The sequence below is a fragment of the Kocuria sp. CNJ-770 genome, assembly GCF_001942375.1.
In the GTDB taxonomy this organism is placed as follows: Bacteria; Actinomycetota; Actinomycetes; order Actinomycetales; family Micrococcaceae; genus Kocuria; species Kocuria oceani.
The window spans coordinates 1-57,671 of sequence record NZ_MKJW01000066.1; the positions used below are offsets into that span (position 1 = coordinate 1).

At 72.3% G+C, this 57,671-nt stretch carries 43 protein-coding genes, 2 tRNA genes and 4 pseudogenes (1 of these 49 running past the window's edge); 23 read left to right on the forward strand and 26 right to left on the reverse strand.

Annotated elements, in window-relative coordinates; genetic code table 11:
* Positions 1–82: 82 nt before the first annotated feature.
* Positions 83–2,311 (forward strand): annotated as a pseudogene (locus BJF77_RS02900) (MMPL family transporter); the annotation flags it as partial.
* 27 nt (positions 2,312–2,338) lie between these two features.
* Here the strand turns inward: BJF77_RS02900 and BJF77_RS02905 are convergent.
* Complete coding sequence (locus BJF77_RS02905; protein ID WP_369821350.1) at positions 2,339–3,277, reverse strand: phosphatase PAP2 family protein; 939 nt, start codon at positions 3,275–3,277, stop codon at positions 2,339–2,341.
* Positions 3,278–3,590: 313 nt separating this feature from the next.
* Between BJF77_RS02905 and BJF77_RS02910 the strand changes: the two genes are divergently transcribed.
* The 4 genes from BJF77_RS02910 (at position 3,591) to BJF77_RS02925 (ending at position 8,817) form a co-directional block, all read left to right on the forward strand.
* Positions 3,591–3,920: a glutaredoxin domain-containing protein gene (locus BJF77_RS02910; RefSeq protein ID WP_047805073.1), complete on the forward strand. Its 330-nt coding sequence runs from the start codon at positions 3,591–3,593 to the stop codon at positions 3,918–3,920.
* Positions 3,921–4,069: 149 nt separating this feature from the next.
* A complete protein-coding gene (locus BJF77_RS02915; RefSeq protein WP_075871228.1) occupies positions 4,070–5,263 on the forward strand; it encodes an ROK family transcriptional regulator in 1,194 nt (397 codons plus the stop codon).
* A 171-nt stretch (positions 5,264–5,434) separates the two neighbouring features.
* Positions 5,435–6,850 (forward strand): sugar porter family MFS transporter, encoded by a 1,416-nt coding sequence (locus BJF77_RS02920; RefSeq protein WP_075871229.1) that lies wholly within the window; start codon positions 5,435–5,437, stop codon positions 6,848–6,850.
* A 278-nt stretch (positions 6,851–7,128) separates the two neighbouring features.
* Positions 7,129–8,817, forward strand: a complete 1,689-nt coding sequence (locus BJF77_RS02925; RefSeq protein WP_075871230.1) for a thiamine pyrophosphate-dependent enzyme — start codon at positions 7,129–7,131, stop codon at positions 8,815–8,817.
* A 129-nt stretch (positions 8,818–8,946) separates the two neighbouring features.
* Here the strand turns inward: BJF77_RS02925 and BJF77_RS02930 are convergent, their stop codons facing one another.
* On the reverse strand, positions 8,947–10,344 hold the full coding sequence (locus tag BJF77_RS02930; protein ID WP_075871231.1) for an MFS transporter: 1,398 nt from the start codon (positions 10,342–10,344) through the stop codon (positions 8,947–8,949).
* An 84-nt stretch (positions 10,345–10,428) separates the two neighbouring features.
* On the opposite strand from BJF77_RS02930, the gene BJF77_RS02935 reads away from it, so the two are divergent.
* From BJF77_RS02935 to BJF77_RS02950, 4 genes are all read left to right on the forward strand, one after another.
* A complete protein-coding gene (locus BJF77_RS02935; protein WP_047805078.1) occupies positions 10,429–11,259 on the forward strand; it encodes an MSMEG_6728 family protein in 831 nt (276 codons plus the stop codon).
* The gene (locus tag BJF77_RS02940) at positions 11,256–11,879 is read left to right on the forward strand and encodes a LysE/ArgO family amino acid transporter (RefSeq protein ID WP_075871232.1); all 624 of its coding nucleotides are present in this window, start codon (positions 11,256–11,258) and stop codon (positions 11,877–11,879) included. Before BJF77_RS02935 ends, BJF77_RS02940 begins: the two co-directional genes overlap by 4 nt.
* A gap of 128 nt (positions 11,880–12,007) precedes the next feature.
* A complete protein-coding gene (locus tag BJF77_RS02945) occupies positions 12,008–13,009 on the forward strand; it encodes a zinc-binding dehydrogenase (RefSeq protein WP_047805080.1) in 1,002 nt (333 codons plus the stop codon).
* A 74-nt stretch (positions 13,010–13,083) separates the two neighbouring features.
* A complete protein-coding gene (locus BJF77_RS02950) occupies positions 13,084–13,806 on the forward strand; it encodes a GntR family transcriptional regulator (protein ID WP_139318412.1) in 723 nt (240 codons plus the stop codon).
* 7 nt (positions 13,807–13,813) lie between these two features.
* On the opposite strand, the gene BJF77_RS02955 is transcribed toward BJF77_RS02950, so the two are convergent.
* The 4 genes from BJF77_RS02955 to BJF77_RS02970 form a co-directional block, all read right to left on the reverse strand.
* A complete protein-coding gene (locus tag BJF77_RS02955; RefSeq protein WP_075871233.1) occupies positions 13,814–15,262 on the reverse strand; it encodes a HAMP domain-containing sensor histidine kinase in 1,449 nt (482 codons plus the stop codon).
* Complete coding sequence (locus BJF77_RS02960; protein ID WP_075871234.1) at positions 15,259–15,951, reverse strand: response regulator transcription factor; 693 nt, start codon at positions 15,949–15,951, stop codon at positions 15,259–15,261. The genes BJF77_RS02955 and BJF77_RS02960 overlap by 4 nt, the downstream gene beginning before the upstream one ends.
* Before the next feature lie 322 nt (positions 15,952–16,273).
* Complete coding sequence (locus BJF77_RS02965) at positions 16,274–17,068, reverse strand: rhomboid family intramembrane serine protease (protein ID WP_075871235.1); 795 nt, start codon at positions 17,066–17,068, stop codon at positions 16,274–16,276.
* Between the two features lie 127 nt (positions 17,069–17,195).
* Positions 17,196–17,741, reverse strand: coding sequence for a peptidylprolyl isomerase (locus BJF77_RS02970; protein WP_047805084.1), 546 nt, complete (start codon positions 17,739–17,741; stop codon positions 17,196–17,198).
* A gap of 158 nt (positions 17,742–17,899) precedes the next feature.
* Here BJF77_RS02970 and BJF77_RS02975 point away from each other — a divergent pair, with 158 nt between their 5' ends.
* Positions 17,900–18,772, forward strand: coding sequence for a hypothetical protein (locus BJF77_RS02975; protein ID WP_047805085.1), 873 nt, complete (start codon positions 17,900–17,902; stop codon positions 18,770–18,772).
* 167 nt (positions 18,773–18,939) lie between these two features.
* On the opposite strand, the gene BJF77_RS02980 is transcribed toward BJF77_RS02975, so the two are convergent.
* The 10 genes and pseudogenes from BJF77_RS02980 to dnaA all read right to left on the reverse strand — a co-directional run bounded on the left by BJF77_RS02980 (position 18,940) and on the right by dnaA (position 30,395).
* A tRNA-Ala gene (locus tag BJF77_RS02980) sits at positions 18,940–19,015 on the reverse strand.
* An 11-nt stretch (positions 19,016–19,026) separates the two neighbouring features.
* Positions 19,027–19,149 (reverse strand): hypothetical protein, encoded by a 123-nt coding sequence (locus tag BJF77_RS21335; RefSeq protein WP_255396112.1) that lies wholly within the window; start codon positions 19,147–19,149, stop codon positions 19,027–19,029.
* A 32-nt stretch (positions 19,150–19,181) separates the two neighbouring features.
* Positions 19,182–19,255: transfer RNA gene (locus tag BJF77_RS02985), tRNA-Ile, on the reverse strand.
* 96 nt (positions 19,256–19,351) lie between these two features.
* Positions 19,352–19,939, reverse strand: coding sequence for a DUF3566 domain-containing protein (locus tag BJF77_RS21340; protein ID WP_082157593.1), 588 nt, complete (start codon positions 19,937–19,939; stop codon positions 19,352–19,354).
* The gene (gyrA, locus tag BJF77_RS02995; RefSeq protein WP_075871236.1) at positions 19,936–22,629 is read right to left on the reverse strand and encodes a DNA gyrase subunit A; all 2,694 of its coding nucleotides are present in this window, start codon (positions 22,627–22,629) and stop codon (positions 19,936–19,938) included. The genes BJF77_RS21340 and gyrA overlap by 4 nt, the downstream gene beginning before the upstream one ends.
* 89 nt (positions 22,630–22,718) lie before the next feature.
* Positions 22,719–24,818, reverse strand: a complete 2,100-nt coding sequence (gene gyrB / locus BJF77_RS03000) for a DNA topoisomerase (ATP-hydrolyzing) subunit B (protein WP_075871237.1) — start codon at positions 24,816–24,818, stop codon at positions 22,719–22,721.
* Between the two features lie 348 nt (positions 24,819–25,166).
* Complete coding sequence (locus tag BJF77_RS03005; protein WP_238986136.1) at positions 25,167–25,838, reverse strand: DUF721 domain-containing protein; 672 nt, start codon at positions 25,836–25,838, stop codon at positions 25,167–25,169.
* Entirely contained in the window at positions 25,835–27,067 is a 1,233-nt protein-coding gene (recF, locus tag BJF77_RS03010; RefSeq protein WP_075871238.1) for a DNA replication/repair protein RecF, read from the reverse strand. Before recF ends, BJF77_RS03005 begins: the two co-directional genes overlap by 4 nt.
* A gap of 36 nt (positions 27,068–27,103) precedes the next feature.
* Complete coding sequence (gene dnaN, locus BJF77_RS03015) at positions 27,104–28,228, reverse strand: DNA polymerase III subunit beta (RefSeq protein ID WP_047805089.1); 1,125 nt, start codon at positions 28,226–28,228, stop codon at positions 27,104–27,106.
* 620 nt (positions 28,229–28,848) lie between these two features.
* Positions 28,849–30,395 (reverse strand): annotated as a pseudogene (dnaA, locus tag BJF77_RS03020) (chromosomal replication initiator protein DnaA).
* 662 nt (positions 30,396–31,057) lie between these two features.
* Between dnaA and rpmH the strand changes: the two are divergent.
* From rpmH to BJF77_RS03060, 8 genes and pseudogenes are all read left to right on the forward strand, one after another.
* Positions 31,058–31,195 (forward strand): 50S ribosomal protein L34, encoded by a 138-nt coding sequence (gene rpmH, locus BJF77_RS03025; RefSeq protein WP_019181680.1) that lies wholly within the window; start codon positions 31,058–31,060, stop codon positions 31,193–31,195.
* A 102-nt stretch (positions 31,196–31,297) separates the two neighbouring features.
* Positions 31,298–31,711: a ribonuclease P protein component gene (gene rnpA, locus BJF77_RS03030; protein WP_047805090.1), complete on the forward strand. Its 414-nt coding sequence runs from the start codon at positions 31,298–31,300 to the stop codon at positions 31,709–31,711.
* Positions 31,708–32,148: a membrane protein insertion efficiency factor YidD gene (gene yidD, locus BJF77_RS03035; protein WP_075871239.1), complete on the forward strand. Its 441-nt coding sequence runs from the start codon at positions 31,708–31,710 to the stop codon at positions 32,146–32,148. The genes rnpA and yidD overlap by 4 nt, the downstream gene beginning before the upstream one ends.
* Positions 32,145–33,129, forward strand: a pseudogene (gene yidC, locus BJF77_RS22465) (membrane protein insertase YidC). The gene yidD and the pseudogene yidC overlap by 4 nt, the downstream one beginning before the upstream one ends.
* A gap of 83 nt (positions 33,130–33,212) precedes the next feature.
* Positions 33,213–33,812, forward strand: a pseudogene (locus BJF77_RS03045) (protein jag); the annotation flags it as partial.
* A gap of 7 nt (positions 33,813–33,819) precedes the next feature.
* Positions 33,820–34,491 (forward strand): 16S rRNA (guanine(527)-N(7))-methyltransferase RsmG, encoded by a 672-nt coding sequence (rsmG, locus tag BJF77_RS03050; RefSeq protein ID WP_047805094.1) that lies wholly within the window; start codon positions 33,820–33,822, stop codon positions 34,489–34,491.
* A 334-nt stretch (positions 34,492–34,825) separates the two neighbouring features.
* Positions 34,826–35,710, forward strand: coding sequence for a ParA family protein (locus tag BJF77_RS03055; protein WP_075871240.1), 885 nt, complete (start codon positions 34,826–34,828; stop codon positions 35,708–35,710).
* Positions 35,711–36,630: 920 nt separating this feature from the next.
* The gene (locus BJF77_RS03060; protein ID WP_255396115.1) at positions 36,631–37,839 is read left to right on the forward strand and encodes a ParB/RepB/Spo0J family partition protein; all 1,209 of its coding nucleotides are present in this window, start codon (positions 36,631–36,633) and stop codon (positions 37,837–37,839) included.
* Between the two features lie 69 nt (positions 37,840–37,908).
* Here the strand turns inward: BJF77_RS03060 and BJF77_RS03065 are convergent, their stop codons facing one another.
* The 6 genes from BJF77_RS03065 to BJF77_RS03090 form a co-directional block, all read right to left on the reverse strand.
* Entirely contained in the window at positions 37,909–39,075 is a 1,167-nt protein-coding gene (locus BJF77_RS03065; protein ID WP_075871254.1) for an N-acetylmuramoyl-L-alanine amidase, read from the reverse strand.
* Between the two features lie 156 nt (positions 39,076–39,231).
* Positions 39,232–39,567, reverse strand: coding sequence for a thioredoxin (gene trxA, locus BJF77_RS03070; protein ID WP_047805098.1), 336 nt, complete (start codon positions 39,565–39,567; stop codon positions 39,232–39,234).
* Positions 39,568–39,713: 146 nt separating this feature from the next.
* Positions 39,714–40,745: a thioredoxin-disulfide reductase gene (gene trxB, locus BJF77_RS03075; protein ID WP_075871241.1), complete on the reverse strand. Its 1,032-nt coding sequence runs from the start codon at positions 40,743–40,745 to the stop codon at positions 39,714–39,716.
* Between the two features lie 132 nt (positions 40,746–40,877).
* Positions 40,878–42,317 carry a hypothetical protein gene (locus BJF77_RS03080; protein ID WP_139318415.1) on the reverse strand — a complete coding sequence of 480 codons (1,440 nt, stop codon included), beginning with the start codon at positions 42,315–42,317 and terminating at the stop codon, positions 40,878–40,880.
* A gap of 153 nt (positions 42,318–42,470) precedes the next feature.
* Entirely contained in the window at positions 42,471–44,093 is a 1,623-nt protein-coding gene (gene murJ, locus BJF77_RS03085) for a murein biosynthesis integral membrane protein MurJ (RefSeq protein ID WP_075871243.1), read from the reverse strand.
* A gap of 79 nt (positions 44,094–44,172) precedes the next feature.
* Positions 44,173–44,673 (reverse strand): NUDIX domain-containing protein, encoded by a 501-nt coding sequence (locus tag BJF77_RS03090; RefSeq protein ID WP_047805101.1) that lies wholly within the window; start codon positions 44,671–44,673, stop codon positions 44,173–44,175.
* A gap of 190 nt (positions 44,674–44,863) precedes the next feature.
* Between BJF77_RS03090 and BJF77_RS03095 the strand changes: the two genes are divergently transcribed.
* The 5 genes from BJF77_RS03095 to BJF77_RS03115 all read left to right on the forward strand — a co-directional run bounded on the left by BJF77_RS03095 (position 44,864) and on the right by BJF77_RS03115 (position 51,164).
* The gene (locus BJF77_RS03095) at positions 44,864–46,288 is read left to right on the forward strand and encodes a CCA tRNA nucleotidyltransferase (RefSeq protein ID WP_075871244.1); all 1,425 of its coding nucleotides are present in this window, start codon (positions 44,864–44,866) and stop codon (positions 46,286–46,288) included.
* Between the two features lie 283 nt (positions 46,289–46,571).
* Positions 46,572–47,795, forward strand: coding sequence for a glycosyltransferase 87 family protein (locus tag BJF77_RS03100; RefSeq protein WP_075871255.1), 1,224 nt, complete (start codon positions 46,572–46,574; stop codon positions 47,793–47,795).
* A gap of 142 nt (positions 47,796–47,937) precedes the next feature.
* Positions 47,938–48,903, forward strand: a complete 966-nt coding sequence (locus BJF77_RS03105) for an ABC transporter ATP-binding protein (protein WP_047805103.1) — start codon at positions 47,938–47,940, stop codon at positions 48,901–48,903.
* Positions 48,900–49,916 (forward strand): ABC transporter permease subunit, encoded by a 1,017-nt coding sequence (locus BJF77_RS03110; RefSeq protein ID WP_047805104.1) that lies wholly within the window; start codon positions 48,900–48,902, stop codon positions 49,914–49,916. The genes BJF77_RS03105 and BJF77_RS03110 overlap by 4 nt, the downstream gene beginning before the upstream one ends.
* Positions 49,917–50,030: 114 nt before the next feature.
* The gene (locus BJF77_RS03115; RefSeq protein ID WP_075871245.1) at positions 50,031–51,164 is read left to right on the forward strand and encodes a hypothetical protein; all 1,134 of its coding nucleotides are present in this window, start codon (positions 50,031–50,033) and stop codon (positions 51,162–51,164) included.
* Here BJF77_RS03115 and BJF77_RS03120 read toward each other — a convergent pair.
* The 4 genes in view from BJF77_RS03120 to BJF77_RS03135 are tightly spaced (at most 22 nt apart) and all read right to left on the reverse strand, a layout consistent with a single transcriptional unit that may run on beyond the window.
* On the reverse strand, positions 51,145–53,799 hold the full coding sequence (locus BJF77_RS03120; protein ID WP_083664936.1) for an AMP-binding protein: 2,655 nt from the start codon (positions 53,797–53,799) through the stop codon (positions 51,145–51,147). The genes BJF77_RS03115 and BJF77_RS03120 overlap by 20 nt on opposite strands.
* A gap of 22 nt (positions 53,800–53,821) precedes the next feature.
* Positions 53,822–54,997 carry an ABC transporter ATP-binding protein gene (locus BJF77_RS03125; protein ID WP_047805106.1) on the reverse strand — a complete coding sequence of 392 codons (1,176 nt, stop codon included), beginning with the start codon at positions 54,995–54,997 and terminating at the stop codon, positions 53,822–53,824.
* Positions 54,994–56,685, reverse strand: coding sequence for an iron ABC transporter permease (locus BJF77_RS03130; protein WP_075871246.1), 1,692 nt, complete (start codon positions 56,683–56,685; stop codon positions 54,994–54,996). Before BJF77_RS03130 ends, BJF77_RS03125 begins: the two co-directional genes overlap by 4 nt.
* Positions 56,682–57,671, reverse strand: the 3' portion of a protein-coding gene (locus BJF77_RS03135) for an extracellular solute-binding protein (protein WP_083664937.1). The gene runs 39 nt beyond the window's last position; only the last 990 of its 1,029 coding nucleotides appear in the window; the start codon falls outside the window, past its right edge — the gene reads right to left on this strand; it ends in the stop codon at positions 56,682–56,684. Before BJF77_RS03135 ends, BJF77_RS03130 begins: the two co-directional genes overlap by 4 nt.

The window sequence follows — 57,671 nt, forward strand, 5'->3', positions numbered from 1 at the left end:
GGTTCGGACCGGTCCGGTGCCGCCGGCCGCCGGACCGGCCCGTCCCGCGTCGGACCGCTCCGCCGCTTTCGAAAGGCCCGCCATGCCCTCCTCCGCCCCCACCAGGCCCCGCCCCGCCCCCTGGTCCGGCGACACCCGGCCGCCGCGTCGTTCCCGCTGGGCCACCCTGCTGCGCGTGCTCCTGCCGGCGCTGCTCATCGTGGGGTGGCTGGCCGTGGCCGGCGTCGGCGGGCCGTACTTCGGCAAGATCTCCGAGGTCTCCACGAACGACCAGTCCAGCTTCCTGCCCGAGTCCACCGAGTCCACCCGCGTCACGGACCTGCAGGGCGAGTTCCGGGACTCGGACGCGATCCCCGCGATCGTTCTCCTCGTGCGGGAGGGCGGCCTGGAGCCGGCGGACCGCGCGTGGGCGGAGGAGACCGTCGCCTCCGTGCAGGACGGCGGACCGGTCGAAGGACGCCTCTCCCCGCCCATTCCGTCCGAGGACGGCGAGGCCCTCCAGGTCGTGGTGCCGCTGCCGGACGGTGAGGTGGTTGAGGACGTGGAGGCGCTCTCGGACCGGTTCGCGCAGGACCGCCCGGAGGGGCTGCAGGCCTACGTCACCGGTCCCGCCGGGTTCACCGCGGACCTCGTGGCCGGCTTCGAGGGCATCGACGGGCTGCTGCTGGGCGTGGCGCTGGCCGTGGTCTTCGTGATCCTGCTGGTGGTCTACCGCTCCCCGGTCCTGCCCGTCCTCGTCCTCCTGACGTCGGTCTTCGCCCTGAGCGCCGCGATCCTGGTCGTCTACTGGCTGGCCGCCAACGACCTCGTGACCATCAGCGGCCAGGTCCAGGGCATCCTGTTCATCCTCGTGGTGGGTGCGGCCACCGACTACTCCCTGCTGTACACGGCCCGCTACCGCGACGCCCTGCTGCACCACCGCGGCCGGGCCGAGGCGACGCGGGCGGCGCTCAAGGGGTCCGTGGAGCCGATCGTCGCCTCCGGCGCCACGGTCATCGCCGGTCTGCTGTGCCTGCTGCTGTCCGACCTCGCCTCCAACCAGGCACTCGGCCCGGTGGCCTCGGTCGGCATCGTGATGTCGATCCTGGCGGCCCTGAGCTTCCTGCCCGCGGTGCTCTACGCCACCGGCCGCGGCGCCTTCTGGCCGTTCCGGCCCCGCTTCGACGCCTCCGGGACCGAGCGCGTGCGCGTGGTCGGCCACGGGACCGGCCACCGCCCCACCGTGGAGGGCCGGGGCGCCTGGGCGTCCGTGGCCCGTTTCGTGGCCCGCGCCCCGCGGGCGATCTGGGTCGTGACCACGGCGGTGCTGCTGGTGCTGGCCGGGTTCAGCACCCAGTTCCAGGCCACGGGCGTGGAGCAGAGCGAGCTCGTGCTCGGGGAGTCCCAGGCCCGGGACGGCCAGGAGGCCCTCGCGGAGCACTTCCCCGGCGGCTCCGGCAGCCCGGCGGTCGTGCTGGTGCCCACCGGGTCCCTGGACGCCGCGGTCGCGGCGGTCGAGGACACCGAGGGCGTCGCCGACGTGGCCGCCGTCGCCAACGACTCGCCCTCCGGGATCCTCCCCCTGGGGGAGGACGCGCCCCCGCCGGCCGGCCCGTTCGCCGGCGTGCAGCCGACCGAGGCGGAGGGCCTGTACCAGCTGCAGGCGACCCTGTCCGACGCCGCAGACTCCCCTGCCGCCGAGCAGACCGTCCGCGAGCTGCGGGAGAACCTCTCCGCGGTGGACGAGGAGATCCTGGTGGGCGGGACCACCGCGACGAACCTCGACACCAACGAGACCTCGATCGCCGACCGCACGCTGATCATCCCGGTGATCCTCGTGGTGATCACCCTGATCCTCATGCTCCTGCTGCGCTCGGTCCTTGCGCCCGTACTGCTGATCCTCACGACCGTGATCTCGTTCTTCTCCGCCCTGGGCGTCTCCGCGCTGGTGTTCGAGCACGTCCTGGGGTTGCCCGGCGCCGACCCCTCGGTGCCGCTGTTCGGCTTCGTGTTCCTCGTGGCCCTGGGCATCGACTACAACATCTTCCTGATGTCCCGGGTGCGGGAGGAGTCCCTGGCCCACGGCACGCGGGCCGGCATCCTGCGGGGACTGACCCTCACGGGCGGGGTGATCACCTCCGCCGGGATCGTGCTGGCGGCGACGTTCGCGGCCCTGGCCGTCATCCCGATCATGTTCCTGGTGCAGCTGGCGTTCATCGTGGCGTTCGGGGTGCTGCTGGACGCGCTGGTCGTCCGCTCGCTGCTGGTGCCCGCCCTGACCTACGACATCGGGCGGGCCATCTGGTGGCCCGCCCACCGGCGGATCGAGCCTGAACCGGCGGCGCCCCGCGTCGTCCGCTCAGGCGGCGTGGTGGCCGGAGCGGCGGGCGACGACGGGGATCCGGTTCGTCACCGGACGCGCCTCCTCCTCGGGCGCCGGCTCCTCCTCCGGCGCCTGCTCGACGGCGTCCCACTCGGCGCCCTCCTGCTGCCAGCCGAACCCGAAGGCCAGCGCGGGGACGAGCAGGTTGGCCAGCCCGCAGCCCACGGCGAGCCCGGCCCACGCCACGGGGAACGAGGCGAGGACGTCGAGCGGGTAGTGCACGCCCAGGTAGAGCCGGGAGACGCCGACCAGGGCGGCGACCCCCACGCCCGTGGCCAGGACCGCCGGTGCCCGCCCGGACCGGCGCACCGCGAGGCAGAAGGCCGCCGCGATCGCCAGGGCGGCGCCGGTGTGCCCCGAGGGGAAGGACGTGATGCCGTCCACCAGGACGAGCGGCTCGGTGAGCGTCGCCGCGTCCGGGCGGGACCGCCCGACCGCCACCTTGGCCACGGCGACCGCGCCCCAGCCGCAGAGCGCGGTGACGGCGAACCCGGCGGCGTCCCAGGGGCGCCGCCGGCTGCGGGCGAGCCAGGCGGTGAGGGCGACGATGACGGCGAACGCCCCGGGGGTGGAGAAGGCGTGGTGCAGGGCGAGTGCCCCCAGGTCGAGCACGCCGGAGCGTGCGACGTCGAGCCGCTGGAGGACCTCGGTCTCCCGAGCCGCGATCCCCGGCGAGTACACCAGGAGCCGTCCCACCGTCGCCGTGGCGAGCACGACGATGAAGGGGACGACCACCCACTGGTGCAGCTGGGGCAGGGACCAGGTGGAGCGGGCCGGCCGGGGGGAAGAGTGCTGTGCCGGGAATGCCATGGTGCCCACCATGACATACACCACGTGGGCTCGATGGCCGAGCGGGCCTGTGACCAGGGGCTTCGCAAAGATTTCGCCGTCCGGACCCAGAGAATGACAAATCATGAAGCTGTTCGGGGGACAAGCGGTGCCGGCACGCCGGCACGACGCCAGGTGTCAGGACGTCGCTCGTCCAGGGGCGGCGCAACCTTCTCGAGGTGATGGAGCGGCGGCTCACTCGTTTCACGTGGAACGGACGGTAGATCCCCACGCCGAACAATGCCCGTGGGTTGTGTCGTCGACTGCCCCCCGGTGCAGGGCGGGCCATCAGTGCCGGCCCGGGCGTCCCCCACTCAGGGGACAATGACGTGCTCCGGGAGCCGCACTAGACTGATCGGTCAACCAGGCCCCGCACCACCCGACCGACGATGGAGCACCCGTGTTCAAGAAGGACCCGTCCCGCCGCGCCCGACAGGCCGTCTCCCACGCCGAGGCCGTGCAGCACGTGGCGGAGGGAGGGGTCGCGATCTACTGGCGGCCCGGCTGCCCGTTCTGCAGCATGCTGGAGCGCGGTCTCGCGGAGGACGCCGACCGCGCCACGTGGACGAACATCTGGGAGGACCGCGACGCCCAGGCGTTCGTCGAGTCCCTCAACGACGGCAACGCCACCGTGCCCACGGTGGTCACCCGCGACGAGCACTTCGTGGCGGCGTCCCGCGAGCAGGTCGCCCTCACGAGGGCCCTGATCGCGAATTCCGCCGACCGCTGAGCAGCGGATCCCGGCGCGCCGCCGCCGGCGACCGGCCCGCGGAGTGCCACCGGTGCGGTCCGCGGGCGAAGGCCGACCCCTGTCTTCAACCTATGAATGGTGAGTAGAATCACTCATCGTCACATGTTCACCGGCGAAAGAGGACGACGATGTCCGAGTCCGCTGAGCCCCGCGCCAAGCCCGGCTCGCAGACGTCCCTGCGCAACGCCAACCAGCGCCGCGTGCTCGACACCGTGCGCCGCAACGGCCACCTGACGCAGGCTCAGATCTCCCGGCGCACCGCCCTGGCGCCGTCGACGGTCTCCAACATCGTGCACGAGCTGATCGGCGCCGGACTGCTGGTCATGGAGGCCGACAACGCGGGCCGCCGCGGTCAGCTGATCAGCTTCAGCGGCTCGGCCGGCCACGTGGTGGGCATCGACGTGGGGAACCGGCACCTCACCGTCGCGGTCGCCGACCTCAACCAGCGGATCCTCGCCCAGCGGCGCCACGACCTGCCCGCAGGGCACCGCTTCGCCGACGACCTGGAGCTCGCGGGGCGGGCCCTCGACGACCTGCTGGACGGCCTCGGCACCGCCCGCCCGGAGCTGCTCGCCGCGGGCCTCACCCTGCCGGCCCCCGTCGACCTGGACGGCCGACTGATCAGCGCGAGCGCGATCCTGCCCGCCTGGAGCGGGATCGACGTGCGCGAGGAGGCCGGCCGGCGGCTGGGCCTGCCCGTGGTGGTCGAGAACGACGCGAACGCGGGTGCGCTGGGCGAGCACGCGTGGGGCGCGGGGCGCGGGGCGCGCAACATGGCCTACATCAAGATCGGCCACGGGGTGGGTTCCGGCCTCATCCTCAACGGCACCCTCTTCCGCGGCGCCACGGGGTCGGCGGGCGAGATCGGCCACTCGACCGTCGACGAGCGGGGCCGGGTGTGCCGGTGCGGCAACCGTGGCTGTCTCGAGACCTACGTCTCCTCGGAGGAGACCACGCGGCTGCTGACCGACACGCACGGCCCGGACCTCACGATCCCCGACCTCGTGGCCGCCGCGGCCGCCGGGGACGTCGGCTGCGCCCGGGTCATCGGCGACACGGGACGGATGCTGGGCACCAGCGTGGCCAACCTGTGCAACATCATCAACCCGGAGCTGGTGGTCATCGGCGGGGAGATCTCCCGCGCCGGGGACCTGCTGCTCGACCCGCTGCGCGAGATCGTCTCCCGCTACGGGGTCCGCGGCAGCGTGCAGGACCTGCGGATCGAGGCCGCCCGGCTCGGCATCCAGGCCCATGTGGCGGGCGCCGTCATCCTGGCCCTGCAGCACGCGGAGCTGCCGGCCGGGGCCGGGCCGACCCGCTGAGGAGGGCGGCGCGTCCATCGTGTTCAACTAATGGACATCCAGTGCGCCGAGTTCTACTGTGGACCGGACCACAAGATCCCCTCGACGTCGGCCGGTGCGTCCGTCCCGGGGCGCGGAGGCCGGCCGGCACGCCGGACCCCGCCGATCTCACACCAGCAAGGGAGCTGTTCGATGAGTCAAGACGCAACGACCCCGACGGTGGCGGAGCATCCCAACACCTCGGCCGTCCTCAGGATCAGCATCATCGCCGCCTTCGGCGGCTTCCTCTTCGGCTACGACTCCGCCGTCATCAACGGCGCGGTCTCCGCCATCCAGGAGGAGTTCGGGGTCAGCCCCGGCCCGCTCGGGTTCGCCGTGGCCTCGGCGCTGCTCGGCGCGGCCGCCGGCGCCTTCTTCGGCGGACGGATCGCCGACCAGCTGGGCCGTGTTCCGGTCATGAAGATCGCCGCGGTGCTCTTCCTCGTCAGCGCGATCGGCTGTGGCGTGGTCGACAGCTTCGGCTGGCTGATCTTCTGGCGCATCGTCGGTGGTGTCGGCGTAGGCGTGGCCTCCATCATCGCCCCGGCCTACATCGCCGAGATCGCCCCGGCCGCCGTGCGCGGACGCCTGGGCTCGCTGCAGCAGATGGGCATCGTGCTCGGCATCTTCGTCTCCCTCGCCGTGGACGCCTGGCTCGCCGCCCTGGCCGGCGGCTCCACCCAGGAACTGTGGTGGGGGCTCGAGGCCTGGCGCTGGATGTTCATGGCCGAGGCCGTCCCGGCGCTCGCCTACCTGATCGGCGCGTTCACGATCCCCGAGTCCCCCCGCTACCTGGTGGAGGACGGCCGTTCCGACGAGGCCCAGGCCGTGCTGGCCAATCTGCAGGGATCCGCGTCGGCGACCGAGCGCGTCCGCCTGATCAAGGAGTCCCTCCGCAGCGAGCACAAGCCGCGGCTGTCCGACCTCAAGGGCCGCATGGCCGGTCTGAAGCCCATCGTGTGGGTCGGCATCGGCCTGGCCGCGCTGCAGCAGTTCGTGGGCATCAACGTGATCTTCTACTACTCCAACGTGCTGTGGCAGTCCGTGGGCTTCACCGAGGCGGACTCCTTCACCATCACGGTGATCACGTCGGTCACCAACGTGGCCGTCACCATCGTGGCGATCGCCCTCGTGGAGCGGGTGGGCCGCCGCCGGCTGCTGCTCATCGGCTCGACCGGAATGGCCCTGTCCCTCGGCACCCTCTCCGTGCTCTTCGCCACCGCCGACGTCGTGGACGGCTCGCCCGTGCTCGGCCCCACCGCGGGCCCGGTGGCGCTCGTGGCCGCCAACCTGTTTGTGATCTTCTTCGGCGTCTCCTGGGGTCCCATGATGTGGGTGCTGCTCGGCGAGATGTTCCCGAACCGCATCCGCGGCGCCGCGCTGGCGGTGGCCGGCTTCGTGCAGTGGATCGCCAACTGGCTGGTCACCGTGACCTTCCCGGCGCTGGCCGCCTTCTCGCTGGGCGTCGCCTACGGGCTCTACACGTTCTTCGCGCTGGTCTCCCTGCTCTTCACGCTCAAGATGGTCCGGGAGACCACCGGCATCGAGCTGGAGGACATGCAGGACTGAGCCGGCCCCGCAGCTCCGCGGACGACGGCGGTCCGCCTCCCCTTCCGGGGAGGCGGACCGCCGTCGTTCCCGGCGACCGTGGCCCCTCTCGAGGCGTTCCGCCGCACGGCGCCGGACCAGGGCCGTGCGCTCTTCGTTACCCCTCGGTGACCGTCAGGACACGAATCGCCGCCGACTTCGGGTATTTTCGGGACAGCTGTGTGCGGCCCGGGCCCCCGGAATGGGCCCCGCTCCGCCCAGTCGCACCGCTCCATTTTCAACGGCGAAAAGGAACCACGTTGACCCAGACCACTGCGGATCCCGCATCCCCTGCTGAGACCACTGCCCGGAAGTCGGCGGGCCACGTGATCGTGGACACGCTCGTGGCGCACGGGGTGGAACGCACCTACGTGGTCCCGGGGGAGTCCTATCTCGACGTGCTCGACGGGCTGCACGACTCCCCGATCGCCACGGTGGTGTGCCGCCACGAGGGCGGGGCGGCGTACATGGCCGAGGCCGACGGGAAGATGAACCCGGTGCCGGGGGTGGCGATGGTGACCCGCGGGCCCGGGGCGGCCAACGCCCACGTGGGACTGCACACCTCCTGGCAGGACTCCACCCCGATGGTGCTGTTCGTGGGGCTGATCCCCTTCGAGCACCGGGACAAGGAGGCCTTCCAGGAGTTCGACCCGCACGCCTGGTTCGACTCCGGGGCCAAGCGGGTGATGGTCCTGGACCACGCCGAGCGGGCCTCCGAGATCGTGGCCGAGGCGATGTTCGCCGCCGCCTCGGGCCGTCCCGGGCCGGTGGTGGTGGGCCTGCCCGAGGACATCATCCGCACGCAGATCGACCCCACCCTGCACCCGCCGATCCCGGTGGCCCACGGCGGGATGACGGTCAACGACTGGAAGGCGCTGCGTGATGCGCTCTCGGCGGCCGAGAAGCCGCTGTTCGTCACCGGCGGCAACGACTGGACCCACACCGGCGCGGCGGGCCTGACCACCTGGCTGGAGGAGCACCACCTGCCGGCCGCGGCCGAGTGGCGCACCGAGGGCACCGTGGGCTTCGACTCCCCCTCCTACGTGGGCCCGATCGGCTACGGCCGTCCGCAGGCCACCTTCGAGATGCTGGAGGAGACCGACCTGCTGGTCTTCGTCGGCACCGTCCCGGGCGATGTGATCACCAACGGGTTCCTGGTCCGCCAGGACTGGGCGAAGAAGAACTTCCTGGTCACCATCGACCCGTCCCTGCGCGGGCGCTCCGGGCCGGTGTCCTACCAGATCGTGGCGAAGCCGGACGTGTTCGTGCGCGACCTGGTGCGCATCGACCTGCCGGCCAAACCGGTCTGGAAGGAGTGGACGGCCCGGCTGCGGGCCAAGCAGGTGGAGTTCTCCGCCCCCGCCCCGATGGTCACCGACCGGACCCCGGGCCAGGCACCGGCGCGGATGGACACGCTGATGGCCCACCTGGTGGCCGGTCTGCCGGCCGATGCGATGGTGACCTTCGGGGCCGGGGAGCACACCAACTTCGCCCACCGGTACTTCCCCACCCGCGGGTACGCCTCGATGATCTCCGCGCGCAACGGCTCGATGGGCTACTCGGTGCCCTCGGCGGTGGCCGCCTCGCTGCGCTACCCCGGCCGGCGGGTGGTGACCATCGCCGGGGACGGGGAGTTCCTGATGAACGGCCAGGAACTGGCCACCGCCGCCCAGTACGGGGCCACCCCGCTGGTGATCGTGATGGACAACCAGGAGTACGGCACGATCCGCACCCACCAGGAGCGCGACTACCCGGACCGGGTCTCGGGCACCCAGCTCAAGAACCCGGACTTCGCGCTCATGGCCCAGGCCTTCGGCGGCTACGGGGTGCGCGTCGAGCACGAGGCCGAGATCCCCGGCGCGCTCGAGTCCGCCCTGACGGCGATCGACGAGGACGGCACCTTCGCCCTGATCCACCTGCTCGTCGAGCAGCGCGTGAAGGCCTACTGACCCGGCCCCGGCGGGGTCGTCCCGCCCGGGTCGTCCCGGGGCGCCGGCGGGTGCGCCCGCGCCCCGGGCGGAGCCGGTCCGGCGGCGGAGGGTCGGTCCGACGACGGCGGCCACAGCGGCCCGGGCGTCTCAGCCCGCCAGGGGATGCGCCAGCTCGTCCTGGCGCATCCGGCCGGCCCACAGTGCCACGAACCCCAGCACGGGGGTCAGCACGGCCACGGTCCAGAAGATCACCGGCAGCGGCACGACCTGCGCGACGGGCCCCGCGATCGCCATCGACACCGGCATGAGGGCGATGGAGACGAAGAAGTCGAGGCTCGAGACCCGCCCGAGCATGTGCCGCGGAACCCGGCGCTGCAGGAGCGTCCCCCACAGCACCATGCCCGCGCCGTCCCCGGCGCCGACGCACGCGAGGCACAGCGCCATGACCCAGAACGACTCCGTGGTAGCCACCAGGCCGAACGGCAGCGTCCCGAGCCCCCAGAGCCCGATCATCCAGCTGAGGTAGCGCCGGGGCAGGGGCAACGAGGCCACCACCAGCGAGGCCAGCGCGCTGGCCCCGCCGTAGCACGCCAGCAGGTAACCGAAGGTGGCGGCGTCCCCGCCCAGCCGGTCCCGCACGAGGAAGGGGACGAGCACCTCCAGGGGCCCCAGCAGCAGGAAGACCGCGCACACCGCCCACAGCAGGGTCCACAGCAGCCACGGCGTGTGCACGGTATAGCGCACGCCCTCCATGAGGTCGCGCCGCACGGACGCGAACACGCCCCCGGACGGCCCCGCCGCCCCTGCGGGAGCCTGCGCGTCCCGCGCCGAGCCGACGACCGGCTCCGCCGCCGACTCCGCACCCGATGCCACGACCGGCTCCGCCGCCGAGGCCACGGCCGGGTCCGCGAGCGGCGCCCGGGCCGCCGGGCCCGTCACGGGCAGCGCCTCCCGCTCGGGCACGTGCAGGCGCAGCAGCAGCACGAGTGCCGCGAGGTGGCACGCGGCGATCAGGGCGACCGCCCCGCCGGGAGCCAGGAGCCCGATGAGCACGCCGGCCACCGCGGGGCCGGCCGCCTGCTGCAGCAGCGGGCGTGCCGTGCCCTCCACCCCGTTGGCGGCGAGCAGCTGCCGGGCGGGCAGCACCCGGGGCAGGGCGGCCGAGTAGGCCGGGTAGAAGAAGCCGACGCCGGCGCCGAACACGAACGCCGCGGCGCCGAGGTGCCACAGCCGCAGCCCACCGGTCAGGGCGAGCACCGCGACCGTTGCTGCCGTGAGCGCGTTCGCGGTCTCGACCAGGCGCAGCAGGGCCGCCAGCGGGAAGCGGTCCGCCGCGATGCCGCCCACGAGCACGACCACGAGCATGCCCAGCGCACCCACGGCCGTCACGGCCGAGAGGTCCACGGCCGTCCCGTCCAGTTCCAGGACCTGGTTCACCAGGGCCACCGCCCACATCCCCGCGCCGAAGACGCTGACGAACATCGCGAAGGCGAGCACACGGTACTCGCCGAGCCGGAAGGGCTCCAGCGCGCGGGGGAGGGGCATGGTGCCAGTCTACGGAGTGGCCCGCGGGGCGCCACGCGGCGGCCACGGTGGTGGCCACGGTCCGGTCCGTAGCAGACTGGGGCGGTGCAGACCTTCCTCCCCTACCCGGACTTCGCCCGCTCCGCCCGTGCCCTGGACCGCAAGCGGCTCGGCAAGCAGCGGGTGGAGGCCCTCCAGGTGCTGCGCGCGGCCACGGTTCCCGGCTACGGCTGGTACCGGCACCCCGCCACGGCGATGTGGACCGGGCACGTCCCCGCACTGGTGGCCTACGGGCGGGCGATGGTCGACGAGTGGACCGCCCGCGGCGGGGCCGACAGCACCGCGTGGCAGATCCGGGAGTTCGCCCCGGAGGCCTGGGACCGGTATCCCGACGACGGAGTGGCGCACCCGCCCCCGTGGCTGGGCGACGCCGCGTTCCACCGCTCCCACCGGTCCAAGCTGCTGAGCAAGGACGAGGAGCTCTACCGGGACGTGTTCCCGGACGACACCGCCGGCCTGGACTACGTGTGGCCGGAGCCCGCGCAGGCCCGCACTCCCCCCGCCGAGCCGCCGCACGGCCGGCGCGCCTGGGTCCTGGCGCCGGGGACGCACGAGGCCGCCGGCGGCGCCGTCCTCGTCCCGTTCCGCGTCCCGGAGGGGGTGCGGGAGAACCACTGGATGGCGGCGGTGGCGCGCGTCGAGCAGGAGCTGCAGGAGGGTGAGCCCGTGCTCCTGCTGCACGGGCCGCCCGGCCCCGAGCAGCTCGTGGAGCGGACCGTGCTGCGCGAGAACGTGCACCACGCCGTCGCGGGGTTCTCCCTCGAGCTCGAGCCCGGGGAGCGGGTCCTGCGCCGGGAGCTGCCGGCCCCCGCACGGCTGCAGTCCCCGCGCCCGGTCTTCGCCGTCCCCGCCGAGGCCGTGGGCGCCGGCGCGTGAGCCCCGCCGCGGTGCTCGGCCCGGCCCTGCTGGGCCTCGGCTCGGGCCTGGCCCTCATCGTGGCCATCGGGGCGCAGAACGCCTTCGTCCTCCGCCAGGGCCTGCGCCGGCAGTTCGTCGGCACCGTGGTGGCGCTGTGCGCGGTCTCCGACCTGATCCTGATCGCCGCCTCCGTGGCCGGCACCTCCCTCCTGGAGCAGGTGGCGCCCTGGCTGATGAGCGCCCTGCGCTGGGCCGGTGCGGTGTTCCTGCTCGGCTACGGGCTGCTGGCCGCCCGGCGGGCACTGCGCCCCGCGGGCGGCCTGGTGGCGGCAGGGGCGGCGCCGCCCGGCCGCGGCCGGGTGGCGCTCACCGCGCTGGCCCTGACCTGGCTCAATCCCCACGTCTACGTGGACACCGTCCTGGTCATGGGCTCGCTGGCCAATGCGCAGGGCGAGCAGCTGCGCTGGTGGTTCGCCGCCGGGGCGATGACCGCCAGCGTGCTGTGGTTCGGCGGTCTGGGATGGGGAGCCACCCGTCTGCAGCGGTTCTTCGCGTCGCCCGTCTCCTGGCGGGTCCTCGACGGCTCGCTCGCGGTGCTCATGCTCGTCCTGGGCCTGGAGCTCGCGCTGGGCGCCTGACGGGCACCCGCACCCGGCAGGTGCGCCGCGCCCGCCATTCATCTCCTGTCATGGGGGATCACCGAGACAAAGGGTCGGTAGCATGTCACTCACCCGGCGCCCGTCGTGCCGGACGTCAGGAGGCGCACATGCGAGGGTCCCACGTTCCCGCCACGGGAACGATCACCGTCACGGACTGGCCGGATCCGCAGGCCACGGAGCCGGGTCAGCTGGTGGTGCGGATGCTGCACGCCTCGATCTGCGGCTCGGACCTGCACGTGGTCTTCCACGGCCTGCTGCACGCCGAGGGTCCCCGCCGTCCCGGCTATCCCGGCCACGAAGGCGTCGGGGTGGTGGTGCAGTCCCGGTCGCCGCACGTCCGGGAGGGCTCGCTCGTGCTCACCGTGCCCCAGGGTGAGATGGGCGGGTGCTTCGCGGAGCTGCAGCTGGTGGACGACCGGCACGTCGTCGAGCTGCCCGCGGGCACCGACCCCACCGACTCCCGGCAGCTGCGCCGGCTCATGATGGCCCAGCAGTACGGCACGTGTCTCTACGCCATGCGCCAGTTCTGGCCCGTGGAGACGCCCGCCCGGCGCGCGCACACGTGCGTGGTGATGGGTGCCGGCTCCGCAGGGCTGTTCTTCGTGGAGGAGGCCCGGCGGCTGGGCTTCGAGCACGTCGTCGCCTCCGACCTCGACCCCGGCCGGCTCGAGGTCGCCCGGGGACTCGGCGCCACCCCCGTGCACGTGCCCGAGCAGGACCTGGGCGAGGTCGTGGCCGAGGTGAGCGGCGGCCGCGGCGCCGATCTCGTGATCGAGGCCGTGGGGCACGACGTGCTGCGCGACCAGGCCGTCGACCTCGCGGCCGACCGGGGGGTCGTGGGCTTCTTCGGCCTGCCGGAGCGGCACGGCCCCACGGACATCCCGCTGTGGACTGCGTTCCGCAAGAACCTGCGGCTGCAGTGCTCCGTGGCGGCGCAGGCCGAACCGGGGCTCACGTCCTTCCGCGAGGCGCTGCGCCGGATCTCCGAGGGCGAGATCGACGTGGAGCACTGCCTGGGCCCCGAGCTCCCCCTCGAGCGGCTGCCCGAGGCCATGCAGCGGGCCGAGGAGCACCGCCCCGGCGACATCAAGCTCACCGTGACGCCGTGACCGAGCGCATCCGTCCTCCCTCCGGCGCGGCGGCGGACGGCCGACACCCCACCGACACTCCCACCCTGCCCGCCGTGACCGCCACGACCCAGAGCTCGCTCGCCGTGCAGGTGATGGCGGCGGTGCGGCGGGCCGTCATGGCCGGTCAGATGGAGCCCGGGCGGCTGTACTCCGTGCAGCAGCTGGCCTCCGTCATGAACGTCTCCCGCAGCCCCGTGCGGGAGGGCCTCCTCCGGCTGGGCGAGGCCGGGCTGATCCGGTTCCACCGCAACCGCGGCTTCGAGATCGTCGAGGTCAGCCCCACCGACGTCGCGCAGATCCTCGCCGTGCGCACCGCCATGGAGGTCCCCGCCGCCCGTCGGGCGGCGGGCCTCGCGCAGCCGCCGGACCTCGAGCGCGTCCGGGCGCAGTGGGAGGCGATGCACGCCGCGGCCCGGGCGCAGGACCTCGAGGCGACCGCCGGGGCCGACGAGGGGCTGCACCTGGTCCTGCTCGAGCTCGCCGGGAACGAGCAGGCGGCCCGGCTCGTGGAGCGGCTGCGCGCCACCACGTCCTTCCTGGGCGTCGTGACCGCCACGACGCTCCGCCCCGTCGGGGAGCTCGCCGGGGAGCACGACGCCCTGGTGCAGGCGGTGCTCGGCCAGGACGGGGACGCCGCGGGAGAGGCCATGCGCGAGCACCTCGCCTCGACCGCCGAGCGGCAGATCGGCCAGGCGCTGCGCGCCCGGGGCACCCCGGAGCAGGACGTCCCGGACCTGGCGGGGCGGATCTGGCGCGAGGCCTCCGCGGGGTACTGAGCGCGGCTCAGACCCCGGCGCCGCCGGGCCCGAGCGGGAGCCGGAGCTCGAAGCGGCAGTTGCCCCGCCCGTCCTCGCCCGCGGTGACCGTGCCCCCGTGGGCGGCCGCGATCTCCCGGCTGATCGCCAGTCCCAGACCGGAGCCGCCGGTGTCCCGGGTACGGGAGTCGTCCAGGCGCACGAACCGCTCGAAGACCCGCTCCCGGTCCGCCGGGGCGATGCCGGTGCCGTCGTTGTCCACGGTCACGACCGCGTCCTGTCCCTCCGTCCGCAGGGACACGGCGATCCACGACTCCGCGTGCCGCTCCGCGTTGGAGAGCAGGTTGCGGAGCACCTGCTGCAGCCGGCTCCCGTCCCCCCGGATCCGCACCGGATCCAGGTGCACGCGGACCTCGTGCCGCGACGCGGGCCGCATCCGCGCGACCTCCTCCCGCACCACCTCGTCCAGGTCGGTGTCCGCGACGCGCAGCCGCAGCCCGGCGTCGTCGATCTTCGCGAGGGTCAGGAGGTCCTCCACGAGCCGGCCCATCCGGCGGGACTGGGACCGGAGCACGGGAGCGACCTCCGGCCACATCGTGGCGGACGGATCCGAGGCGGCCACCTCGATGGTGGTCGTCAGGGTCGCGAGGGGGCTGCGCAGCTCGTGGGAGGCGTCCGCCACGAACCGGCGCTGGGCGCGGTCGGAGGCCTCCAGCCGGTCGAGCATCCCGTTCATCGTCCCGGCGAGCGCGGCGACCTCGTCCCCGGTGGGCGGCACATCCACCCGCGCCCCGAGGTTGGCGGTGCCGATCCGGCGGACCTGCCCGGTGATCCGCCGGACGGGGGCGAGGGACCGGCCGACCAGGAACCACATGAGGGCGGAGCCGAGCAGGGCCAGCAGCGGACCGCCGACGAGCAGGAACAGGCCCACGGTCCGGAGCGTGGTCTGCTGCAGCGCCATGGGCACGGCCACGGTGAGCGTGAAGGGGACGTCGTTGATGTACATGCCGTGCGAGACATACACGAAGTCGGCGGCGCGCGCGCCCGGTCCGGCGGCGTCCGCCGCGGAGTCGAAGGACTGCCCCGGCTCGAGCGTGGGCGGGGACAGGCCGGCCTCGAGCGTGGAGGCGGGCGCGGCGGCGACCAACCGCCCGTCGGCGTCCTGCAGCTGCACGAGCACGCCCGGCCGCCCGAGCCGCTGCATCAGCTCCCCCAGCCCGGAGGTCGTGTAGACGGCCGTCTCCCGGGCGGTGCCGCCGGCCGTGCGCGGCTGCCAGGGAACGCCGAGGTCCTGCAGGATCTCCGCCTGCCGGGCCACGGCCTGGTCGTGGGCGGCCCCCACAGCGGTGCGGTGCACGAGCTCGAGCAGCACGCCCCCGGCCACGGCGACCACGAGCAGGATCAGCAGGCCCGCGGCGGCCGTGCTGCGCCGGCGCACGCCCCACCGCTCGAACGGCGATCCCCGGCGGGCGGTCACGGGCTCGCTGCCCCCGGCTCGTCGGGCACCAGGCGGTAGCCCATGCCGCGGACCGTCTGCAGGGTGGACAGGCCGAAGGGGGCGTCGATCTTCTTGCGCAGGTAGCCCACGTAGACCTCCACGATGTTCTCCGAGCCCTCGAAGCCGGCGTCCCAGGCGTTGTCCATGATCTGGAGCTTGGAGACCACCTTCTCCTTGTTCTGCAGGAGGTACTGCAGGATGACGTACTCCTTGGCGGTGAGCTCCAGGCGCTGCCCGCGGCGGGTCACGGTCCGGCGGACCGGGTCCAGCTCCAGGGAGCCGGCGGCGAGCACCACCGGCCGTTCGGGGGCGCCCCGGCGGATGAGCGCCCGCAGCCGGGCGACGAGAACGAGGAAGCTGAAGGGCTTGGTCAGGTAGTCGTCGGCGCCGAGGTCGAACGCGTCGGTCTGGTCGTACTCGCCGTCCTTCGCGGTGAGCATCAGGACGGGCACCCAGTTCTCGGCGGCACGCATCTCCTCGAGGACGGCGTAGCCGTTCCTGCCGGGCAGCATGAGGTCCAGGACCACGACGTCGTAGGGGTTCTCCCGGGCCAGCCACGCCCCGGTGACGCCGTCGTGGGCCACGTCGACCACGAAGCCCTCGTTCGTCAGGCCGCGGCGCACCGACTCCGCGAGGTCCACCTCGTCCTCCACCAGCAGCACGCGCACGCGCCCTCCTCCCTCGCCGGCCGTCACGGGGCCGCGCGGTCAGCCTCCAGTGTCCCGCACCGTGCTGAGGATCGGTTGAGGACGACGCGCCCGCACCGGTTCCCGCTTCTCCCCAACCGGTGCACAACGTTGTCCACAGGTGTGGAGAACCGTGTGCACAGTCGCCTCTCCACAGCGTTGTTAACAGGTGTGGACGCCGCCGTGGCGCCGTCCACAGCGCGGGTCACAGGTGTGGAATTCCACGGCTGTAACTTGTCGACAGCTGGGGACAGAGCCTGTGGAGAACCTCGTGGGGCCGACCCGGCCGCTCAGCGCCGGCCGCTCAGCGCCGGCGGCCGGCGCGCCGTCGTGCGGCCGCGGTGTAGCCGAAGGCCACGAGGGCACCGGTGAGCAGTCCCCCGAGGTGCGCCTGCCAGGCGATGCCGGGGAAGAGGAAGCCGAAGACGATGTTGATCCCGATGAGCACGGCGATGGGCGTGATCGACTGCCCCAGGTGCCGCTGCAGGACGAAGAGGGCGCCGAAGAGCCCGAAGACGCCGCCCGAGGCGCCGACCACCAGGCTCAGCGGGTGCGAGAGCAGCAGGACGCCCACCGATCCCCCGAGGACGGAGAGCAGGAACAGCAGCAGGAACCGGGTGCGGCCCAGCGCGGGCTCCAGCATCCGCCCGAACAGGTACAGCATGTACATGTTCAGGAGCAGGTGGAACGGGCTGGACATCGAGTGCAGGAACCCGCTGGTGAGCATCCGCCACGGCTCGGAGGTGGTCATCACGGGGGCGTAGGCGAACATCTGGAGCAGGCTCACGCCCACGGCCTGGACCAGCCACTGCAGGGCGTAGACCACGGCGTTGGCGCCGATGAGCCACCACGTGACGAGCATCGGCGAGCCCTGCGGCGCCCGGCCGCCCAGACCGGTGCGCACGGCGGGGCGGCGGCGCGAGGCCTGCTGCACGCAGTCGACGCAGTGCACGCCCACCGCTGCCGTGCGCTGGCACTCCGGGCACACCGGGCGGCCGCACCGCTGGCAGGTGACGTAGCTGGGGCGGTCCGGGTGGCGCGGGCACACGGGGACCTCTCCCCCGGTGGACGTGCCGTACTGCGGTCGCTCGCCGCTCACTGGAACTCCTCGTGGACCGGCCCGCGGGCCGGGATCGGTGGACAGGGACGACGCAGGCCCGCCCGGATCGCTCCGGACGGGCCTGCGCCGTGACCCCGGCGGCGCCGGGGCGGGGTCCTGCTGGGGCCTAGAGCTGCTCGACGTCGATCGAGGTGATCACGCAGTCCTCGACGGGGCGGTCCATGCCGCCGGTGCGGACGTCGTTCAGCTCGTCGACGACCTTCCGCGACGCGTCGTCGGCGACCTCGCCGAAGATGGTGTGCTTGCCCTGCAGCCAGGTGGTGGGGGCCGTGGTGATGAAGAACTGGGACCCGTTGGTGCCCCGGCCGTTGCGCTTGCCGGCGTTCGCCATGGCGAGCACGTAGGGCTCGTTGAAGGTGAGCTCGGGGTGGATCTCGTCGTCGAACTCGTAGCCCGGCCCGCCGATGCCCTGGCCCAGGGGGTCCCCGCCCTGGATCATGAAGTCCCGGATGATGCGGTGGAAGACCACGTCCTGGTACAGCGGACCGGTCTGCTTCTCACCGGTGCGCGGGTCGCTCCACTCCTGGGTGCCGTCCGAGAGGCCGATGAAGTTCTTGACGGTCTTCGGGGCGTGGTTGCCGAACAGGTTCACGACGATGTCACCGTGGTTCGTGTGGATCGTCGCCTTGGCAGTGGGGATGGCAGAAGTCATGGGGTCATTCTTGCACGCGGGCGGAGGCCGCTCCGTGACGTCCCGTGGCGTTCAGCGCACAGTGAAAAGCCCCGGCATCGCGCGGGAGGACCTCCATCGGGGTGGACTCTGCACGTATGCTGACCATGGATTGTCACGACCCGAGGAGGGATGGATTCATGAGCTTCACGAAGTCCAAGAGCGAGAAGAAGGCCGCCGCGGCGCAGAAGGCCGCGGAGAGCAAGGTGCTCGACGCCGGCAAGTGGGCGTCCAAGGAGATCGGCGAGCTGGCACCCCGGCTGCAGCACGGCGTCGAGGCGGGTGCCGCCGCGCTCGCCGGCGGTGTGGCGACCGCCGGACCGAAGGTCCAGGAGGGCCTCGGCCGGGCCCACGACCTCTCCGGCTCCGCGAAGCTGAAGGCGGCCGCCGTGACCGCACCGGTTGCCGCGAAGGCGTCCAAGGCCGCAGCCCCCGTCGCCGCGAAGGCCGCCGACCGCGCCGCCGAGAGCCGCGCCGCGATGCAGGCGAAGTACGCCGGTGCCGCCGCCCTGCTCGCGGGCAAGTTCGCGGACGCGGACACCCCGGAGCAGCTCGAGGCCATCGTGGCCAAGCTGACCGGTGACAAGAAGGCCGTGGCCAACGCGAAGAAGGCGGCCTCGAAGGTCGCCAAGGACTACGCCAAGCAGCAGAAGAAGGCCGAGAGCTCGCACAAGGGCCTGCTGGTGCTGGGGCTGCTCGTCGCCGGTGGCGTCGCCGGTGTGGCCGCCTGGAAGGCGTCCCGCCCGGTGGAGGACCCCTGGAAGACCCCCGCGGCCACGTCCCCGCGCGTGACGGCCTCCCCGGTCGCCCAGCAGACCACCGTGGCCGCCGGCACCGGCGTGCAGGTCGACGACGTCAAGGACGCCACCACCCCGGCCGGCCAGTCCGGCGGTGTCTCGGAGGCGGCTTCCGAGGTCAAGGACAACGCCCAGTCCGTGGGCGAGGACGCCAAGGCCACGATCCACGAGGTCAAGGAGCAGATCCAGGGCAAGAAGGACGACCACGAGTCCTGAGCCCCCGCTCCCGCCGCAGAGGCCCCCGCTCCCGTCCAGGGAGCGGGGGCCTCTGCCGTGGAGCAGGAGGGGACGCGGCGCCGAGCGGTGCGGCGCGTGGCCGGCGGACGCACCCGGACCGGACGACGAAGATCCCGACCGAGCGCGAGCTCGATCGGGATCTCAGGTGGTGGAGGCGAGGGGACTCGAACCCCTAACCCTCTGCTTGCAAAGCAGATGCGCTACCAATTGCGCCACGCCCCCGCAGTGCCGGACTACTCCACCTCGTCGGTGGCGTCCGCCCACGCGGTACGGTCGGCGTCGGTCTCCCGCAGCTTGGAGAGCACCGCGACGGACGCTCCGACCAGGGCGAGAACCGCAGCCACTTTCCTGTTCACGCCTGCCTCCTGACATGCGAAAAAGGGAACCGTGGGCGTACCAGGAATTGAACCTGGGACCTCTTCGTTATCAGCGAAGCGCTCTAACCGTCTGAGCTATACGCCCTTCCGGCCCTTGCGGACCGAGAAGAAACGATACCGGAGTTGCCGATCCGTGCCAAATCCGGCCCGGACCGGCGTCCGGTGACCGTACCGTGCCGGGTCAGTCGTCCGTGAGGGTGAGACCGACCCCGCCCACCAGGGCCGCGGCGATGTTGTAGAGCAGCGCCGCGAGCACCGAGAGAGCGGTCAGGAGGATCACGTTGACCACCGAGACGATGGTCGCGAAGATCGCGATCTGCCCCAGGGACAGGAAGTCCTTCACGTTCAGCGCCCCGCCCGCGCCGCCCAGCATGCCGAGCAGCTCGTTGATGCCGTCGAACATCCCGGTGAGGTCCAGGACGATCCACAGCACCACGGAGGCGACCACGGTGATGATCCCGAGCGCCACCGAGAGCAGGAACGCGAGCTTGAGCACCGACCAGGTGTCCACCTTCGAGACCACGAGCCGCGCCCGGCGCACCCTCGGGCGCGGAGCGGGGCGGACCAGGCCCTTCGTGGAAGCGGCCGGCCGGCTGCTCTTGGCCGGGGCCGGGGCGGACTTCACCGGCCGGGGGGCGGTGCGGTCGGCCGTCCCGGACTTCGCGGACGTGGCCGGGCCCGGCTTCGCCGCGGCACCGGGCCGGGGCGCGGACGCGAGGGGGGCGCGTCCGGACTTGCCGGCGGCGTTGGAGCCGGAACTCGAGCTCATGCGTTACCTCCGTTGTTGTTCGCGTCCAACGCTACTTCATCGCCCGCCGTGTCCCCGGTTCCGGGGACGGAATCGAGCTCACCGGTGTCCTCGGCCTGCTGCACGTCGGCCGTCTCCATGGACTCGTCCTGCTGGACGTCGATCTCGGCCACGGCCTCGGCGTCGACCTCCTGCGCGATCTCGCGGTCGGCGTTGTGGGCCACGCCCGTGATCGAGTCGCCCGCGGACGGCTTGGCGAAGATCACGCCCATCGTGTCCCGGCCCTTGGCGGGGACCTCGGAGGCCCCGGTGCGCACGACCTTCCCGGACTCCATGACCACGAGGACCTCGTCCTCCTCCCCCACGATCAGCCCGCCGACCAGGCGGCCGCGCTGCTCCGCGAGCTTCGCCACCTTGATGCCGAGCCCGCCGCGGCCCTGCACCCGGTACTCCTCCACCTTGGTGCGCTTGGCGTAGCCGCCCTCGGTGACGACGAAGACGTAGGCGTCGTCGGTCACCACGTTGGCCGAGAGCAGCTCGTCGCCGCCGCGGAACTTCATGCCGGTGACCCCCGAGGTGGCCCGGCCCATGGGGCGCAGCACGTCGTCCGACGCGGTGAAGCGCAGGGACATCCCGTGGCGGGAGATGAGCAGCAGGTCGTCCGCCGCCGACGCCAGCTGCGCCGAGACCAATTCGTCGTCCTCGCGCAGGTTGATCGCGATCACGCCGGCCGAGCGGTTGGTGTCGTAGTCCAGCAGCCGGGTCTTCTTCACCAGCCCGTTGCGGGTGGCGAGCACGAGGTACGGGGCGTCGTCGTATGAGCGCAGCTCCATGACCTGGGCGATCCGCTCCCCGGGCTGGAAGGCCATCAGGTTGGCCACGTGCTGGCCCTTGGCGTCCCGGCCGGCCTCGAGCAGCTCGTAGGCCTTGGTCCGGTAGACCCGGCCGAGGTTCGTGAAGAACAGGATCCAGTTGTGCGTGGTGGTCACGAAGAAGTGCTCGACGACGTCGTCCGCGCGCAGCTGCGCGCCCCGGACCCCCTTGCCGCCCCGGCGCTGGGACCGGTACTGGTCCGAGCGGGTGCGCTTGACGTATCCGCCGCGGGTGATGGTCACGACCATCTCCTCCTCGGGGATCAGGTCCTCCATCGACATGTCGCCGTCGTAGCCGTACTGGATCTCGGAGCGGCGGTCGTCGCCGTAGCGGCTCACGATCTCCTCGAGCTCGGTCGAGATGATGTCGCGCTGGCGCGCCTCGGAGGCGATGATCTCGGTGTACTCGGCGATCAGCCGCTCCAGCTCCGCGTGCCGGTCCTGGATCTTCTGCCGCTCGAGGGCGGCGAGCCGGCGCAGCTGCATGTTGAGGATGGCCTGTGCCTGGTCCTCGTCGATCTGCAGCAGCTCCATGAGCCCGGTGCGGGCGTCGTCGGCCGTCGGGGAGCGGCGGATGAGCGCGATGACCTCGTCGAGGGCGTCGAGGGCCTTGAGCAGGCCCCGCAGGATGTGGGCCTCCGCCTCGGCCTGGCGCAGCCGGTATCGGGTGCGCCGCACGATGACGTCCATCTGGTGGGTGACCCAGTGCCGGATGAAGGCGTCGAGGCTGAGGGTGCGGGGCACCCCGTCCACCAGGGCCAGCATGTTGGCGGAGAAGTTGTCCTGCAGCTGCGTGTGCTTGTAGAGGTTGTTGAGCACCACCTTGGCCACGGCGTCCCGCTTGAGCACGATCACCAGGCGCTGGCCGGTGCGCCCGGAGGTCTCGTCCCGGATGTCGGCGATGCCGGTGATCCGGCCGTCCTTGACGAGGTCCGCGATCTTCATCGCGAGGTTGTCCGGGTTCGCCTGGTAGGGCAGCTCCGTGACCACCAGGCACGTGCGGCCGTGGATCTCCTCGACGTTGACCACGGCCCGCATCGGGATCGAGCCGCGCCCGGTCCGGTAGGCCTCCTCGATGCCCTTGTGGCCGAGGATCTGCGCCCCGGTCGGGAAGTCCGGGCCCTTGATCCGCTGCAGCAGCTCCTCGAGCAGGTCCTCGTTGGAGACGTCCGGGTTCCGCAGGTACCACTGCACGCCGTCTGCGACCTCGCGCAGGTTGTGCGGCGGGATGTTGGTGGCCATGCCCACCGCGATGCCGGAGGACCCGTTGACCAGCAGGTTCGGGAACCGGGACGGCAGCACCGACGGCTCCTGGTTCTTGCCGTCGTAGTTGTCCTGGAAGTCCACGGTCTCCTCGTGGATGTCCCGGACCATCTCCATGGCGATGGGCGCCATCTTGGTCTCGGTGTACCGCGGGGCCGCCGCGCCGTCGTTGCCCGGGGAGCCGAAGTTGCCCTGGCCCAGCGCGAGCGGGTAGCGCATCACCCAGTGCTGGATCAGGCGCACCAGGGCGTCGTAGATCGCGGAGTCGCCGTGCGGGTGGTACTGGCCCATGACCTCGCCCACCACGCGGGCGCACTTGTTGAAGGAGCGGTCCGGGCGGTAGCCGCCGTCGTACATCGCGTAGAGGACCCGGCGGTGCACCGGCTTGAGCCCGTCCCGGACGTCCGGGAGGGCGCGGCCGACGATGACGGCCATGGCGTAGTCGAGGTAGGACCGCTGCATCTCGGTCTGCAGGTCCACCTGCTCCACGCGGTCGGTCAGCACGGGCGAGCTCTCGAGGTCGCCGGTGGGGCCGGCGTCCTCCGGGGTCTGTCCGTCCTGGATCTCGTCACTCATGCGGTCATTCCGTTCTGTCTGCTGGTTCTCGGTGTCCTGCCGGCGCCCCGGTCCCGGCCGTGTATGCCGAACCGGTCATATGTCGCGGATCAGATGTCGAGGAACCGGATGTCCTTGGCGTTCTGCTGGATGAACTCGCGGCGGGACTCGACGTCCTCGCCCATGAGCACGGAGAAGATCTGGTCCGCGGCCGCGGCGTCCTCCATGGTCACCTGGAGCAGCGTGCGGTGCTCGGGGTCCATCGTGGTGTCCCACAGCTCGGTGTAGTCCATCTCGCCGAGACCCTTGTAGCGCTGGATCCCGTTGTCCTTGGGGATGCGCTGGTTGTTGGCCAGGCCCCGGGCGAGGGCCTGGTCCCGCTCGGCGTCCGAGTAGACGTAGTCGTGCGGTGCGTTGGACCACTTGATCCGGTACAGGGGGGGCTGGGCCAGGTAGACGAAGCCGTGCTCGATGAGCGGGCGCATGAAGCGGAACAGCAGCGTCAGCAGCAGGGTGGTGATGTGCTGGCCGTCCACGTCCGCGTCGGCCATGAGCACGATCTTGTGGTAGCGCGCCTTCTCGATGTCGAAGTCGTCGCCGATGCCCGCGCCGAAGGCGGTGATCATGGACTGGACCTCGGCGTTGGACAGCGCCCGGTCCAGCCGCGCCCGCTCCACGTTGAGGATCTTCCCGCGCAGGGGCAGGATCGCCTGGTGCGCGGGGTCGCGGCCCTGCACCGCGGAGCCGCCCGCGGAGTCGCCCTCCACGATGTAGATCTCGGACAGGGACGGGTCCTTGGAGGAGCAGTCCTTGAGCTTGCCCGGCATCCCGCCGGACTCGAGCAGGCCCTTGCGGCGGGTGGTCTCGCGCGCCTTCCGGGCCGCGAGCCGCGCCTGCGAGGCGTTGATGGCCTTGCGGATGATCTCCCGCGCCGCGGCCGGGTTGCGCTCGAGCCAGTCGCCGAACCGGTCGTTGACCTCGCGCTGGACGAAGGCCTTCGCCTCGGAGTTGCCGAGCTTGGTCTTGGTCTGGCCCTCGAACTGGGGCTCGGCGAGCTTGATCGAGATGACCGCGGTCAGGCCCTCCCGCACGTCGTCGCCGGTGAGGTTCTCGTCCTTGTCCCGCAGCAGCTTGTTCTCCCGGGCGTACCGGTTCACCAGCGAGGTCATGGCCGAGCGGAAGCCCTCCTCGTGGGTGCCGCCCTCATGGGTGTTGATCGTGTTCGCGTAGGTGTGCACCGACTCGGTGTAGGCGGTGGTCCACTGCATGGCGAGCTCGAGGGACATCTTCCGGTCGGTGTCCTCGGTCTCGATGGCGATGACGTCGTCGTGGACGAGATCGGCCTTCTTGGACGTGTTCAGGAAGGTGACGTAGTCGAGCAGGCCGTGGTCGTACTTGTAGACGACCCGGCGGTGGCCGGAGTCGCTCTCGTCCTCGTGGTTGAGCCGGGGGACGTCCGTGCCGCCGTCGCGGCCCTCGACCGGCTCCCCGTCGGTACCGGCCGCCGCGCGGCCCCCCGAGTGGTCGGAGGCGGAGCCGGCGATCTCCTCGCCGGACTCCTCGGCCACGCGCTCGTCCGTCAGGCTGATCCGGAGGCCCTTGTTGAGGAACGCCATCTGCTGGAAGCGCGCCCGCAGGGTCTCGAAGTCGAAGTCCACGGTCTCGAAGATCTCGGGGTCCGGGTAGAAGACCTGGGTCGTGCCGGTCTCCTCCGTCTCCTCGCCCCGGACCAGCTCTCCCTGCGGCCGGCCGCCCTCGGCGAAGACCATCCGCCAGACGTGGCCCTGGCGGCGCACCTGGGTCTCCACACGGCGGGACAGGGCGTTGACCACGGAGATGCCCACGCCGTGCAGACCGCCGGAGACGGCGTAGCCGCCGCCCCCGAACTTGCCGCCGGCGTGCAGGATCGTCATGACGACCTCGACGGTCGGCCGGCCCTCGGTCGGGTGGATGTCCACGGGGATGCCGCGGCCGTTGTCGACCACCCGCACCCCGCCGTCGGCCTGCAGCGTCACCTCGATGTGGTCGCAGTAGCCGGCCAGCGCCTCGTCGACCGAGTTGTCGACCACCTCGTACACGAGGTGGTGCAGCCCCCGCGGGCCGGTCGAGCCGATGTACATGCCGGGCCGCTTCCGGACGGCCTCGAGCCCCTCCAGGACGGTGATGTCACCGGCACCGTACTCGCGCTTCTGCGGATCCTCTGTTGCCACGGGTTCCTGGCTCCTCCTGTTGGGCGTTCCGGCCGCTCCGGACAGCACAAGAGAACGCCGATGAGACGCTCGACGACTCATCGGCTCGTGCAGGGTCGGAACGGTTCGACGACTCCGGACGTCCGCGCCGCGGGCGGGTGCCGTGATCGGCCGTGGGGGGCCCGGTCCGTCGATTCCTGTCTGCCACCGATTCTATCGGAAAACGACGGGCCAGGGGTGCCCGCAGATGCCCCTGAGCGGCCGGAAAAGGCCCTCAGGACGAATTTTCCTGCTCTCCACCACCCCGCTGATCGTTCCCGGGGGGCCGCAGCGCGCCACGAGGCCGCTCAGCGCTCCGCGGCACCGGCCTCACCCGTAGGTGTCCCGCGGGCCCCGGCCCTGCACCGACCGGCGGCCGCGCTTCCAGCTCGGCGCCGCCGGGCCGAGGATCTCGATCCGGGTGACGATGCCCTCCCCCAGGTGCTCGTCGAACATGCGCAGCAGCTGCGGGACCATGAGCCGCAGATTGGCGGCGTAGGCGGTGGAGTCGCAGCGGACCCGCACCACCGTCTCGTCGAAGCTCTCCGGCCGGCAGTGCCCCGCGATCCCCGGGCCCACGAGCTCGTCCCAGCGGGAGAGCACCGACCCGACGGCGACCGGCGACTTCCAGCCCCGCCCCGACACGAGGCCGTCCAGCACCGAGCCCACGCCCCGGGGATCGCGGGCGGAGCGGCCCGCCCCGGAGTATCCGCCGAGCGCCCGGGGGTCCACGTCGTTGCCGCGGCGCCCCAGGCGTTCGGCGGGGGACGCGGTGGCCGACTCCATCGCCGCCCCGAAGTTCTTGAGGTTGCGCCGCGCGGCCGCGCCGTAGAGGCGGCCGTCCCCGCGCGCCTCGGCGGCGTGGCGCAACCGGGTCAGCAGCGCCGCGGGGGCGTCGATCTCGTCCTCGATCCGCACGACGTTCGCCTCCGGGTCCGGCGGGTCCGCCGGGAGACCGTCCGGGGGATCGGGGAGCCGGTCCCCGCGCTCGGGCCCGCTCACGACGACGGAGCCTCCTCCGTCTCCGGGCCCGTCCCCGAGCCAGTTCCCGCGGGCGGGCGCTCGTCGTCGCGCACGGCCGTCCCGGGCCCCACCCGCACCACGTCGTGCGGTCCGGCGACGAGCTCGGCGGGCAGGTCCTCCTCGACCGCGGCGGTGACCAGGACCTGCTCCGCGGAGGCCACGATCGCGGCCAGGCGGCTCCGGCGCCGGGCGTCGAGCTCCGCGAACACGTCGTCGAGCAGCAGGATCGGCGCGGCGCCCTCGGCGGGGTCGTCCGCGAGGTGGACGTACCAGGAGCCCAGCCGGAGGGCGAGGGCGTAGGACCAGGTCTCCCCGTGCGAGGCGTAGCCGCGGGCGGGGGCCGGGCCCAGCAGCAGCTCGAGCTCGTCGCGGTGCGGGCCGATCAGGGTCAGGCCCCGTTCGAGCTCCCGCTGCTCGGCGTCCTCGCATGCCTCGAGGATCAGCCGGTGCAGGTCCGCCGGGGTGAAGTCGCGCAGCTGACCCACGTCCCCGCCGGCGCTCCCCGGCAGGACCGAGGACACGTAGCGCAGCGTGGTGGACTTCGTGCCGTCGGTGAGCTGGTCGTATGCGGTGGCCACCTGCGGGGCCAGGGCGTCGATCAGCTGCAGGCGCGCGTGCAGGATCACGGCGCCGGTGCGGGCGAACTGGTCGTTCCACGCGGCCAGCGTCGAGCGGTGGGTCTCGGTGAAGCGGCCGCTGCGGCGGGCCGACTTCAGCAGCGCGTTGCGCTGCTTGAGCACCTTCTCGTAGTCGGCCATGGTGCCGGCGAGGACCGGGCGCATCGACCGGGCGAGGTCGTCCAGGAACCGGCGCCGGTGCGAGGGGTCGCCCTTCACCAGGGAGAGGTCCTCCGGGGAGAACAGGACCGTCCGCACGACGCCGAGCGCGTCCCGGGCACGGACGGGGGCGGCACGGTTGATGCGCACCCGGTTGGCGCGGCCGTCGTTGAGCTCGAGCTCGAGGACCGTCTGCTGGCCGCCGCGCCGCACACGCACCCGGACGATCGCCCGCTCGGCGCCGAAGCGGATCAGCGGCGCGTCCGAGGACACGCGGTGGGAGGAGAGCCCCGCGGTGTAGTCCAGGGCTTCGACGATGTTCGTCTTGCCCACGCCGTTGGGGCCCAGGAACACGGTGGTCCCGGGCCCCAGACGTATGTCCAGCAGGGCATACGTCCGGTAGTCCAGCAGGGAGAGGTGGTCGACGAACACGCCCGGGTCAGCAGCTTCCGCTTCGGCGCCGGCCGGTCACTGGCTCGGGAGCCGGACCGGCATCAGCAGGTACTTGTAGTCGTCCCGGTCCTCGCCCTCCGGCTCGGCCTGCGCGGAGAGCACCGCCGGCTTGGGCGGGGCGGTGAAGGAGAACCGCACGTAGTCCGAGGAGAAGGCGTGCAGGCCCTCGGACAGGTACGTGGGGTTGAAGGCCACGGTGATGTCCTCCCCGGTCAGGTGGGCGTCCAGGACCTCCGAGGCCTGGGCGTCCTCGCCGGTCCCGGCGTCCAGGGCCACCTGGCCCTGGGTGAAGGCCAGGCGGACGGGCGTGTTGCGCTCTGCCACGAGCGAGACGCGCCGGACCGCCTCCACGAGCTCGGTGGTGCGCACCGCAGCCGTGATCGGGGTGTGCTCGGGGAACAGCGAGCGGATCTTGGGGTACTCGCCGTCGATGAGCAGGCTCGTGGTCCGGCGCCCGCCGGACTCGAAGCCCACGAGCTCGGCGGAGTCGGACAGCGCGATGTTGATGTCCCCGGCCGGGCCGAGGGTCTTGGCGATGTCGTTGAGCGTACGGGCCTTGATCAGCGCGGCCGTGGAGATCTCGTGGGAGGACGGCCGCCAGGTCAGCTCCCGCATGGCGAGCCGGTACCGGTCGGTGGCCAGGAGGGTCATCTTCTCGCCCTCGATCTCCACGCGCACGCCGGTGAGGATCGGCAGGGTGTCGTCCTTGCTGGCCGCGATGTTGACCTGGGAGACGGCGAGGGCGAACTCGTCGCCGGCGACCACGCCGGAGACGTCCGGCAGGGCCGGCAGCTCGGGGTAGTCGCCCACGGGCATCGCGGCGAGGTTGAACCGGGAGGACCGGCAGGTCAGCGTGACCTTGCCCTCGTCGGCCTGGACCTCGACCGGTGCCGACGGCAGCGAACGGCAGATGTCCGCCAGGAGGCGTCCGGAGACGAGCGTGGTGCCCTCCTCCTGCACGTCGGCGCTGATCGACAGCCGCGCGGAGATCTCGTAGTCGAAGCTGGCGATGGACAGCGATCCGCCCTCCGCCCGGATGAGCAGACCGGACAGCACGGGGACCGGGGGCCGAGGAGAGAGGGACCGGGCGGTCCAGGTCACGGCCTCGGCGAGAACATCGCGTTCGACGGAGAACTTCACGAGAGGTTGCTGCCTTTCAGTCTGAGCAGGGGCGGCGGAGCCCGCGCCCGGAGGACGGCGTCCGCCGCGCCGCGAGGTGCGGCCGACCGGGTCTTCGCCCCCTGCATCGTATCCGTCCGTTTCGGCGGACGGCCATTCGGCCGGCCGTGGCGGACTTCTTGTGGTTCGCCGGTGCCGGAGGCCTCACCGGGGGCCGGGAGTCCAGGATTCTTGTTGTTTGGCCGGAGATCTCTTTAAGGACGGGAGTGTTAATAACCGCTGTGGAATCTGTGGATAACTGCCTCTTGGCCAGATGCCGGGCGGCAGGGCCCTGTTGAGTTCCTGTGATTCGCGGTCCACCGAAAGCTGTTTCCCCGGTGGACAGGATCCGCGCGGTTCCGCGGGTTCCACAGCCCGAGCCGCAGTTGTGCCGAGGTTCTCCACCGCAGCCCGGCGGTCTTCCACAATTTTATCCACAGGTGTGGGTTCTGTCCTGTGCACAGCCGCTCCACAAGGGGCCGTTTCCTGTGCAGAAGCGGGTCGGCCGGCCCGGAACGGCGCGGCGGCGGCCTGTGGACGAATGACAAGAAAACGGGCCCGCCGGTGTCCCGGCGGGCCCGTCGGCGACGGGTTCGCGGCGGTCAGCCCTCGCGCTGCTGCTGCTTGATGCGGTTCGTCAGTTCGGTGACCTGGTTGAAGATCTGCCGGCGCTCGGCCATCAGGGTGCGGATCTTGCGGTCCGCGTGCATCACCGTGGTGTGGTCGCGCCCGCCCAGCTCCTGGCCGATCTTCGGCAGGGACATGTCGGTGAGCTCGCGCAGCAGGTACATCGCGATCTGCCGCGCCGTGACCAGGGTGCGGGTGCGGGACTTGCTCTTGAGCTCCTCGAGGGTGATGTCGAAGTACACCGCGGTCTGGGCCAGGATCGAGGCCGCGGTGATCTCCTGCGCGCCGTCGTCGGTGATGAGGTCCTTGAGCACTAGCTCGGCCAGGGGCAGGTCCACGGCCTGCTTGTTCAGCGAGGCGAAGGCGGTCACGCGGATCAGGGCGCCCTCGAGCTCGCGGATGTTGGTGGAGATGTGGGAGGCGATGTACTCCAGCACGTCGTCGGGGGCGTCCATGCCCTCGCTGGTGGCCTTCTTGCGGAGGATGGCGATGCGGGTCTCCAGCTCCGGGGGCTGCACGTCCGTGATCAGGCCCCACTCGAACCGGGAGCGCATGCGCTCGGCAAAGCCGGTGAGCTGCTTGGGCGGCATGTCCGAGGTGATCACGATCTGCTTCTCGTGGTTGTGCAGCGCGTTGAAGGTGTGGAAGAACTCCTCCTGCGTGTGCTCCTTGCCCGCCAGGAACTGGATGTCGTCGATCAGCAGCATGTCCACGTTGCGGTAGATCTCCTTGAAGGAGGAGCCCTCGTCGTCGCGGATCGAGTTGATGAAGTCGTTGGTGAACTCCTCCGAGTTCACGTAGCGCACGCGCACCTGCGGGTACAGCCGCTTGGCGTAGTGGCCGATGGCGTGCAGCAGATGGGTCTTGCCCAGGCCGGACTCCCCGTAGATGAACAGCGGGTTGTACGCCTTCGCGGGGGTCTCTGCGACCGCGAACGCCGCGGCGTGGGCGAACCGGTTGGACTGCCCGATCACGAAGGAGTCGAAGACGTACTTCGGGTTCAGCCGCGCCGAGCTGTCCCACTCCCCCACCACGGCGGGGGCGGTGCCGGTGTCCTGCACGGGGCGGCGGGGCGGGGCGGCCTGCGGGTCGCGCGGCGGGGCAGGGTGCGGCCGCCGCCGGCCGGTGCGACCGGCTCCGGGCGCGCCGCGGCGAGGTCCAGCACGCGCTGGTCGATCCCCATGGCGTCGGCGGTGTCCCCGGCATCGGTCCGGGTGGGCCCGTCGGTGCGGTTGCGCTCGGCCTCCAGCTCACTGATCGGCGGCAGCGCGGCCGTCTGCGGTTCCGGCTCCGGGGCGGGAGCGGCCTCGAGGTCGGCGTCGACGACGAACGCCACGAGCGTCTCCGGGCTGAAGGCGCGTCCCACGGAGGAGCGCAGGACCGAGGCCATCTGGTTCTGGAAGAACTCCCGGGTCAGCTCGTTGGGGACCGCGACGAGCAGCGTGGTGCCGATGAGCCCCTGCGGCTGGGCCAGGGAGATGAACCCCCGGTACCGGCCGGTGGTCATGGGGTCCTCGTACATGTACTGCACGCATTCGGCCCACTGCGCGCTGAGCGCCTGATTGTCCTGCGTGCCCACGCGTACTCCTGCTGTCGTCGGGTTGCCATCGGGATGTCGTCGGGATGACGAGGTGGTTGACGGGTCGTCCCGGCCCTGCTGCGGTGGCCTTTTCCACAGAGTTGTTCACAACGGTGGAAAAGCTGTTCGGGGGCCGACCGGGAGTGCCAGCCTAGAACATGCTCCGAAACTGTTCATAGCTGATCCGCTGGGCTCCCGGGAACTACAGACGTGTAGTTCGGCCCCCGATCCGCGCCGTTCCGCGGCCGGTGGCGCACGGGTTTTCCACAGGATGTGAGCAAGATCCGTGCACAGCTGTGGGTAGGATGTGCACTGCACAGCGCCGCCCGGCCCCGGAGGCCGTACCGGCGCCCGTCCGTCCCCTGCTCCCCCTGCCCCGCACGCCCGGGGCCGCCCGGAGGAGCCGGCGCCCAGGGGCGTCGTCGGCCGCTGATTTGACCGTCCCCGGCCCGTTGTCTAGGGTGAGGTAGTCTCTTGTGTCCCCTGTCATGCCCTTCCGCATGCTCGGACGCATCCACCAGCACTGCTGCGCCCGCCCCTTCGCCGTACCGACCCGGTGCGCCGAGGACCACGCGGCGCACACCCCGACGCCTTTGGAGTAACCAGTGAGCAAGCGGACTTTTCAGCCGAATAACCGCCGTCGCGCCAAGAAGCACGGCTTCCGCGCCCGGATGCGCACCCGTGCCGGCCGCGCCATCCTCGCCGCCCGCCGCAGCAAGGGCCGCACCGAACTCTCGGCCTGAGCCGTCCCATGTCGGCACCGGCGTCCCGGACGACCACCCCTTCCCGGGTGGCAGGATCCGTGCCGGGACCGCCGGAGCACCGGGCCCGTCAGGAGCCGGACCGTGCTGCCTGAGCAGCACCGGATCCGGACCTCGGCCCAGTTCTCGGCCACCACGCGTTCCGGCGCCCGCAACGGGCGCCGGAACGTCGTCGTATATGTGCGCCCCACCGCCGAGGACCGCCCGGCGCGCTTCGGCTTCGTCGTCTCGAAGGCGGTGGGCAACGCCGTCCGGCGCAACAAGGTGAAGCGGCGCCTGCGGGAACTCGCCCAGACCACGGTCAGGCAGGTCCCGTACGGTTGTGATGTGGTCGTCCGAGCGCTCCCGCCCGCCTCCGCCGCGGACTGGGCGGAGCTGGCCGCCGACTACGCCAAGGCCTGGCGGACGGCGTCCGCGCGCGCGGGCGTCCCCCGCGCCGCGGCCGGGACGCCTCCGGCAGAAGACCACCGACCCGGACGGGAGGAGCCAGCGTCATGAGCGAGCACGCCCATGGGCACGAGGACCTCCTCGCCGCGGCTCCCCACGAGTACGTCCGCCCGGCGTCGGCGTGGCAGGCTCTCTGGTTCCTGCCGCAGAACGCGCTCATCGCGGGCCTAAAGCTCTACCGGACCATCGTCTCCCCCCTGTACGGGGACGTCTGCCGGTACTTCCCCTCCTGCTCGGCCTACGCCCTCGAGTCCGTCACGGTGCACGGCGCCGCGCGCGGCCTCGGGCTCAGCGTCCGCAGGCTCCTGCGCTGCCACCCCTGGGCGGCCGGTGGGATCGACAGGGTCCCGGACGGCGGTCGGAGCTTTCCCGACTTCGCGTCCCTGCCCAAGATCGTCCTGCTGAACCACCCCACCCTTGCCGAGCGCCACCAGCACCACCCCGCCGGAGGCACCGGCCCCGCGGCCCAAGGAGAGCCTTCCCCATGAATCTGTTCGAACTGATCCTCTTCCCCTTCAGGTGGGTCGTCTCCGCCGTGCTGTGGGTCTTCCACGAGCTGCTGACGGCCGTCGGGATGGATCCCGCCGCGGGCATCACCTGGGTGCTGTGCATCGTGGGTCTCACCCTGGTCATGCGCACGCTGACCATCCCGCTGTTCCTCAAACAGATCAAGTCCATGCGCGGCATGCAGGAGCTGCAGCCCGAGATGGCCAAGCTGCAGGCCAAGTACAAGGGCAAGAAGGACCAGCTCTCCCGTCAGGCCATGGCCCAGGAGCAGATGGAGCTCTACAAGCAGCACGGCTCCAACCCGTTCTCCGCGTGCCTGCCCATCCTGGTGCAGATGCCGATCTTCTTCGGCCTGTTCCAGGTCCTCAACGGAGTGCCCACGTCGGCTGCGGCCGGCGAGGGCGTGCACGTGCTCAACGCCGCCACCGTGCAGTCCTTCAACGAGGCCACCTTCTTCGGCGCCCGCTCTTCTCCACCCTGCTCAACCCGGCGACGGCAACCACGTCGCCACCGTCGTCCTGGCCGTCGTGATGATCATCGCGATGTCCGCCTCGCAGTTCTTCACCCAGAAGCAGCTGACGGCCAAGAACATGAGCGAGACCGCCAAGGCCTCCCCCATGTACCGCCAGCAGCAGATGATGCTCTACCTGTTCCCGCTCGTCTTCGCGATCGGCGGCATCAACTTCCCCATCGGCGTGCTCATCTACTGGACCGTCTCCAACGTGTGGTCCATGGGCCAGCAGTGGTGGGTCATCCGCAACAACCCGACCCCCGGCTCCCAGGCCGAGCAGGAGCTCAACGAGCGCCGCGCCGCCAAGGGACTCCCCCCGTTCGGCAAGACCCGTGAGGAGCACGAGGCGGAGGTCGAGGAGCAGCGTGCCCGCGCGGCCGCGGGACAGCGTCAGCAGCCGGTCGGCAAGAAGCGGCAGCGGCAGCAGGCGAAGAAGAAACAGGCGGGATGACCGCTGCGGGTCATCCCCGCGACTTCCTCCCCGCACGGGGCCGGGATGCCCGGCCCCGTGCTTCCACGGCCACAGGAGACGACATGAGCGACATCCGGCAGACCACCCAGGACGCCGACGAGGCGCAGCCGACCCCCCACCCCGTCGAGGGCGACGCGCCGGCGGACCCCGCCGCGCAGACCGGCCAGGACCAGGACCCGGCAACGGATCCCACGCTCGATCCCCTCGAGGAGGAGGGCGAGGTCGCGGCCGACTACCTCGAGGAGCTCCTGGACACGGCGGACCTCGACGGGGACATCGACATCGAGGTCCGCGACGGCCGCACGTACCTGTCCGTCGTCGCGGAGGGCGACGACGACGAGAGCCTGTCCGTGCTCGTCGGCGAGGACGGGGAGGTCCTCGAGGCGCTGCAGGAGCTCGTGCGGCTCTCCGTCCTGTCCACGACCGGACGCCGCTCGCGGCTCGTGCTCGACATCGGGGGCTACCGCCTGCGCCGGTCCACCGCGCTGCAGGAGATGGCCCTCGCCGCCGTGCGGGAGGCCCAGGAGACCGGGGAGCGGGTGCACCTCGAACCCCTGTCCGCCTACGAGCGCAAGATCGTGCACGACGTGGTCGCGGAGCAGGGCCTGGTCAGCGAGTCCGAGGGCGAGGGGGCGGGACGGCACATCGTGGTCTCCGCCGAGCAGGCTGATGGCCGGCGACCCCCGCCCCGCCCCCGCCGCGCAGGAGCCCCCGCTGCCGGACCCCCAGGAGCGTCTGGCCGCCGAGCGGCTGTTCGGGGACCGGCTGGCACTCGCGGAGCGCTACGTCGCGCACCTGGCGTCCTCGGGAATCGTGCGCGGGCTCATCGGTCCCCGCGAGGTGCCGCGGCTCTGGAGCCGCCACGTGCTCAACTGCGCCGTGGTGGAGGAGCTCCTCCCCCAGGACGCGAGGGTGGCCGACGTCGGCTCCGGAGCGGGTCTCCCGGGGCTGTGCCTGGCGCTGGCCCGGCCCGATCTGCGGCTCACGCTGATCGAACCGCTGGAGCGCCGGGTGCAGTGGCTCGACGAGGTCGTGGCGGACCTGGGACTGACCAACGTCCGGGTGCTCCGCGCCCGGGCCGAACAGGCCAAGGACGAGGTGGGTGACGTGGACGTCGTCACGGCCCGTGCGGTCTCCGCGCTCGTGGGCCTGCTCGACATCACGCTGCCGCTGCTGCGCGGCACGGGCGAGCTCCTGGCGCTCAAGGGACGCTCCGCCGCCCAGGAGATCGACAAGGCGCAGAAGAAGCTGGCCCGCCACGGCGCCCGCTCCACCGAGGTCCTCACCGTGGGCGACGCCCTGCTCGCCGAGCCGACCACGGTGGTCCGTGTGCGGCTGTGAGCGCTCCGGCCGTCGGCGACGTGCGACGCCGGTAGGCTGGGGGTCGTGTGCCGTGGGCGTGGCGCCGTGGCCGTCCTCTCGGGGTGGTCCTCGCTCCCCCGCCCGGCGGCCGGACCCGGACGCTCCCGCAGGGAGGATGCGCCCGGAGGGAACCACATCCAGACGAACCGGGAAGGTGCGCGGTCAGATGCCGATCGACGACGGTGAGCAAAGCCCGGTGGGCTTCGGCGAGGAGTTCCCACCGGATCCGATTGATCAACCGCTCAAGGTTGTACCCGACCGCGGCACCCGTGTTTCACGTGAAACCGAGGGACAGCTGTCCAAGATGACGACGATGGCGGACGACACACCGCTGGGGAGGACGCTCGTGGAAGAGACCAGGCGACGCGCCAGGCTGAAGAAGGTCCAGCTGGAGAAGCCCGCCGCGACGCGGGTCTTCACCATCAGCAACCAGAAGGGTGGCGTGGGCAAGACGAGCACCTCGGTGAACCTCGCCGTCGCGCTGGCGCGACAGGGCCAGAACGTCCTGGTGATCGACAACGACCCGCAGGGCAACGCCTCGACCGCCCTCGGTGTGGAGCACAGCTCCGAGGTGGACAGCACCTACGACGTCCTCATCGACGAGATGCCGATCGCCGACGTGGTGAAGACCTCCGTCGAGGCCGAGAACCTGTGGGTGGTGCCCGCGACCATCGACCTCGCCGGGGCGGAGATCGAGCTGGTGTCCATGGTGGCCCGTGAGCACCGCCTGCGCCGGGCGCTTGAGGCCTACGCCAGGCAGCGGGAGGCGGACGGTCTGGAGCGGCTCGACTACGTCTTCATCGACTGCCCGCCCAGCCTGGGTCTGCTGACCCTCAACGCGTTCGTCGCGGCCACCGAGGTGCTCATCCCCATCCAGTGCGAGTACTACGCGCTGGAGGGACTGAGCCAGCTGCTGAAGAACATCGAGATGATCCAGAAGCACCTCAACCCGGAGCTCAAGGTGTCGACCATCCTGCTCACGATGTACGACGGCCGGACCAACCTGGCGTCCCAGGTGGCCGAGGAAGTGCGGACCCACTTCCCCGCCGAGGTCCTGGAGACCATGATTCCTCGCTCGGTGCGCATCTCCGAGGCGCCGAGCTACCAGCAGAGCGTCATCAGCTACGACCCCAGCTCGACCGGTGCCCTGTCCTATCTCGAGGCCGCCGCCGAGATCGCCCAGCGCACCGGCCGCTGACCGGTTCCACTTCCCAGAGCGCCCGCCTCCCCCGGAGGCGGGCGCTCTGCTGTGCGTGCACCGCGAGTCCGGAGGACCCGGCCCGAGGATTCCCGATGTTTCACGTGAAACGTCCACTGCGCGGGTTCGCTCCGCCCACTGTTGACCGCATGACGTGTGGTGGCCGACGCGGCAGGGCCTACGGTGCTCGCCGTAAGACCACGTCCTGTCGCGGAGCATGACAGCGGGCCGCCCCGCGGTCCTACGGCCATCGTCGCCGGCGCGGCCGGGGCGTGGAGCGACCGGGCGGGGACGTGGCTCCGCTAGAATTGACCGGATTGCCGCGCGAGGAGAGGAACACCGTGAGCGAACGACGACGTGGTCTGGGTCGGGGACTGGGAGCGCTCATTCCGAGCGCGCCGGCCGCAGAGGCACCGACGGAAGCGTCGGCGACGCCGGTCGGTGCCGCAGCGGCCGGGGAGGCCGAGGGGCAGCCGTCTCCTCCCCCGGCTCCTGGCACCAGCATCGCAGACGTTTCACGTGAAACGCCGGCCGTCTCGTCCTCGGAGGATGCCCGGACCAGCGGGTCTGGGGGCCGGAGTCAGAGCGCGGCCAAGTCCGCGCCGAAGCGGTCGCGCGCTGCAGCGGGCTCGCCGGCGTCCCGATCCGCGGTCACCTCCGCATCCGCCTCCGCGCAGTCCCCCGAGCCGCCACTGGCCGTCCCCGACCGGAGCGATGAGCAGGGCACCACGGAACGGGGCCCCGCTGACACGCTGTTCGCCGACGAGGCCGTGGCGCCGGAGTCCGGGTCCGACGCGAGTGAGTCGGGGGGAACCCGTACCGAGGGGAGCTCCGCGCCGACCGGCCGCACCGCAGCCGGGCCCCGCAGCCGGTCCGTGAGCCCGGCGGCGCGTCAGAAGGCCATGAAGGCCCGCGTGGACATGGGCGAGGCGCTGCGCAACACGACCCTGGTCAGCCGACCGTCCGACATGTTTTTCCTGCCCTCGAGCGCCCCGGACACGCCGGCGAACTCCGAGGCGCCGAGCTCATCACCCCAGGACAAGACGGCCGCCGGCAGCGCGACCGTCGAGGAGAACCGCGGGACCGGCACGCCCGAGGACGGATCGCCGACCCGGTCCGAGGACACCAGCGCCCCTGCAGATGGCGTTTCACGTGAAACGGAGCCGCGGACACCGGAGCGTCCTGACGCCCAGGAGTCGCCGCTGCCAGCACGGCGTGCGCCGGACGGACAGGCGGTGAGTGGTGACATGGACGGCAACGCGGATGTTTCACGTGGAACGGAGGAGCCGGTTCCAGAGCTGACCGCCGTCCCGGGCGCCACGTTCGCGGAGATCGCGGTCGACGCCATCCACCCGAACCGGAAGCAGCCGCGGCAGGTGTTCGACGAGGAGGAACTCGCCGAGCTGGCGTACTCCATCGGCGAGCTCGGCGTGCTGCAGCCGATCGTGGTGCGCCCCAGCCGGGAGGACGGCGACACGTCCTACGAGCTGGTGATGGGAGAGCGGCGCTGGCGGGCGACCCAGCGCGCCGGCCTCGGCACCATCCCGGCCATCGTCCGGGAGACCTCCGACGACGACCTGCTCCGTGACGCCCTGCTGGAGAACCTGCACCGCAGCCAGCTGAATCCCCTGGAGGAGGCCGCCGCGTACCAGCAGCTCATGGAGGAGTTCAACACGACCCAGGAGGAGCTCTCGCGCCGCATCGGGCGGTCCCGTCCGCAGATCAGCAACACGATCCGCCTGCTGCGGCTGCCGCCGCTCGTGCAGCGCCGGGTCGCGGCCGGTGTCCTCTCGTCCGGTCACGCCCGCGCCCTTCTGTCCCTGGCCGACCCCGCGGAGATGGAGCGGCTCGCGCAGCGCATCGTCGCCGAAGGGCTCTCCGTCCGGGCCACCGAGGAGGCCGTGTCGCTGAGCGAGGGGATCGAGCGGAAGACGCCGCGCGCGGCGGCGCTGGCCGGGCGGCACAAGGAGCGGCTGGACTACATCGCGGAGGCCTTCGCCGATCGGCTGGACACCAGCGTCAAGATCGCGCTCGGGGCCCGGAAGGGCAAGATGACCATCGAGTTCGCCTCGGTGGAGGACCTGAACCGGATCATCGAGGTCCTGGACCCGGGGATCGAGCGTTCCTGACGGGAACGGAGACGGCGGAGCCCCGGTGTTCACGTGAACCACCGGGGCTCCGCGCTGTGCGGGCCGGCCTCAGCGGCCGTTGAACTCCGCGACGTCGTCCAGGCGCATGGTGCCCGTGGGCACGTCGTCCTCCGCGAGCAGGAACATCCGCTGCAGGCCGAACACGACGGCTTCCGCCAGGTGGCTGCGGTGCTCGGGATCCGCGAGGGCCGCGCGGTCCGTGGCGCTGGAGAGATAACCGAGGTCCAGCCAGACCGTCGGGGCGTCATGGGTGCGCAGCAGCTCCCACTGCCGGGCGTGGCTGCCGAGATCGAGGGCGCCGGTGCGGGCCACCATCTCCTTGAGCACGAGACCGGCGGCACGCTCGCCGATGGGGGAGTAGACCTCCGAGTGGTCCTGCTCGCCCCAGTAGTACGAGGCGAGACCCGTGGCGGCGGGGGAGTCGTTCCAGTCGCAGTGCAGCGACACGACGACCGAGTCCGGACGGCCGCCGATGGCGTCGTGCACGGAGGGCACGCACCGGACGTCGTCGCCGCGACGGTCCCTGAGGGTGCGGTCCGGTGCGACGATCGCCGGCTCGGCGCCGATCTCCTGCAGCAGACCGAAGGCCAGGACGGCGACGTCGGTGGTGACCTCGTCCGAGCGCTCGGCGAAGTCCGGGGCGGCCGAGGCCGGTGGCTGCTGTCCCGCGGCGCGCGACGGCACGAGGACCACGGAACGTCCACGGAGCGCAGAGGTGGCGCGCTCCAGCCGGTGGTAGTCCCGCAGCGAGAAGGCCTTCGAGGAGGTGATGTTCTTGTTGATCCGGGCGAGGGCGGCGATGGTCTCACGGTCCACCACGCCCGTGGCGGCCACGCCGAGGCTCTGCTGCAGCTCCAGCACGGCATGGTGCGTGCCCCGGGTGAAGATCCCGTTGAGGTGCCCGTAGTAGAAACCCAACCGAGAAAGGTTGTGCTGCAGCCCCGCGACGTCGTCGCCGCGCAACGGGCGGTCCTCGTCGAGATAGAGGGAGCGGTCGCCCAGCGCGTACTGGGCCTCGTTGAGGCCGCGGTCGGTCTCGGGGCCCACCAGGCCGTCGACGATGAGGCCGCGCTCCTGCTGGAAGGCCCGCACGGCGGCGTCGACGTGGTCGTCGAAGTAGGAGGGGTCGTTCACGTCCTGCGGCGCGAGGTAGGCCACGGTGACGCCCGCCCGGAGCAGACGCTCCCGGAGGCCCACCACACGCCGGTTCGTCATGCTCCGGCGCAGCATCGGTTCGGTGTCGTCGAGTTTCACAGGTGTCCCACGGGTCGTCGGGTCGGCGTCAGTGCCAGTACAACGGCTCATCCGCCCCCTCCCGCTCGGGGGAGAGGACGGATGAGCGCGGTGCGGCCGGGATGTCGGTACGGCCGTTCAGTTCCCGGGGGTCAGGTAGTCGGCGAACTCCTTCTCGAGGGCGCTCTTCGGCTTGGCGCCGATGGCCTTCCTGACGACCTCGCCTCCCGAGAAGAGGTAGATCGCGGGGATCGAGGTGATGCCGTACTGGGACGCCACGGCAGGGTTCTCGTCGACGTTGAGCTTGACGACCTCGATCGCCTCGGCGTGCTCGGCGGCGATCGCGTCCAGGACGGGGCCGACCATGCGGCACGGGCCGCACCACTCGGCCCAGAAGTCGACGATGACGGGCTTCTCCGACTCCAGGACCTCGGTCTTGAAGTCGGCGTCGGTGACGTTCTTGGCGGCGCTCATGTTTCTCCTTGTCCGGGCGCCGGCACGCTCGGGGCGTGCTCGGCGCTCTGGGTGGAACTCGTGCGAAGGGCGGAACTGGTTCGATTATGGACCATGCCGGCCGGGGCGGCCGGAGCCGCCCGGCTCGGCTGCAGGGCCGGGGACGCTCAGCTGTGCAGCACCGAGCGGTCGTGCAGGGCGGCGAGGTAGTGCTCGGCATCGACCGCGGCCACGCACCCGGAGCCGGCGGCGGTGATCGCCTGGCGGTACGTCGCGTCCACGACGTCGCCCGCGGCGAAGACTCCGGCGAGGCTCGTGGTGGAGCTGCGCCCGTCCACCTGGATGGTGCCGTCGACGGTGAGCTCGAGCTGGTCGGCGACCAGCGCGGTGCGCGGGTCGGAGCCGATCGCGACGAACAGTCCCGTCACGGGCAGCTCCGAGGTCTCCCGGGACTCGGTGTCCTGCACGGTGACGGAGCGGACCTTCTCCTCCCCGTTGATGGCCACGACCTCGGCGTTCCACAGCACCTCGATCTTCGGGTCCTCGAAGGCGCGCTGCTGCATGATCTCGGAGGCGCGGAAGCTGTCCCGCCGGTGGATGATGGTCACCTTCGAGGCGAAGCGGGAGAGGAAGGTCGCCTCCTCGAGGGCGGAGTCCCCGCCGCCGACGACCGCGATGTGCTGCTCCTTGAAGAAGAAGCCGTCGCAGGTGGCGCACCAGCTCACACCGTGGCCGGAGAGTCGCTTCTCGTCCGGCAGACCGAGCTCCCGGTACGCGGAGCCGGTCGCGATGATCACGGCGTGCGCGCGGTGCACCGAGCCGTCCTCGAGGGTCACGGTCTTGATCTCGCCCTCGAGCTCCAGGGCCACGACGTCCTCGTAGCGGATGTCGGCGCCGAAGCGCTCGGCCTGCTGCTGCATGTTGGACATCAGTTCCGGGCCCTGGATGCCGTCGATGAAACCGGGGTAGTTCTCGACCTCGGTGGTGTTCATGAGCTCGCCGCCGGCGGTCACGGAGCCCGCGAACACGATGGGCTGGAGGTTGGCGCGTGCGGCGTAGATCGCGGCGGTGTACCCGGCGGGGCCGGAACCGACGACGATCACCTCGTGGACGACCTCGTCCTCGGGGGCGGACGTCGGCTCGCCGCCGCGCGGGGTGAGATCAAGGGCGTTGATCACGGGACCGAAGTCGGGGCTCACTGTTCTGCTGACCTTCCGTACAGGGAGCGGCCGGACGGGTCCGGCCGCGGGGACCACTGGCACAACGGGGGGCGCACGGCGGATATTCCGGTGCCGTGCCCCCCGGCCGCGGCCGCCGGGGGAGCGGGGGTGTCAGTCCAGCTGGATCTCGCCGACCCGCAGGCCGTAGGTGAACCCGGCGATGGGGTTGGTCAGCTGCGGCAGCTGGGTCCAGTTGACGATCACGTACTGGTGGCTCTCCTCCCGGGCCCCGGCGGCCAGCGGGACCGTGATCTCCGGGCCGGTGAAGGAGCCGGAGCCCACCTGCTGGGCGCCGTCCAGGGTCGGGGCGTCGTTGACGTAGACGTCGAACATGCCGCCGGACCCGGAGGACTGGCTGAGCCGCAGGCTCTCCACCGGTGCGGGCTCCGCGAGCTCGACGGCCAGGCCCACGCTGGGCGCCTGGTTGCCGAAGTTCTGGTCGGAGAAGCCGTAGCTGATCCAGTAGGTCGAGGGATTGCCGTCCACGGTCTGGCTCAGCTGGGCGTCCTGGTCGACCATGAAGTCCGCGTTGCCGGGCACGATCCGGGTCACGGCCGCGGGCTGCGGGTCCGCCTCCGGGGCCTCCGGCTCGGCCTCCGCGCTCGGCTGGGCCTGTTCCGCCCCCTCGTTTCCCCCGGCAGGGGCGCTGGCGGCCGGATCCGGGGCGGTCGCCCCGCCGAAGAGCCCGCCCAGGCGGTCGAAGCTGAACACCACGGCCCCGATCAGCAGTGCGAGCAGCACCACCACCAGCAGGAGGAGGCCCTTGCCGCCCTTCTGGGTGCGCGGAGCGGTGTCCTTGCCGCGCGGCGGCGGGCCGCCGGCCGTCTCCGGCTCGCGGTGGGGGGCCTCCTGTCGCTCGTCGTAGTAGCTGTCGTAGCGGTTGTCGCCGTCGTAGCCGGGATCGATGTCGGTGCCGGCGGTGCGGCCGGCCACGGCGGCGGTGCCGCTCGCGGCCGCCCGGTCGAAGAGCGTGGAGCGGGTCGAGGTGGCGCTGACCCGCACCGGCCGGCCGAGGCGGGTGCGCACCGAGGGCGCGGGCGCGGCGTCGTCGTACGAGTCGTCGTCCCGCCACCGGGTGACCTTGGGCTCGGGGGCCGCGGCGCCGAGGTCGTCGGAGGGCTCGGTGGCGACCACCGGGGTCGGGCTGGTGGGGTCCGGCTCGTCGTAGACGTACGAGGCGCTGCCGGTGCCGCGCGGTGCGCCGAAGATGTCGTCGCTGAGGGACTCGTCCTCGATCTCGTCGGGCTCCACGAGCAGGGAGTCCAGCATGTCCGCGGCCGGGGTGTGCGAGGTGACGAGGTAGGTGTGGTCCTCCGCCTGCCCCAGGTCGAGGATCTGGAACGGGGCGCCGATGCTGCCGTTGGCCATCGAGCGCGCGTTCTCCACCAGCAGGGAGGTGTGCCGCTCCGCGGGCAGCAGGATCGAGACGCGGCGGCCCAGGATCTGGTCCTGGCCCTCGAGCACGTGGTCGCCCTCGGCGGTGGCCAGCACATCGGTGATCACTTTGTAGCGGCCGCCGAGGACGGAACCGAGCTTCATCGGTGCGGGCACGTTGGCTCCCTGGGGGTCGGGAATTCGCGGAGGGGCCGGAATTCGCGGGTGGGGGTGGCCGGCGGGGCAGAAGGGGTGTTCCTGACCCACGTCACCGACCACTCAGCACTTTACCGGTCCCGGCGGCCCGCGGCGGAGAGCCGTGTCACACGGTCAGCGGCCGAGCCGGGCGAGGACCGGGCGCACGAGGCTGTCGAGCTCCCGGACGCGGCAGAGCCGCAGGGCGCCCAGATAGGCGGTCCCCATGACGGTCCCGCCCACGGCCACGGTCGCGATCGCGGTCAGCTGGTTGGTCCAGGGGAAGCCGTCCGGGTCGTAGCCGCCGAGCAGGAACAGGACCACGGCACCCACCACGCCGGCGAGCAGGGACGCCACGAGGATCCGGGCGTGGGAGTCCATGATGCGGGCGAGGTCGTAGTCCCCGATCCGGCGGACCAGGACGAGGTGGTAGACGAGCGTGCTCAGGATGTTCTGGGCGGCGTAGCACGCGGCGACCGCGAAGATGATGTGGTCCGGGGCGATGAACCACCAGATCAGCAGGGCGGACAGCACCGTGAAGAGCGCCACCCCGACCTGCACCAGGAACGGGGTGCGGGCGTCCTCCTGCGCGTAGAAGGCCCGGCCGAGCATGAAGGAGATGGACATGAAGGGCGCGCCGATCGCGATCACCGTGATCACCTGGCCGATCACGGCTCCGGCGGAGGGCACACCGCCGCTGAAGAGCATGCCGAGGGGTCCCGCGAAGACGATGAGGGCGACGGTGGCGAAGACCGTGGCCACGCCCGTGATCCGCAGGCTCGAGGACAGGGACGCCACCATGCCGGCCCGGTCCCCGTCCGTGGAGGCGGCGGCCATCCGGTTGAACAGCACCGTGGCGATGGACAGCCCGATCACCCCGTGCGGCAGGGAGTACAGCATCGAGGCCTGGTTGAGCGCCGCGACGCCCGCGATCTGCTGCGGCGGGTCCATGGCGAGGTACTCCGGGCGGTAGCCGGTGGGGATCGCGGCGACCTTGGTGAGGGCCAGGAACGCCAGATTGGCGATGATCCCCGTGGCCAGGGTCCAGCCGGCCAGCCGCGCGGCGGTGGAGAGCCCGATGCCGCGCCAGCCGAAGCGGGGGCGCAGCCGCAGTCCCAGCCGGCCCAGCGGCCAGAAGAGCACGAGGGCCTGGGTGGCGACGCCCACGGTCGCCATGACCGCCAGCCAGAACGTCTTGGCCGGTGTCCAGTCGTCCAGGGAGTGCTCCGTCTGGGCGTACGTCCCGAACTGCTGGATGAACACGAGCAGCGCCGCGATGGCCACCACGTTGTTGACCACCGGCGCCCACATGTACCAGCCGAAGGCGCCGCGGGCGTTGAGCACCTGACCCACCACGGTGTAGAGGCCGTAGAAGAAGATCTGCGGGAACGTGAACAGCGCGAACGTCAGTCCGAGCGAGAGCTGCGCCTCGGTCCAGTCGGTGCCCATGGTCCGCACGATGGGTCCCGCCAGGGCCACCACGACCGCCGTCACCCCCAGCAGCGCGAGCACGGCCAGGGTGAGCAGGCGGGAGATGTAGTCGGCCCCGCCGTCGTCGGCGGTCCGGGAGGCCTTGATGATCTGGGGCACCAGGACGGCGTTGAAGATCCCGCCGGCCACGAGGACGTAGATCAGGTTCGGCAGCGTGTTCGCCAGCTCGAAGACGTCGGAGACGGTCGTGACCGAGCCGATGGCCACCGTGATGAGCACGATCTTGACGAACCCCAGCGCGCGGGAGACGAGCGTGCCGGAGGCCATGATGGCGCTGGAGGCCGCACCCGAGCGCCGGACCGGGGCGGGTGGCGCGTCCTGGCGCTCGCCGGGGGAGCGCTCCGTCTCAGAGCTGGTGGATGATGTATTCACGGGCGATGTCGGCGATGCGCCGCTCGTTGGGGAAGGACAGCTTCCGGCCGAGGTCGTCGATGTCCACCCACGCGACGTCCACGGCCTCGTGGTCGGGGTCGTTGTCCGTGGTGAGGTGCCCGCCGGTGGCGCGCAGCAGGAAGTGGTGCACCGTCTTGTGCACGCGGTGCCCGGAGACCGTGAACCAGTAGTCGATGCTGCCCAGTGGGCTCAGCACCTGCCCGGCGATGCCGGTCTCCTCCTCGATCTCGCGGATCGCGGCTTCCTCGTTCGTCTCCTCGCCCTCGGGGTGGCCCTTGGGCAGGCACCACTCGAGGCGTCCGCCCCGGTTGATCCGGGCGATGATGGCCACCGGGTGGGAGGGTGTGGCGAGGTCGACGACGATCCCCCCGGCGGAGACTTCCTCGACCGTGGGCAGCGCGGCGGCCGGCGCGGTGGGCCGCTTCTTCGGTGCGCTGGGGACGGGGAAAGCCATGTCTCCTACCTTGCCACAATCCCCCCGGCTCCCGCCCGAGCGCCGGAGGGTCCGTACGGAGGCCCTCGACGCGCCGGGGCACCCGTCCATGATCGGGTCCGGGAACGGGGCCGCAGGCGGGTCCGCGAACCGGTTCCCGGACCGCCCGAGGGCCCTGTCCGGACGGGCCGGCGGTCCCGGGTCTGGAACAATGGGCGGCACCATGACGCAGCTCCCCGACATCGACGCGATCCATCCCGCCGCCCTCGACCTGGGGCGGCGGTTCGCCGACGCCGGCCACGAGCTCTCGCTCGTGGGCGGGCCCGTGCGCGACCTCTTCCTGGGCCGGCCCGCCCTGGACCTGGACTTCACGACCGACGCCACGCCCGACCAGACCCTCGGCGTGGTCGCGGGCTGGGCCGACGCGGTGTGGGAGATCGGCCGGGACTTCGGGACCATCGGGATGCGCCGGGGCGACGTGCAGCTGGAGGTGACCACCTACCGGGCCGAGGCGTACGACGCGGAGTCCCGCAAACCGCAGGTGGCCTTCGGCACCTCCCTCGAGGACGACCTGTTCCGCCGCGACTTCACGATCAACGCGATGGCGCTGCGCCTGCCCGGGCTCGAGCTCGTCGACCCGCACGGCGGGGTCAAGGACCTGCACGCCCGGGTGCTGCGCACACCCGGCGCCCCGGAGGACTCGTTCTCGGACGACCCCCTGCGGATGATGCGCGCCGCCCGCTTCGCCTCCCAGCTCGACGTCCAGGTGGCCCCGGAGGTGCGCGAGGCCATGACGGACATGGCGGAGCGGATCGCGATCGTCTCGGCCGAGCGCGTCCGGGACGAGCTCGTCAAGCTGATCTGCGGGCGCCGGCCCCGGCAGGGGATCGATCTCCTCGTGGGGACGGGGCTCGCCGCGGTGGTGCTGCCCGAGGTGCCCGCCCTGCAGCTCGAGCGGGACGAGCACCACCGGCACAAGGACGTCTACCAGCACTCCCTCACGGTCCTCGAGCAGGCCGCGGAGCTGGAGTCCGGCCCGGACGGTCCCGTGCCCGCGCCCGACTTCGCCCTGCGCTTCGCGGCCCTCATGCACGACGTCGGCAAGCCCGCGACCCGCCGCTTCGGGGCCGACGGTGCGGTGAGCTTCCGCCACCACGAGGTGGTGGGTGCCAAGCTCACCGCGAAGCGGATGCGCGCGCTGCGCTTCGACAACGACACGATCCGCACCGTGAGCCGGCTGGTGGAGCTGCACATGCGCTTCTACGGCTACGGGGACGCCGGCTGGACCGACTCGGCCGTGCGCCGATACGTCCGGGACGCGGGGGAGTGCCTCGAGCGGCTGCACCGGCTGACGCGGGCGGACGTGACCTCCCGGAACCGGCGGAAGGTGGCGCGGCTGTCCGCGGCCTACGACGACCTGGAGCGGCGCATCGCCGAGCTCTCCGCGCGGGAGGAGCTCGACGCGGTGCGCCCCGAGCTGGACGGCCAGCAGATCATGGCGGTGCTCGGCGTCCCCCCGGGCCCCGTGGTCGGGCGGGCCTACCGGTTCCTGCTGGACCTGCGTCTCGACGAGGGGGAGCTGGGCCCCGAGGAAGCGGAGCGGCGGCTGCGGGCCTGGGCGGCGGACACCCTGTGAGCACCCGGGTGGAGTCCGTCCCGGACACCCCCCGCACCGCCCCGGACCCGGGGCGGCACTCCGCGCCGCCGGAGCACCCGGTGCCGCAGACGGGCGCCGTCGGCGTCCTGCCGTCCGCCGCCGCGACGACGAACCGGTTTCATGCTCCTCGAGGCATATATCGCGGACTTCATGTCCTGCTCGCGGCGGGCGCCCGGGGCGGCATCGCCCTGCACCCGGTGGCGACGGCCTCTCCGGCAGCCCGGGTCACGGCGGACGCGCTGCGCGGACGGCGGTGCACCGGATGAGCCGGCTGGGCGGGCGCCTCGGCGGCCACGGGCTGCAGCTGGCGGGCCTGTGCCTCTACACGGTCATGGTGGCCTACCTGCTGCGGCTGCCCTGCCGGGTGCCCGGTGGGGCGGCCGCCGAGCAGCTTCCCGCGCTGTGCGCCACCGAGATGACCCCGGCGGCCACGGCCGGGACGCTGGACGGGTTCTTCACGGGAGGCCCCGCCGGGGACCAACCCGCGCTGGTCGGGATGATCACCACGGTGCTCGGGTGGGTCGCGGCCCGGCTCTCCGCACTGCTCGGCACGGACGTGGGCGGCGGGGTGTTCGCGAACCTGTCCGTGGTGCTGCTGGCCCTCCTGTGGCTGACCACGGTCGCCGTGGTCTCCGGGCTCTCCGGCCGCCGCCGGGCCGACGCCTTCGTCCTGGCCCTGGCCCCGGTGGCGGCGCTGGTGGGCTTCACCACGTGGGACCTGTGGGCGGTGCTGCTCATGGTCCTGGCGCTGCTCCTCCACGTGCGCGGCCGCCCGGGACCGGCCGGGGTGTTCCTCGGCCTGGGGGCGTCCGTGGCGCTGTTCCCCCTGGTGGTCCTGCTGGCCGTGCTGTTCCTCGCCGCCCGGTACCGCCAGTTCCGGGACTTCGCGGTGGTCCTGGCCGGGACCCTGGCCGCCTGGCTGCTGGTCAACGGCCCGTTCATGATCGCGGCGTGGGAGCAGTGGCTCGGCCGGTTCCGGGCGGCGGCCGACCGCCCGGTGGCAGGCTCCTCCCTGTGGAGCGTCTGGGGCCGGGCGGACGCCGTGCCCGGGGCGGCGGAGACCGGGCAGCACGTGCTCCTGGCCCTCGTGCTCGGCTGCGCGGCGGTGCTGGTGCTCACGCTGCTCACCCGCCAGGAGCCCAGCGTCGTCCAGGTCGCCTTCCTGCTGCTCACCGTGCTCGTGCTCACCGGCCCGGGCTACTCCCTGGTCCAGGCCCTGTGGCTCGCCCCGCTGGTGGTGCTCAGCCGGCGCAACTGGATCGAGTTCGCGGCCTGGCAGCTCGTCGAGGTGCTGTGGTGGACCACGCTGGTGCTGCCGGAGGCGGCGTGGCCGGTCCTGCCGTGGACCGGGCGCACGGGCTGGGACGCCCAGGACCTGCTGGCGGCCGTGCGGGTGCTGTTCCTGGTCTGGTTCCTGGTCGTGGTGGCCGTCGACGTCCTGCGCGGACGCCGGGCGATGCAGATCGGCGTTCCCGAGGCGGAGTGAACGCCGTCGCCTCCTCCGCCGGAAGAGGGAGACCGGGCCCGCGGAGGACCGCGGAGCTCATCCTTCCGAGGGTGCCGGACGGTGTCCCGGGTCCCGTACGTTGAGGGTGGACCGCAATGACGAGTGCTCGGGAGGAGCGCCGGTGATCGAGATCGAGAACCTGACGAAGACCTACGGTGGCAAGACGGCGGTGGACGACGTCAGCTTCACCGTCCGTCCGGGCCGGGTCACCGGGTTCCTGGGGCCCAACGGGGCGGGCAAGTCGACCACCATGCGCCTGCTGGTGGGCCTGGAGTCCGCCACCAGCGGGCACGCCCGCGTCAACGGCCGCCCGTACGCCGAGCACCGCGCCCCGCTCTCGGAGGTCGGCGTGCTCCTGGACGCCAAGGCCGTCCACCCCCGGCGCACCGCCCGGGCCCACCTGTCCGCGCTCGCCGCGACCCACGGCATCCCGCGCTCCCGCGTCCAGGAGGTGGTGGACCTCACCGGGCTCGGCGCCGCGGCGGACAAGCGGGTGGGCGGCTTCTCCCTGGGCATGGGCCAGCGGCTGGGCATCGCCGCGGCCCTGATCGGCGACCCGCACACCGTGGTCCTCGACGAGCCCGTCAACGGCCTCGACCCCGAGGGCGTCGTGTGGGTGCGCCACCTCGCCAGGTACCTCGCCTCGGAGGGCCGCACGGTCTTCCTCTCCTCCCACCTGATGTCGGAGATGGCCCAGACGGCCGACCACCTCGTGGTGATCGGCCGCGGACGGATCCTCGCCGACGCGCCCATCGAGGAGCTCCTGGCGGGGGAGCGCGCCCGCACCCGCGTGCGCACGACCGACCGGGAGGCCCTGCGCCGGGCCCTGCGGGAGGAGCACGCCGAGATCACGGAGTTCGACGACGACGGGGCCCTGGTCACCGGGCCCGCGCCGCGGCGGATCGCCGAGGCCGCGCTGTCCGCGGGGGTGCTGCTGTACGAGCTCACCCCGCAGACCGAGACCCTCGAGGACGTCTACATGGCCATGACGCAGGACGAGGTCGAGTACCGCTCCGGCGGCGCCCCCGTCGAGACCACCCGGGCGCCCTGGGCGGGCCCCGCCGCACGAACCGGAGACCGAGCATGAGCACCAGCACCTCGACCGCACCCCGTCCGGAGACCACCGGCACCGGCCCCACCGGGCACGCCGGCCCCGCGTTCGACGCCCGCCTGGGCTTCGGCCGGGTCCTGCGCTCGGAGTGGATCAAGTTCCGCTCCCTGCGCTCCCACTGGATCCTGCTCGCCGTCGCCCTCCTGCTGGCCCTGGGCTTCGGGGCGCTGAGCGCCTGGAGCACCACCTCCCTGCAGGACATCAACCAGCAGGCCGCGCAGGAGCAGGTCGACGCCACGCTCGACGGGCGCAGCCCCGAGGAGATCGGCCTCACGGAGGAGGAGGTCCAGCAGCAGCGGGACGCGTTCGTCGCGGAGTCCGACCAGCAGATCGCCGAGCAGTCCGGCGTCGCCCTGCCGGAGGGAATGGGCTTCAGCGAGTACCTGGCCATGACCAGCGCCAACGGCGGCCTGCAGCTGGTCATGCTGCTCCTGGGGGCGCTGGCCGTGCTGTTCATCGGCTCCGAGTACTCCACCGGCGCCGTCCGCACCACCATGACGGCCGTGCCGCGGCGCACCCCGGTGATGCTCGCCAAGACGGTGGTGCTCTCCGTGGTCGCGTTCCTCTTCGGAGTGCTCAGCGCGTTCCTGTGCCACCTGCTGGTCCAGCCGATCCTCGCCGGCGGGGACCTGGGCTACGACGTGTGGCAGGAGGCGATCCTGCTCAACATCCTCGCCGTGGGCCTGTTCTACATGATCACGGCGTGGCTGGGCTTCGGACTGGGGGCCCTGCTGAAGTCCACCACGTGGGGGATCGTGGTCCTCGTGGTGCTGCTGCTGGTCCTGGAGTTCGTCCTCTTCGCCCTGTCCTTCGAGTGGCTCGAGGACGCCAAGCCCTACTCCCCCGGGGCGGCGAGCACCCAGCTGACCACGGTGTACCAGCCCTCGGACGCCGTGCTCAACCACGTGGAGTCCGGTCTGGTCTACGGCGCCTGGGGCCTGCTCCTCGTGCTCGCCGGGATCCTCGTGACCAAGAAACGCGCGCTGTAGGGCTCCTCCTGCCGCTGCCGCGGCGCCCGATCTACGATGTGAGCCGGTGGGCCGCAGCGCGGCCCGGAGCACCGGCGCGCGCCGGACGAGCTGGCGTCGGACGGGGAGGCAGCGGTGGCGGTGCCACGGGAACGGGAGCCCGGCGCGGTCCTCACCGCCGAGGACGCCCACGGGCTGCGCCGGACGCTGCTCACCTGGCTGGCGGCGGTCGTGGTCCTGGTCACCGGGCTGAGCTCGGCGTTCAACTGGTTCTTCGTCGACCGCGCCCCCCAGGACCCCGTGCACACCTGGCTGGGCGGCCTCGAGGACGGGCGCTCGCGGCAGCTGTTGTCCCGGGCGGAGGCCGTGGTCGCGGATCCCACCCTCAACATCTTCGCCAACCGGGTCTACCGCAACGCGGCCGGGCGGATCAGCGGCCACGAGGTGCTGCGCGCGGACGTGCAGGACGACCACGCCGAGATCCGGGTGCGCGTGTGGTGGGACGACCCCGAGGGCGGGGACCGCGTCCGGGAGGAGGTGCACACCTACGGCGTGCACCGGGTGGAGCGCAGCGGTCCCTTCAACGACCACTGGGAGCTGGACTCCCCGGACGTGGCGCCCCTGGCCGTCCACCTCCCGGCACCCCTGGACGAGATCTCCGTCAACGGGGAGAGCATCCGCCCGGACCCGGACGAGCGCGTGCCGGACCCCACCGGCCCGGGAGGCGCGTGGCGCTTCGAGGCCCTGCCCGGGGACTACGCGATCGGGCTGCCCGGCAACTCCTACTACCAGGTGCCCGTGCCCCTGCCCCCGGTGCGGATGGCCTTCCGCGATCCGCGCCCGGCGTCCGTGGACCTGCGGATCGAGCCGTCCCCGCGGATGTGGCAGGAGACCGAGGAACGGATCACCCAGTGGCTGCGCACCTGCATGGCCTCGGAGGAGCTCGCTCCGGAGGGCTGCCCGAGCTCGGCGCGCCACACCGGCCCGGAGGAGTCCCCGGACACCGCCGCGGGTCTTCCCGACGGGGGCGGGGCGGGGGACCCGGGCATCACCGACGTCCGCTGGCGGCTCGTCTCCCGGCCCGCCCTGGTGCTGGTCGGCTCGCCGGAGGACCCGCTGCGCTGGGTCGCGGACCCGTACCGGCCCGCCGAGGCGCGGCTGAGCTACCTGGAGGACGGTGAGCCGGTCACGGAGCGCGTGGAGTTCCCGGTGCTCGCCAGTGTGCGCTCCACCGGGCAGAGCGCCGAGATCAGCGTGGGCCTGGACTAGCCACGGGGCCCGACCAGGTCCGGTGTGCCCGCCCGGGCCCGCCGGCGGCGCCCGGCCCGCCTCCGGCGCCGGGTGCCTGACCCCCGAGTGCCTGATCCCCGAGTGCCTGGCCCCCGAACGCCTTGCCCCGCCGCATCCCGCCGCGGAGCATCCGGCTGCGGAGCACCCGTTCGGCCAGGAGCCAGTAGGCCACGCCCGCGGCGAGCGAGGCGACCACGGCCAGGACCGGGTGCACCGGCAGCAGCACGGGATAGACCAGCCAGTGCGTCAGGTAGATGTACAGGGACGCCGCGGCCAGCCGGCCGGTCAGGCGCCGCAGCCCCGCCGGCACGGGCAGGGTCGGCGCCCACAGGAGCAGGAGGATGCCCACGGCGAGCGTGCCCTCCCGCAGCGCGCTGTCGAAGTAGCCCGGGATGCTCAGCACCGTGAGAGCCGACACCAGGCACCGCTGCAGCGGGGTCCGGGCCCGGGCGGCCGCCCAGCCCAGGGCGAAGATCCAGAACACCGGGGCCGGTTTGGGCAGCCCGGGGTCCACCACGTCGTAGCGGCTGAGCAGCCCCAGGCCGAGCAGGAGCAGCGGGAAGACGAACGGGAGACGTCGCTCGGCCCGGTCGGCCCAGGGCAGCGCCATGAGGGCCGTGACGGCCACGAGGACGTAGACCAGCATCTCGACGAACCAGAAGTGCCACTGGCTCGTCAGCTCCTGCGGGCCCACGATCCCGTTGAGCAGCACCACGTTGGCCAGGGTGTAGTCGTCGGTGAGCAGGTGGGCCACGGCGATGAAGGCCACGGAGGGGACCACGATGCGGCCCAGGCTGCGCGCGTGGCGCCGCAGGCGGGGCAGGCGCCGACCGGTGAGCTGGAACCGCGCGAAGTTGTAGCCGGCCACCGCGAACAGCAGGTGGGCGGTCTGGAACGTGAACAGCTCCACGTGGGTGCAGACGATGCACACGATCGCGACCGCCCGGAGGACGATGCCGGTCTCCAGGAACGACACCAGGCGCCGCCGGGGCCGGGCCGCCCGGGGGACCAGGTCCCGGACGGGCGTGACGTGCCAGTCCGGAGGCAGGTGCCCGAGGGCCTGCTCCAGCCGGACCGAGGCCGCCACGTAGGACAGCGAGTCGCCCTCGAGGGAGACGAACGTGTCGTCGTCGCCGACGTCGGGGCGGTCCAGCACCTCCGCGAAGATCCGCTTGACGTCCTGCGGTCCCTGCGCCGCGCTCTCCGCGGGCGGGGCAGGAACGTTCCGGGGGGCGGCGAGCGCGGCGACGGCCGGGTAGTCCACCTTGCCGGTGGCCAGGCGGGGCAGCTGTTCCACGGCGTGCACCGCGACGGCGGTGCGGGGCAGGCCCACGCTCTGGGCGAGGACCTTGCCCAGCAGCCGCGGTTCGTGCGCGCCCTCGACTGCGACCACGAGGCCTTCGTCCGAGCCCGGGGCCGAGCCGGCGGCCGCCGCCGTCACGCCGAGCTCGGCGAGGGTGCGCTCGACCTGCCCGAGGTCCACGCGCAGGCCCACGATCTTCACGAAGCGGCTGCGCCGCCCCACGACCTCGTACAGCCCGTCGGGGTGCCGGCGGGCCAGGTCGCCGGTGCGCAGCTCCTCGACGGTGCGCCCGGCGGCGAGGTCGGACGGGTGTTCGGCGTAGCCGAGCATGACGTTGGGGCCGGTGTAGACGAGCTCGCCGTCGGCCAGGCCCTCCACGGGGTCGATCCGGAAGGCCCCGCCGGGCACGGGGACGCCGATGCACCCGGGACGCTCGGTCGCCAGGCCCGGGGGCAGATAGGCCATCCGGGCGGTGGCCTCCGTGGCCCCGTACATGACGAACAGGTCCCAGCCGCGGCGCCGGCCGAGCTCGGCGTAGTGGCGGACCTTCTCGGGCGCCAGCCGCCCGCCGGCCTGGGTGACGCAGCGCAGCCGGGGCAGGTCCATCTCGGCGAAGCCCACGCGCTCGAGCAGCTCGAAGGTGTAGGGCACCGCGGCGAAGGACGTCGCCCCGTGCTCGCGGAACAGCTCCCAGAAGCAGGGGTCGACCACGGACAGGTCCGTCAGCACGAGCCCGGCCCCGCGCAGCAGGTGGCTGTTGATCACCGACAGCCCGTAGCAGTAGGACATCGGGAGCGTGGTCGCGGCGCGGTCGCCGGGCCCGATGGCCAGGTACTCGGCGATCGCCTCGGCGTTGGCGGCCAGGTTCTCGTGCGAGAGGCGCACGAGCTTCGGGGAGCCGGTCGAGCCGGAGGTGCTCAGCAGCAGCGCCAGGTCGGGGTGCAGGTCGTGACAGGTGCCGGGGCGCCGTTCCTCCACCACGAGGGAGCCGTCCCCGGACCGGAGCACGACGTCGGGGTCGTAGGCGGCCACGAGGGAGGCCAGGGCCTCCGGCTTGTCGGCCGGGACCAGCAGCAGCGGGTGGCCCGCGCTGAGGGCGGCGAGATAGGCGACGAGGGAGTCGAGGTCGTTGGCCGCGGCCAGGACCGCCAGCCGGCGTCCACCGCCCAGGCGGGCGGCAACGGCGTCGACGCGCTCGGCCAGCTCGCGGTAGTTCAGCGTCCCGTCGCGGGTGAGGACGGCAGGACGGTCCCCGTGCCGGGCGAGCCCGGCCACGAAGGGGATGCGGGCCAGATCCGGTTGCGTGGTCACGGCGCCACCTTAGAAGAATCGATTAGCGAAGAAAAGTCTTGTCCAATTCGTCGGACATGGGGGAACGTCCCGCCCCGGACCGGGTCCGCGGCGGAGCGGTGACCGCCCGGTCGTCGACGAGCAGCGTCGGGGTGGTGCCCGCGGCCACCGTCACGGCCACGGGGGTCCCCACGGGGTGACGGACGTTGTGGGGCTGCCAGGAGCGCAGCGTCCGGCCCGAGGCCAGGCGCACGTGGTGGAGCACGAACGCGCCGTGGTACTCGACCGCCGAGACCCGTGCGGGGGAGTCCGGGTCCGGGCGCAGCGCCACCTCGTGCGGGCGCAGCACCACGTCGACCGCCACGTCGCTGTCGGCCCAGCCCGGCACCGTGGAGACGATGCCGATCTCGCAGGTCAGCAGCGCCCGGTGCACCCGCGCCGGGAGGAAGTCCGCGTCGCCCATGAAGGAGGCGACGAACCGGGTGCTGGGCTGCTCGAAGACCTTCTCCGGGGTGTCGGCCTGCTCGATCACCCCGTCGTGCATGACCACCACGCGGTGGCCCACGGAGAGGGCCTCCGTCTGGTCGTGGGTGACCAGCACCGCGGTGGTGCCGGTCTCGCGCAGCGTGGCCGTGGTGTCGCGGCGCACCTGGGCGCGGAGGGACTCGTCGAGGCTGGAGAACGGCTCGTCCAGCAGGACGACGGCCGGCCGGGGCGCCAGCGCCCGGGCCAGGGCCACGCGCTGCTGCTCGCCGCCGGAGAGCTCGTGCGGGTAGCGGTCGGCGAGGTGGCTCAGCCGCACGAGCTCGAGGACCTCCCCGACCCGGGCCCGGCGCCCGGCCCGCGGGGACCGGTCGAGCCCGAACGCGACGTTCTTCGCGACCGTCAGGTGCGGGAACAGCGCGTGGTCCTGGAAGACCAGGCCGACCCGGCGGTGCTCGGGCTCCTGGAACCGGCGCCCGTCCGCCACCACCTCCCCCGCGATGCGGATCGTCCCCTCGTCGGGCCGTTCGAGCCCGGCCACGAGCCGCAGCGTCGTGGACTTCCCGCAGCCGGAGGGCCCGATCAGCGTCACCAGCTCCCCGGGCGCCACCGTCAGGTCCAGGGCGCTGGCGCCGGCGGAGTCCCCGTAGTGCTTGCTGACCCGGTCGAGGACCAGGGCGGGCGGCGCCTGGCCGGCGCGGGGTGCGCGGTCCGCGCTCACGGTCCGCACGGTCATCGGCCCACCTTTCCGTGGTGCTCGGCCCGGCGCGTCTGCCGGACCAGGACGAACACGGGCACGACCGCCGCCGCCACGATCACCAGCGCCGGCAGGGCCGCCCGTTCCCAGAAGTTCTCGCGGGCGAGCTCGTAGACCCACACGGACGTCGTGGTGAACCCGAACGGGCGCAGCAGCAGCACGATGGGCAGCTCCTTGACCGCGTCGATGAGCACGAGCACGAGGGCCACCGCCACGCCGGGGCGGGCCAGGGGCAGGTGCACCCGGGTCAGGACCCGCAGCGGGGAGGCGCCCAGGCTGAGCGCGGAGGAGGTGATCGTCGGGGAGATCTTGCCCAGGCTCGCGTCCACGGCCTGGTAGGCCGGGGCGAGGAAGCGGATCACGTACGCGTAGAGGATCCCCAGGACCGAGCCTGTCACCAGCAGCCCGGTGCCGCCCGGGACCCCGGCGCGCTCCAGGGCGGTGTCCAGCCCGGCGAAGGCGATGAGGACGCCGATGCCCACCACGGCGCCCGGGACGGCGTAGCCGAACGTCGTGAGCTGGGCCGCGGAGGCCGCCAGACGCCCGCCGCTCATCCGCACGCCGTGCGCGATCGCCAGGGAGAGCAGCACGCAGGCCCCGGCGGCGATCGCCGCGACCACGAGGCTGTTGGTGAGGTGGTCCGCGAAGCGCGGGTCGGTCAGGGTGGCGGGATCGCCGACCACCTCGCCGATGGCCCACACGAGCAGCTGGAGCACGGGCAGGAGGAAGCCGGCGGACAGGGCGGCGACGCCGAGGAGCGTGGCGCCCCAGGCGCGCCACCCGGTGAGCCGCTCCGGCTGCAGCCCCTGGCCGCGGCCGCCCCGCTGGTGGAACCGGGCCCGGCCGCGGAGCAGGCGCTCGCCGGCCAGGACGGCCACCGCGAAGAGCAGCACGAGCACGGCCAGCTGGGTGGCCGCGTGGAAGTCGAAGCTGCCCTTCCACACCAGGTAGACCCCCACCGAGACCGTCTGCACGTTGAAGTACTGCACGGTGGCGAAGTCGGTGAGCGTCTCCATCATCACCAGGGCCAGTCCGGCGGCCAGGGAGGGACGGGCCAGGGGCAGCAGGACGCGGCGCAGCGCCCGGGCCCGGCCGGCGCCCAGCGTCCGCGCGGCGTCGTAGGTGCCCGCCGTCTGCTCGACCAGCGCGGCTCGGGCCAGGAGGTAGACGTAGGGGTAGAGGGTCAGGGTCATCACCAGGATCGCGGCGGGCAGCGAGCGCACCTCCGGCGTCCACACGTCCGTGCCCAGCACCGCCCGCAGGGCGGACTGCACCGGCCCGGAGACGTCGAAGGTGGACAGGAACACGAAGCCGAGGATGTAGGCGGGCATGGCCAGCGGCAGGACCAGCAGCCACACCAGGACGTCGCGCAGCGGGAAGCGGTAGGCCGTGACCAGCCACGCCAGCCCCCCGCCCACGACCAGCGTCCCCGCTCCGACGCCGAGCATGAGCGTCAGGGTGGTGAGCACCATCCGGCCGAGCCCGCGCGGCGGGCTGCCCTCGCCCAGGCTGCCGAGGCCGTCGGCCACCACGGCCAGGACGGGGGTCGCGACGAGGACCGCGACGAGGACGACGAGGGCCGTCCACCACGGGCGGCCCGTGCCCGCGCCCCGGCGCGGGCGGGGGACGGGTGGCCGGGCCTCGGCGAGGACGGCCGTCTCGGTCACCGGTATCCGGCCTCGGCCAGCAGATCGACCGCCTCGGCGTTGAGGTCCCCGTAGGCCTCCGCGTTGAGCGGCATGCGCTCGAACTCCCCGAAGGCGGCGATCGTCGGCTCGGGCTCCACCGCGGGGTTGACGGGGAACTCGTGGTTGGCGTCGACGAACGCGTTCTGGCCGTCGGTGGCCAGCCACTCGATGAGCCGCTGCGCGTCCTCGGGGTTGTCCGACCCCTCGACCACGCCCGCCCCGGAGATGTTCACGTGGGTGCCGGCGCCGTCCTGGCTGGCCCAGAACAGGTCGACGTTCAGCTCGGGGTTCTCCTCGAGGGTGCGGGCCAGGTAGTAGTGGTTGTTGATCCCCACGTCGCAGGTCCCGGCGTCGATCGACTCGAGCAGCAGGACGTCATTGCTCTGGATGTCCACGTCGTTGGCCACCCAGCCCTCCACGATCTCCAGGGCCCTCTCCCGGCCGTGCAGGTCGATCAGGCTCGCGACCAGGGACTGGGTGTAGGCGGAGGTGGCGTCCCGCATGCACAGCCGTCCCTTCCACTTCGGGTCGGCCAGCCCGGCGTAGCTCTCCTGGCTGTCGAACTCGGCGGGGTCGACGTTGTCCGGGTTGTAGGTGAGCGTGCGCGCCCGCATCGCCAGGCCGAACCAGCGGTCCTGGGGGTCCCGGAGGTCCTCGGGCACCGCCTCGTCCAGGGTCGGGGAGGAGATCGCGGCGAGCTCGTCCTGCCGGGCGGCGTTCCAGAGGTTGCCCGCGTCGACGGTCATGAACACGTCCGCCGGGGTGTCGTCCCCCTCGGCCTTGAGCCGCTCGAGGAGCTCGGCGTCGTCGCCGCTGATGAACTCCACCGTGATCCCGGTCTCGTCCGTGAACTGGCCGAACGCGCCCTCGAGGTCGTAGTGCCGTGCCGAGTAGATCTGCAGGTCGGCGGGCTGTTCGCCCAGGCCGAGCGTGCCGCAGCCCGTGACGACCGCCGTCATCGCGGT

Coding starts and splice junctions, on each gene's coding strand:
- BJF77_RS02905 (WP_369821350.1), bottom strand. CDS start 3,277: ATGATTTGTCATTCTCTGGGTCCGGACGGCGAAATCTTTGCGAAGCCC.
- BJF77_RS02915 (WP_075871228.1), top strand. CDS start 4,070: ATGTCCGAGTCCGCTGAGCCCCGCGCCAAGCCCGGCTCGCAGACGTCC.
- BJF77_RS02920 (WP_075871229.1), top strand. CDS start 5,435: ATGAGTCAAGACGCAACGACCCCGACGGTGGCGGAGCATCCCAACACC.
- BJF77_RS02930 (WP_075871231.1), bottom strand. CDS start 10,344: ATGCCCCTCCCCCGCGCGCTGGAGCCCTTCCGGCTCGGCGAGTACCGT.
- BJF77_RS02945 (WP_047805080.1), top strand. CDS start 12,008: ATGCGAGGGTCCCACGTTCCCGCCACGGGAACGATCACCGTCACGGAC.
- BJF77_RS02970 (WP_047805084.1), bottom strand. CDS start 17,741: ATGACTTCTGCCATCCCCACTGCCAAGGCGACGATCCACACGAACCAC.
- BJF77_RS02975 (WP_047805085.1), top strand. CDS start 17,900: ATGAGCTTCACGAAGTCCAAGAGCGAGAAGAAGGCCGCCGCGGCGCAG.
- BJF77_RS21340 (WP_082157593.1), bottom strand. CDS start 19,939: ATGAGCTCGAGTTCCGGCTCCAACGCCGCCGGCAAGTCCGGACGCGCC.
- gyrA (WP_075871236.1), bottom strand. CDS start 22,629: ATGAGTGACGAGATCCAGGACGGACAGACCCCGGAGGACGCCGGCCCC.
- yidD (WP_075871239.1), top strand. CDS start 31,708: ATGAGCGAGCACGCCCATGGGCACGAGGACCTCCTCGCCGCGGCTCCC.
- rsmG (WP_047805094.1), top strand. CDS start 33,820: ATGGCCGGCGACCCCCGCCCCGCCCCCGCCGCGCAGGAGCCCCCGCTG.
- BJF77_RS03055 (WP_075871240.1), top strand. CDS start 34,826: ATGGCGGACGACACACCGCTGGGGAGGACGCTCGTGGAAGAGACCAGG.
- BJF77_RS03060 (WP_255396115.1), top strand. CDS start 36,631: ATGGGCGAGGCGCTGCGCAACACGACCCTGGTCAGCCGACCGTCCGAC.
- BJF77_RS03065 (WP_075871254.1), bottom strand. CDS start 39,075: ATGACGAACCGGCGTGTGGTGGGCCTCCGGGAGCGTCTGCTCCGGGCG.
- trxA (WP_047805098.1), bottom strand. CDS start 39,567: ATGAGCGCCGCCAAGAACGTCACCGACGCCGACTTCAAGACCGAGGTC.
- murJ (WP_075871243.1), bottom strand. CDS start 44,093: ATGGCCTCCGGCACGCTCGTCTCCCGCGCGCTGGGGTTCGTCAAGATC.
- BJF77_RS03090 (WP_047805101.1), bottom strand. CDS start 44,673: ATGGCTTTCCCCGTCCCCAGCGCACCGAAGAAGCGGCCCACCGCGCCG.
- BJF77_RS03095 (WP_075871244.1), top strand. CDS start 44,864: ATGGGCGGCACCATGACGCAGCTCCCCGACATCGACGCGATCCATCCC.
- BJF77_RS03100 (WP_075871255.1), top strand. CDS start 46,572: ATGAGCCGGCTGGGCGGGCGCCTCGGCGGCCACGGGCTGCAGCTGGCG.
- BJF77_RS03110 (WP_047805104.1), top strand. CDS start 48,900: ATGAGCACCAGCACCTCGACCGCACCCCGTCCGGAGACCACCGGCACC.
- BJF77_RS03125 (WP_047805106.1), bottom strand. CDS start 54,997: ATGACCGTGCGGACCGTGAGCGCGGACCGCGCACCCCGCGCCGGCCAG.